Annotated in this window: 52 protein-coding genes (2 of these 52 running past the window's edge); 27 read left to right on the forward strand and 25 right to left on the reverse strand. The window is 68.0% G+C overall.

The features are described from left to right. The 4 genes in view from AB4850_RS29200 to AB4850_RS29215 are tightly spaced (at most 26 nt apart) and all read right to left on the reverse strand, a layout consistent with a single transcriptional unit that may run on beyond the window. On the reverse strand, positions 1-719 hold the 5' portion of the coding sequence (locus tag AB4850_RS29200; RefSeq protein ID WP_414442890.1) for a chemotaxis protein CheX. It extends 244 nt beyond the left edge of the window; 719 of the gene's 963 nt are visible here — the first part of the coding sequence; the start codon lies at positions 717-719; its stop codon lies off the left edge, out of view. Between the two features lie 26 nt (positions 720-745). Continuing rightward, positions 746-1,273, reverse strand: coding sequence for a hypothetical protein (locus AB4850_RS29205; protein ID WP_414442891.1), 528 nt, complete (start codon positions 1,271-1,273; stop codon positions 746-748). Next, positions 1,270-2,007 (reverse strand): methyl-accepting chemotaxis protein, encoded by a 738-nt coding sequence (locus AB4850_RS29210; RefSeq protein ID WP_414442892.1) that lies wholly within the window; start codon positions 2,005-2,007, stop codon positions 1,270-1,272. The genes AB4850_RS29205 and AB4850_RS29210 overlap by 4 nt, the downstream gene beginning before the upstream one ends. Before the next feature lie 10 nt (positions 2,008-2,017). Next, the gene (locus tag AB4850_RS29215; protein WP_414442893.1) at positions 2,018-4,402 is read right to left on the reverse strand and encodes an ATP-binding protein; all 2,385 of its coding nucleotides are present in this window, start codon (positions 4,400-4,402) and stop codon (positions 2,018-2,020) included. A gap of 696 nt (positions 4,403-5,098) precedes the next feature. Between AB4850_RS29215 and AB4850_RS29220 the strand changes: the two genes are divergently transcribed. Next, the gene (locus tag AB4850_RS29220; RefSeq protein ID WP_414442894.1) at positions 5,099-5,326 is read left to right on the forward strand and encodes a hypothetical protein; all 228 of its coding nucleotides are present in this window, start codon (positions 5,099-5,101) and stop codon (positions 5,324-5,326) included. A gap of 185 nt (positions 5,327-5,511) precedes the next feature. On the opposite strand, the gene AB4850_RS29225 is transcribed toward AB4850_RS29220, so the two are convergent. Next, positions 5,512-7,740 (reverse strand): NADP-dependent isocitrate dehydrogenase, encoded by a 2,229-nt coding sequence (locus tag AB4850_RS29225; protein WP_414442895.1) that lies wholly within the window; start codon positions 7,738-7,740, stop codon positions 5,512-5,514. A 170-nt stretch (positions 7,741-7,910) separates the two neighbouring features. Continuing rightward, positions 7,911-9,164 (reverse strand): NADP-dependent isocitrate dehydrogenase, encoded by a 1,254-nt coding sequence (icd, locus tag AB4850_RS29230; RefSeq protein ID WP_414442896.1) that lies wholly within the window; start codon positions 9,162-9,164, stop codon positions 7,911-7,913. Between the two features lie 233 nt (positions 9,165-9,397). On the opposite strand from icd, the gene AB4850_RS29235 reads away from it, so the two are divergent. The 4 genes from AB4850_RS29235 (at position 9,398) to fusA (ending at position 13,627) form a co-directional block, all read left to right on the forward strand. Then, positions 9,398-9,976, forward strand: a complete 579-nt coding sequence (locus AB4850_RS29235; RefSeq protein ID WP_414442897.1) for a pseudouridine synthase — start codon at positions 9,398-9,400, stop codon at positions 9,974-9,976. Between the two features lie 248 nt (positions 9,977-10,224). Then, positions 10,225-10,431: a hypothetical protein gene (locus AB4850_RS29240; RefSeq protein ID WP_206129959.1), complete on the forward strand. Its 207-nt coding sequence runs from the start codon at positions 10,225-10,227 to the stop codon at positions 10,429-10,431. Between the two features lie 182 nt (positions 10,432-10,613). After that, positions 10,614-11,123, forward strand: a complete 510-nt coding sequence (locus tag AB4850_RS29245) for a DUF192 domain-containing protein (protein ID WP_414442898.1) — start codon at positions 10,614-10,616, stop codon at positions 11,121-11,123. 392 nt (positions 11,124-11,515) lie between these two features. After that, complete coding sequence (gene fusA / locus AB4850_RS29250) at positions 11,516-13,627, forward strand: elongation factor G (RefSeq protein ID WP_414442899.1); 2,112 nt, start codon at positions 11,516-11,518, stop codon at positions 13,625-13,627. Between the two features lie 129 nt (positions 13,628-13,756). Here the strand turns inward: fusA and AB4850_RS29255 are convergent, their stop codons facing one another. Together AB4850_RS29255 and AB4850_RS29260 are read right to left on the reverse strand one after the other, a co-directional pair. Then, the gene (locus tag AB4850_RS29255) at positions 13,757-15,085 is read right to left on the reverse strand and encodes an MFS transporter (protein ID WP_414442900.1); all 1,329 of its coding nucleotides are present in this window, start codon (positions 15,083-15,085) and stop codon (positions 13,757-13,759) included. Positions 15,086-15,089: 4 nt separating this feature from the next. Continuing rightward, positions 15,090-15,542, reverse strand: coding sequence for a MarR family winged helix-turn-helix transcriptional regulator (locus AB4850_RS29260; RefSeq protein ID WP_414442901.1), 453 nt, complete (start codon positions 15,540-15,542; stop codon positions 15,090-15,092). A gap of 161 nt (positions 15,543-15,703) precedes the next feature. On the opposite strand from AB4850_RS29260, the gene AB4850_RS29265 reads away from it, so the two are divergent. Further along, a complete protein-coding gene (locus AB4850_RS29265; protein WP_414445647.1) occupies positions 15,704-16,732 on the forward strand; it encodes a HoxN/HupN/NixA family nickel/cobalt transporter in 1,029 nt (342 codons plus the stop codon). 24 nt (positions 16,733-16,756) lie between these two features. Here AB4850_RS29265 and AB4850_RS29270 read toward each other — a convergent pair whose 3' ends face one another. Then, positions 16,757-17,599 carry an aldo/keto reductase gene (locus tag AB4850_RS29270; RefSeq protein WP_414442902.1) on the reverse strand — a complete coding sequence of 281 codons (843 nt, stop codon included), beginning with the start codon at positions 17,597-17,599 and terminating at the stop codon, positions 16,757-16,759. A gap of 129 nt (positions 17,600-17,728) precedes the next feature. Between AB4850_RS29270 and AB4850_RS29275 the strand changes: the two genes are divergently transcribed. Then, positions 17,729-18,475: a GntR family transcriptional regulator gene (locus tag AB4850_RS29275; RefSeq protein WP_414442903.1), complete on the forward strand. Its 747-nt coding sequence runs from the start codon at positions 17,729-17,731 to the stop codon at positions 18,473-18,475. 85 nt (positions 18,476-18,560) lie between these two features. Here the strand turns inward: AB4850_RS29275 and AB4850_RS29280 are convergent, their stop codons facing one another. Next, positions 18,561-19,979 carry a CoA transferase gene (locus AB4850_RS29280; RefSeq protein ID WP_414442904.1) on the reverse strand — a complete coding sequence of 473 codons (1,419 nt, stop codon included), beginning with the start codon at positions 19,977-19,979 and terminating at the stop codon, positions 18,561-18,563. A 131-nt stretch (positions 19,980-20,110) separates the two neighbouring features. On the opposite strand from AB4850_RS29280, the gene AB4850_RS29285 reads away from it, so the two are divergent. From AB4850_RS29285 to AB4850_RS29295, 3 genes are all read left to right on the forward strand, one after another. Next, positions 20,111-21,343, forward strand: a complete 1,233-nt coding sequence (locus AB4850_RS29285) for a citrate/2-methylcitrate synthase (protein ID WP_414442905.1) — start codon at positions 20,111-20,113, stop codon at positions 21,341-21,343. A gap of 212 nt (positions 21,344-21,555) precedes the next feature. Further along, the gene (mdtD, locus tag AB4850_RS29290; RefSeq protein ID WP_414442906.1) at positions 21,556-22,989 is read left to right on the forward strand and encodes a multidrug transporter subunit MdtD; all 1,434 of its coding nucleotides are present in this window, start codon (positions 21,556-21,558) and stop codon (positions 22,987-22,989) included. Positions 22,990-23,308: 319 nt separating this feature from the next. Beyond that, positions 23,309-24,556 (forward strand): EAL domain-containing protein, encoded by a 1,248-nt coding sequence (locus AB4850_RS29295; RefSeq protein ID WP_414445648.1) that lies wholly within the window; start codon positions 23,309-23,311, stop codon positions 24,554-24,556. Between the two features lie 24 nt (positions 24,557-24,580). Here the strand turns inward: AB4850_RS29295 and AB4850_RS29300 are convergent, their stop codons facing one another. Together AB4850_RS29300 and AB4850_RS29305 are read right to left on the reverse strand one after the other, a co-directional pair. Beyond that, complete coding sequence (locus AB4850_RS29300) at positions 24,581-25,627, reverse strand: 2-dehydropantoate 2-reductase (protein ID WP_414445649.1); 1,047 nt, start codon at positions 25,625-25,627, stop codon at positions 24,581-24,583. 7 nt (positions 25,628-25,634) lie between these two features. Next, positions 25,635-26,162 (reverse strand): DUF962 domain-containing protein, encoded by a 528-nt coding sequence (locus AB4850_RS29305; RefSeq protein ID WP_414442907.1) that lies wholly within the window; start codon positions 26,160-26,162, stop codon positions 25,635-25,637. Positions 26,163-26,236: 74 nt separating this feature from the next. Here AB4850_RS29305 and AB4850_RS29310 point away from each other — a divergent pair, with 74 nt between their 5' ends. Both AB4850_RS29310 and surE read left to right on the forward strand, forming a co-directional pair. Next, a complete protein-coding gene (locus AB4850_RS29310) occupies positions 26,237-26,944 on the forward strand; it encodes a Crp/Fnr family transcriptional regulator (protein ID WP_414442908.1) in 708 nt (235 codons plus the stop codon). Between the two features lie 140 nt (positions 26,945-27,084). Beyond that, on the forward strand, positions 27,085-27,873 hold the full coding sequence (gene surE, locus AB4850_RS29315; RefSeq protein ID WP_414442909.1) for a 5'/3'-nucleotidase SurE: 789 nt from the start codon (positions 27,085-27,087) through the stop codon (positions 27,871-27,873). A 122-nt stretch (positions 27,874-27,995) separates the two neighbouring features. Here the strand turns inward: surE and sodB are convergent, their stop codons facing one another. Further along, complete coding sequence (gene sodB / locus AB4850_RS29320; RefSeq protein ID WP_414442910.1) at positions 27,996-28,574, reverse strand: superoxide dismutase [Fe]; 579 nt, start codon at positions 28,572-28,574, stop codon at positions 27,996-27,998. Between the two features lie 266 nt (positions 28,575-28,840). Continuing rightward, positions 28,841-30,232 (reverse strand): exodeoxyribonuclease VII large subunit, encoded by a 1,392-nt coding sequence (gene xseA / locus AB4850_RS29325; protein ID WP_414442911.1) that lies wholly within the window; start codon positions 30,230-30,232, stop codon positions 28,841-28,843. A gap of 488 nt (positions 30,233-30,720) precedes the next feature. Between xseA and lpxK the strand changes: the two genes are divergently transcribed. The 5 genes from lpxK to AB4850_RS29350 all read left to right on the forward strand — a co-directional run bounded on the left by lpxK (position 30,721) and on the right by AB4850_RS29350 (position 34,661). Beyond that, positions 30,721-31,749 (forward strand): tetraacyldisaccharide 4'-kinase, encoded by a 1,029-nt coding sequence (gene lpxK, locus AB4850_RS29330; protein ID WP_414442912.1) that lies wholly within the window; start codon positions 30,721-30,723, stop codon positions 31,747-31,749. After that, positions 31,730-31,930 (forward strand): Trm112 family protein, encoded by a 201-nt coding sequence (locus AB4850_RS29335; RefSeq protein WP_414442913.1) that lies wholly within the window; start codon positions 31,730-31,732, stop codon positions 31,928-31,930. The genes lpxK and AB4850_RS29335 overlap by 20 nt, the downstream gene beginning before the upstream one ends. A 159-nt stretch (positions 31,931-32,089) precedes the next feature. Next, positions 32,090-32,881 carry a 3-deoxy-manno-octulosonate cytidylyltransferase gene (kdsB, locus tag AB4850_RS29340; protein ID WP_414442914.1) on the forward strand — a complete coding sequence of 264 codons (792 nt, stop codon included), beginning with the start codon at positions 32,090-32,092 and terminating at the stop codon, positions 32,879-32,881. A 209-nt stretch (positions 32,882-33,090) separates the two neighbouring features. Then, entirely contained in the window at positions 33,091-33,753 is a 663-nt protein-coding gene (adk, locus tag AB4850_RS29345) for an adenylate kinase (protein WP_414442915.1), read from the forward strand. Between the two features lie 149 nt (positions 33,754-33,902). Beyond that, a complete protein-coding gene (locus tag AB4850_RS29350; RefSeq protein WP_414442916.1) occupies positions 33,903-34,661 on the forward strand; it encodes a 3-hydroxyacyl-CoA dehydrogenase in 759 nt (252 codons plus the stop codon). A 149-nt stretch (positions 34,662-34,810) separates the two neighbouring features. On the opposite strand, the gene AB4850_RS29355 is transcribed toward AB4850_RS29350, so the two are convergent. Then, on the reverse strand, positions 34,811-35,653 hold the full coding sequence (locus tag AB4850_RS29355; protein WP_414442917.1) for a SirB1 family protein: 843 nt from the start codon (positions 35,651-35,653) through the stop codon (positions 34,811-34,813). 8 nt (positions 35,654-35,661) lie between these two features. After that, positions 35,662-37,212, reverse strand: coding sequence for a murein biosynthesis integral membrane protein MurJ (murJ, locus tag AB4850_RS29360; RefSeq protein WP_414442918.1), 1,551 nt, complete (start codon positions 37,210-37,212; stop codon positions 35,662-35,664). 295 nt (positions 37,213-37,507) lie between these two features. On the opposite strand from murJ, the gene rpsT reads away from it, so the two are divergent. Continuing rightward, on the forward strand, positions 37,508-37,783 hold the full coding sequence (gene rpsT, locus AB4850_RS29365) for a 30S ribosomal protein S20 (RefSeq protein WP_414442919.1): 276 nt from the start codon (positions 37,508-37,510) through the stop codon (positions 37,781-37,783). Between the two features lie 236 nt (positions 37,784-38,019). On the opposite strand, the gene AB4850_RS29370 is transcribed toward rpsT, so the two are convergent. Next, entirely contained in the window at positions 38,020-38,343 is a 324-nt protein-coding gene (locus AB4850_RS29370) for a DUF3579 domain-containing protein (protein ID WP_414445650.1), read from the reverse strand. A 413-nt stretch (positions 38,344-38,756) separates the two neighbouring features. On the opposite strand from AB4850_RS29370, the gene argF reads away from it, so the two are divergent. After that, positions 38,757-39,686, forward strand: a complete 930-nt coding sequence (argF, locus tag AB4850_RS29375) for an ornithine carbamoyltransferase (RefSeq protein ID WP_414442920.1) — start codon at positions 38,757-38,759, stop codon at positions 39,684-39,686. A 94-nt stretch (positions 39,687-39,780) separates the two neighbouring features. Here argF and murB read toward each other — a convergent pair whose 3' ends face one another. Continuing rightward, positions 39,781-40,842 (reverse strand): UDP-N-acetylmuramate dehydrogenase, encoded by a 1,062-nt coding sequence (murB, locus tag AB4850_RS29380; protein WP_414442921.1) that lies wholly within the window; start codon positions 40,840-40,842, stop codon positions 39,781-39,783. 194 nt (positions 40,843-41,036) lie between these two features. Here murB and AB4850_RS29385 point away from each other — a divergent pair, with 194 nt between their 5' ends. Then, positions 41,037-41,522 (forward strand): YajQ family cyclic di-GMP-binding protein, encoded by a 486-nt coding sequence (locus tag AB4850_RS29385; RefSeq protein WP_414442922.1) that lies wholly within the window; start codon positions 41,037-41,039, stop codon positions 41,520-41,522. Between the two features lie 69 nt (positions 41,523-41,591). Here the strand turns inward: AB4850_RS29385 and plsY are convergent, their stop codons facing one another. Further along, positions 41,592-42,206, reverse strand: coding sequence for a glycerol-3-phosphate 1-O-acyltransferase PlsY (plsY, locus tag AB4850_RS29390; protein ID WP_414442923.1), 615 nt, complete (start codon positions 42,204-42,206; stop codon positions 41,592-41,594). Between the two features lie 143 nt (positions 42,207-42,349). Next, positions 42,350-42,841, reverse strand: a complete 492-nt coding sequence (ybaK, locus tag AB4850_RS29395; protein ID WP_414442924.1) for a Cys-tRNA(Pro) deacylase — start codon at positions 42,839-42,841, stop codon at positions 42,350-42,352. Positions 42,842-42,972: 131 nt separating this feature from the next. On the opposite strand from ybaK, the gene AB4850_RS29400 reads away from it, so the two are divergent. Beyond that, positions 42,973-44,556 (forward strand): class I adenylate-forming enzyme family protein, encoded by a 1,584-nt coding sequence (locus AB4850_RS29400; RefSeq protein WP_414442925.1) that lies wholly within the window; start codon positions 42,973-42,975, stop codon positions 44,554-44,556. An 18-nt stretch (positions 44,557-44,574) separates the two neighbouring features. Here AB4850_RS29400 and xerD read toward each other — a convergent pair whose 3' ends face one another. Genes xerD through queG form a run of 3 tightly spaced genes read right to left on the reverse strand, consistent with a single transcriptional unit; the run spans position 44,575 to position 47,462 of the window. Further along, positions 44,575-45,708 carry a site-specific tyrosine recombinase XerD gene (gene xerD, locus AB4850_RS29405; RefSeq protein WP_414445651.1) on the reverse strand — a complete coding sequence of 378 codons (1,134 nt, stop codon included), beginning with the start codon at positions 45,706-45,708 and terminating at the stop codon, positions 44,575-44,577. Positions 45,709-45,716: 8 nt separating this feature from the next. Continuing rightward, on the reverse strand, positions 45,717-46,184 hold the full coding sequence (locus AB4850_RS29410; protein ID WP_414442926.1) for a methylated-DNA--[protein]-cysteine S-methyltransferase: 468 nt from the start codon (positions 46,182-46,184) through the stop codon (positions 45,717-45,719). Positions 46,185-46,232: 48 nt separating this feature from the next. Next, the gene (gene queG / locus AB4850_RS29415; RefSeq protein WP_414442927.1) at positions 46,233-47,462 is read right to left on the reverse strand and encodes a tRNA epoxyqueuosine(34) reductase QueG; all 1,230 of its coding nucleotides are present in this window, start codon (positions 47,460-47,462) and stop codon (positions 46,233-46,235) included. Positions 47,463-47,479: 17 nt separating this feature from the next. Here queG and tsaE point away from each other — a divergent pair, with 17 nt between their 5' ends. Both tsaE and AB4850_RS29425 read left to right on the forward strand, forming a co-directional pair. After that, positions 47,480-48,034 (forward strand): tRNA (adenosine(37)-N6)-threonylcarbamoyltransferase complex ATPase subunit type 1 TsaE, encoded by a 555-nt coding sequence (gene tsaE, locus AB4850_RS29420; RefSeq protein ID WP_414442928.1) that lies wholly within the window; start codon positions 47,480-47,482, stop codon positions 48,032-48,034. Next, on the forward strand, positions 48,016-49,545 hold the full coding sequence (locus tag AB4850_RS29425) for an N-acetylmuramoyl-L-alanine amidase (protein WP_414442929.1): 1,530 nt from the start codon (positions 48,016-48,018) through the stop codon (positions 49,543-49,545). The genes tsaE and AB4850_RS29425 overlap by 19 nt, the downstream gene beginning before the upstream one ends. 92 nt (positions 49,546-49,637) lie before the next feature. On the opposite strand, the gene AB4850_RS29430 is transcribed toward AB4850_RS29425, so the two are convergent. After that, positions 49,638-50,510, reverse strand: coding sequence for an EamA family transporter (locus AB4850_RS29430; protein ID WP_414445652.1), 873 nt, complete (start codon positions 50,508-50,510; stop codon positions 49,638-49,640). A 127-nt stretch (positions 50,511-50,637) separates the two neighbouring features. Between AB4850_RS29430 and AB4850_RS29435 the strand changes: the two genes are divergently transcribed. Both AB4850_RS29435 and trxA read left to right on the forward strand, forming a co-directional pair. Then, complete coding sequence (locus AB4850_RS29435) at positions 50,638-51,522, forward strand: pirin family protein (RefSeq protein WP_414442930.1); 885 nt, start codon at positions 50,638-50,640, stop codon at positions 51,520-51,522. A gap of 52 nt (positions 51,523-51,574) precedes the next feature. Continuing rightward, positions 51,575-52,423, forward strand: coding sequence for a thioredoxin (trxA, locus tag AB4850_RS29440; protein ID WP_414442931.1), 849 nt, complete (start codon positions 51,575-51,577; stop codon positions 52,421-52,423). Positions 52,424-52,656: 233 nt separating this feature from the next. Here the strand turns inward: trxA and AB4850_RS29445 are convergent, their stop codons facing one another. After that, positions 52,657-53,511, reverse strand: a complete 855-nt coding sequence (locus tag AB4850_RS29445) for a ThiF family adenylyltransferase (RefSeq protein WP_414442932.1) — start codon at positions 53,509-53,511, stop codon at positions 52,657-52,659. 147 nt (positions 53,512-53,658) lie between these two features. Between AB4850_RS29445 and pdxH the strand changes: the two genes are divergently transcribed. Further along, the gene (gene pdxH / locus AB4850_RS29450; protein ID WP_414442933.1) at positions 53,659-54,303 is read left to right on the forward strand and encodes a pyridoxamine 5'-phosphate oxidase; all 645 of its coding nucleotides are present in this window, start codon (positions 53,659-53,661) and stop codon (positions 54,301-54,303) included. Between the two features lie 134 nt (positions 54,304-54,437). Continuing rightward, positions 54,438-55,421, forward strand: the 5' portion of a protein-coding gene (locus AB4850_RS29455; protein ID WP_414442934.1) for a class I SAM-dependent methyltransferase. The gene runs 237 nt beyond the window's last position; the window shows 984 of its 1,221 coding nt (coding positions 1-984); it begins with the start codon at positions 54,438-54,440; its stop codon lies beyond the right edge, outside the window.

A 55,421-nucleotide genomic window follows, 5' to 3' on the forward strand; every position in this document is an offset into this window, starting at 1 on the left:
GCCGCGCTACCGAGGAAGCGATCCTTGAACGCGCCCCACACGAGGTTCGTCAGCTCGCCGAGCACGCCGTTCAGGTCGCGGAAATCGGGCTCGCGCTCTCCCGGGTTCATCGCGGCGACGAAGTCGAGCATCGGCTGCTCGTCGGCCTGCATCATCATGTAGCCGCGGCACCACGCGCTCTCCAGCGGGATCAGGCTGAACACCTCGCCGTAGATGATGTTGTCGCGCACGATGCACGGCGTTTCGCATTCGATCGTCATGCCGCGGAAGATCGTGCCGAGGCGCGATTCCGTGATCTCCTCGATGCCGCGCACCAGCGCGTTCGGGTAGGCCAGGCTGAACAGGTATTCGTCGATGGCGCGGCGCAGCGGTTCGAGATCGGGCAACGCGAAGCTCGCGCAGGCCACCCGCTTGAATGCTTCGGGCAACGAATCTTCGCTGCTGCCGTCGGCGCGACGCACGATGATCGGCAGCTCCGGGCGCAGCGCGTCGATCTGCGCGGCCACGGCGGCGGCTTCCTCGTTCGAGCCGCCGTAGTCGGCGGCCAGCAGCACCGCGCCGAGGTCGATGTTCGAGCGCAGCACCTTCAGCAGGCGGTTGCGGCGCGCCTTCAGCCCGACGAGATGATGCTCGTCGCAGAACTGCCGGATCGCGTCCATGTGAACGTCGCTATCGTCGAGCACCAGCACCTTGCTGACGGGCGTATCGTGGGTCGTCATCACTTCTCCTGCCGGTTATCCGTTCATCAAAACATTTCGAGTTCGCCCACGCCCTCGTCGACATCGCGCACGTCGGCGACGAAATCGACCGGCGCGTTCGCACACACGCACAGCGTGGCGGAAAGCCACACGCTGCCGCCGACCGTCAGGTCGTAGGCAGCCAGGTAGTCCGGCTTCAGTTCGGCGAGATGCCCGGCGCTCGCACCGTTCAGGCGGTATGGCGTCGACATCCCGAGGTCGGGAAAATGCTCGACGAGCGCCTGGTTGACGGCCCCGCAACACAGGTTCGCCACCTCCAGGAACGCCTCGCGCAGCGAACGCTGCGGCGTCGACCCGGTGTAGAACGCGCGCGTCGCGTCGTCGTCGCGGTAATGCAGCAACAGCAGCAGGCGGAACTTCACCGACGAAATCGTCAGCACCACGGCCTCGACGCCACGCGACGTATCGGGCTTCTCGCGCGTGCTTATTTCGCAGGACGAACCATTGGTGAGACGCCCGCGCGCCGCGCTGAAGAAGATGCGCTCGAAGCTCTCGATCGCGCCGGCACCGATCACGCCGCACTCCGTTCGAGTTGGCCGCGCAATTGCGTCGCCAGCGCATCGACGTTGCCGAGCGAGGCGGTGATCATCTTGCCGCCGGCCTGGATGTCCTGGAACGTCGCGGTGGTCACGAGGTCGTTGCGGTTCAGGCTGTCCTGGTAGCTCTTGGACAGCTCCTGAGAGCGCGAGGCCAGCGATCGCACCTCGCTCGCCACGATCGAGAAGCCACGCCCGGCCGTGCCGGCGCGCGCCGCCTCGATCGACGCATTCAGCGACACGATCAACACGTGCGCGACGATCGACGACAGCTCGTGATTCTTCGCGTGCATGTCCTGGTTCTGCGTCATCAACGAGGCCATCTGCTCATGCCAGCGCTCGAACGTGCCGGTCAGGCCGCGCAGCCGCGCCGCCTCGCCGGCGATCCGCTCGGCCAGCGCCGCGCTCGCGTCGCGCTCGCCCACGGCGGCGGCCAGCGCGGTGCGCACCTCGGCGATCTGCGACGACGCCTCTTCCAGCGATTCGGCCAGCGACTGCTCGCGCGCGGCCGCGCCGTCCTCGGCCTCGGCGCTGCGGCGCGTCCAGTCGGCGTCGAGCGCGTCGGCGCGCGCGAGCGCCGCGTCACGCTCGGCGGCGAAGCCTTGCGCCGCCGAGCGCGCCTGCACGAGGCGGCCACGCAGCACCACCGCCGCCACGCTCGCCGCCACGGCGACGAGCGCACACACGGCCACCAGAATTCCTGCTTGCATCATCGACATCCCGTCATGCCCGGTCGATCGCCGGATCCTCGTCACGTTGCGATGCAGCGTCGCTCGCCGCGTCGTCGCCCATGCTGTCCACCGCGAAGCGGTCCGGCAGGCTGACGATGGTCTGGAAGCGGCGGAACGCGGCGCCGTGGTGATCGTCCGTGAAGCGCAACGCGATGCTGCCGCCGGCGCGCATGATGAAGCTGCGCACCGCGTCCATGCCCACCCCGCGGCCCGACACGTCGGTCACGGCGCTGGCGGTCGAGAAGCCCGGGCGGAAGATCAGCGCGGCCACCGCCTCGTCGTCCTTCGCCAGGTTCGCGTCGTCGAGCCAGCCGCGCTCGACGGCGATCGCACGAATCCGCTCCAGCGCGAGGCCGCGGCCATCGTCGCTGACGGTGATCTGCAGTTGGTCCGCATCGACGCCCATCTCGATGTCGATGGTGCCCGCATCCGGCTTGCCGGCCGCGCGGCGCGCGTCGACCGATTCGATGCCGTGGTCGAGCGCGTTGCGCAGCAGGTGCATGAAGGTGTCCTTGACGATGCTGGACGCTTCGCTGCGCAGGCGGTAGCCGTTGTCGTCGATGCGCACGACCGGTTCGGCCTTGCCGAGATCCTGAGCCAGCGCCGGCAGCGAACCGGTCACGCCCGCGATCATCTCGTCGAGCGTTTCAGTGCCGAGCAGGCGCAGCGTGCCGGCCACGGAATCGCGCAGCCTCGGCCAGCTGTGCGGCTCGGCGGATTCGAGCAGGCGCAGGCTTTCGTCGATGCGCTCGCGCTCCACCACCAGGTAGCGCTCCGATTCCACCGGCGCGCCCGGGCCGCGACGGCCGAGGCTGACGGTGTTGATCGTGGCGTAGTTGTCGAGCGCCTCGCGCACGCGCGCCAGGTCGGTCATCAGCTCGTGCTGGTCCCACGCGCGTTCGGCCTCGGCGCTGCGCAGCTCGTCATACACCTGCTCGGCCTCGTGAACGATGTCGGTCAGATGCTGCAGGCTGTACGTGCGCGCATTGCCCTTGATGGTGTGCATGTTGCGGAACAGTTCGGCCAGCGCGGAGCTGTCGGCATGTTCGTGCTGACGGATGATGCGTTCGTTCTCGTGCAGGAAGCCCGTGGCGCTCTCGACGAAATCGTGGAACTTGTCCTGGCTGACCGACAGGATCTCGCCGATCATTTCGAGGCGGCGGCTCTGCTCGTTGGCCTGCGCCGACAGCGCGCGCAGTTCGGTCACGTCGCGCACGCACAGCATCAGGCGCACGATGGTGCCGGTTTCGTCGGTGATCGCCGACCACGACAGGTCGAGATACTTGTCGGCGCCGTTCGGCATGCGCTTGGCGATATCGGTCACCAGCAGATGCTGGTTGAACTCGAAGTTCATGTCGTCTTCGCCGAGGCACGCGTCGATCGCGGCTTCGATCTGCGACAGGCCGTCCGAGCCCACGTTCGACTCGCCGAACACCAGTTCCATCGCCGAGCGGCCCGCGATGTCGTTGGTCTCGAAGATCCGTTCGAGGAACGCCGAGTATTCGCGATGCACGGTGCCGCCCGGCACGATCGTCAGGATCCCCTGCTGCATGTTCTGCAGCATTGCCTGGATGTCGGCGGTGCGCTGCTTGAGCGCGGCGGCGTTGCGCTGGATCGTCTCGATCATGCCGTTGAACGCCTCGATCGAGCGGCCGATTTCGTCCTTGCGGCCCACCGGCACGCGGCGCGTGAAATCCTGGCTGGTGGCGATCTCGCTCATCATCGCCTGCATGCGGCCGAGCGGCTGCACGATCTGGCGATACAGCATCAGGCCCACGCCGATCAGCACCACGATCACCACGCCCGCGACGATCCCGATCGTCAGCGTGGTGGTGGCCAGCATGCCGTTCAGCGTCGAGATCGCGTCGTCCTTCTGGCGGTTCTTCTCGATGCGCAGGGTCTTGATGATGCCGTCGAGTTCGTCGCGGTATTGGGCGACGTTCGCGAACAGATTGGCCTGCGCGAGTTCGTTCTTGCCGTCCGCCTTCATCTTGGCGGTGTCGTGGATCGCGTCGAAGTAGTTCTTCAGGCTTTCGCGCGCCTGGTCGACCAGGCCCGACTGGGCGTGGCTGGCGGCCGAGCGGCCTTGCGCGTCGAGTTCGGCGCGCAGTTGGGTTTCTTTCGTGTTCAGGTCGGCGGTGGCCTGGGCGGCCATGGTCGCGTCGGGCGCGTAGACGAGTGTCATGGTCGCGATCTGCACGTCCTTCACGTCGGACACGAGATCGGACGAGGCAAGCGCGCTGGGCACCACGCCCTGCGTCACCTGACGAACGCTCGCGGCGCTGCGTTGCGCCTGGAAGACGGCATAGCCGCCGATCGCCGCGAGCGCGACGAACATCAGCGCGACAAGCAACGTAATGCGATGTCGGATGGTCATGTGAATCCCCGTAGCAGCAATATGTTTTTAGCCCGGCGGTCTGGCGGTCCGGCGCGTGGCAATCGCGACGGTCAGACGAATCTGCAGGCGGGCGAATTATGGCGACCGGGATATGACCGAACGATGACCTACGGGAAAACGCTTGCGCAAACGATTATTGCCACGAAATAGCCGGCGCGAAGCCTAAAGTTCTCGAATTCGGCGCCGTTAATAGGCCCCGATCTTGTTTCGCGACGGACTTCGGCGCCCGCGTCCGGGCCGCCGTTTCACGCCGCTGCACCCCCGTCTCCACATCGTTTTTCCCTTCCTCCACGCGCACCGATCTCGCGGCGCTCGCTTGCTCACCTCGAAAACCCCGAAAATTTCACGATGCGGAACGTTGCCGTGTCTCGTGAAAAATCGTGGTGCGGGGCACCAATTCGCGGTTTCACGATGCCGCAGAACGTTCCACATCTCGAAATTAGAATTTCAAGTTATTGTTTTTATTGAATTATTTTTGTTTCGAACAGGCGCTCTACGCACTCGATCCGGTATCGAAGCACACGTAGACTGGTTTCCATGGATCGACGCAACGGGAGCCGCACCGCGAGACGGTCAGCCTCCCCCGCCAGCCGGCGCGGACGTCGACGAGCCGGCCCCGCCCTCTCGGGCGGACCAGCACCCGATTATTTTTCGACTAGGAAGCGGAGGTGTGACATGAAGGGTTTTCGTTACGGATCGGACCAGGGGTCGTTCTACATCCTGCCGGGCAACGACGGCTGGGAAGCGACGTTCGGCAATGACTCGCTCGGCGAATTCCAGAGCCCCGAGCATGCGGTGGATTACCTGGCGCGCGGCGTGAACTGCCCGGCGCTCGACGAGGTGGATACCTCGACGCTCGAGATCCCCGAGCAGATCGACGATTGGGAGATCGTCCATGTGTAAACGGCAACGGGAGGCGCGCGCATCGCTGCGCGGCCTCCCGCCTGGCCTGCCGATCCCATGCTGCGATCGGCCCGACCTGCGGCGCGTGCGGTGAAGCCCACCCACGCGCCGTGTTTCATGCGGCCCTCGCTCGCACGCTCGAGGCGCACGTCGCGGCTGCCGCGGTTACTGCGTCATGCCCGCACTCAGGCGATCGCGTCGATCACGCCGTTCAGCGTGGCGCTCGGGCGCATTGCCTTGCTGGTCAGTTCGACGTCCGGACGGTAGTAGCCGGCGATATCGACCGGCTTGCCCTGCGCCGCACCCAGTTCCTCGACGATCTTGGCTTCGTTTTCCGTCAGCGTCTTGGCGACGCCGGCGAATTGCGCGGCCAGTTCCGCATCTTCCGTTTGCGCCGCCAGCGCCTGCGCCCAGAACAGGCTCAGGTAGAAGTGGCTGCCGCGATTGTCGATGCCGCCGACCTTGCGCGACGGCGAGCGGTTCTCGTCCAGGAACTTGCCGGTTGCCTGATCGAGCGTCTTCGCGAGCACCAGCGCCTTCGGGTTGTGGTACTGGTTGCCCAGGTGTTCGAGCGAGGCGGCCAGCGCGAGGAATTCGCCGAGCGAATCCCAACGCAGGAAGCCTTCCTCGTTGAACTGCTGAACGTGCTTCGGTGCCGAGCCGCCCGCGCCCGTTTCGAACATGCCGCCACCGGCCATCAGCGGGACGATCGACAGCATCTTCGCGCTGGTGCCCAGTTCCATGATCGGGAACAGGTCGGTCAGGTAGTCGCGCAGCACGTTGCCGGTGACCGAGATCGTGTCCTTGCCGGCGCGGATGCGATCGATCGAGAACTGCGTGGCTTCGACCGGCGGCAGGATGCGGATGTCGAGACCGTTGGTGTCGTGATCCTTCAGGTACTGCTCGACTTTCTTGATGATCTGCGCGTCGTGGGCGCGGTTCGCGTCGAGCCAGAACACGGCCGGCGTGTTCGAGGCGCGGGCGCGGTTCACGGCCAGCTTGACCCAATCCTGCACCGGGGCATCCTTGGTCTGGCACAGGCGCCAGATGTCGCCCGTCTTGACCGCGTGCTCGAGCAGCACGTTGCCGGCTTCGTCGGTCACGCGCACGGTGCCGTCGGCCGGGATCTGGAACGTCTTGTCGTGTGAACCGTATTCTTCGGCCGCCTGCGCCATCAGGCCGACGTTCGGCACGCTGCCCATCGTGACCGGGTCGAACGCGCCGTGCTTCTTGCAATCTTCGATTACGGTCTGGTACACGCCGGCGTAGCAGCGGTCCGGAATCACGGCCTTGGCGTCGTGCAGCTTGCCGTCGGCGCCCCACATGCCGCCCGAATCGCGGATCATCGCCGGCATCGAGGCGTCGACGATCACGTCGCTCGGCACGTGCAGGTTCGTGATGCCCTTGTCCGAGTTGACCATCGCCAGGTGCGGGCGCTTTTCGTACTGGGCCTTGATGTCGGCTTCGATCGCTTCGCGCGTTTCGGCCGGCAGGTCCTTCAGGCGGGCGTACAGATCGCCGATGCCGTTGTTCGGGTTGAAGCCGATCTTGGCCAGCGCGTCGGCGTGCTTGGTCAGCACGTCTTCGTAGAACACCGAAACGACCTGACCGAACAGGATCGGATCGGACACCTTCATCATGGTGGCCTTCAGGTGGACCGAGAACAGCACGTCCTGGGCCTTCGCGTCGGCGACCTGCGCTTCGAGGAAGCTGCGCAGCGCGGCGCGGCTCATCAGCGATGCGTCGATGATTTCACCGACCTTCACGGCCGTCTTTTCCTTGAGCACCTTCTTCGTGCCGTCGGCGGTCGTCAGTTCGATCTTGACGTTGCCGGCCGTGCCGATCAGCGCCGATTTCTCGCTGCCGTAGAAATCGCCTTCGCTCATCGAGGCGACGTGCGACTTCGAGCTCGACGCCCAGGCGCCCATCTTGTGCGGGTGCTTGCGGGCATAGCTCTTGACCGACAGCGGCGCGCGGCGATCCGAGTTGCCTTCGCGCAGCACCGGGTTCACGGCGCTGCCCTTGATCTTGTCGTAACGGGCCTTGACGTCCTTTTCGGCGTCGGTGGTGGCTTCGTCGGGATAGCTCGGCACCTTGTAGCCTTGCTTCTGCAATTCGGCGATCGCGGCCTTGAGCTGCGGCACCGATGCGCTGATGTTCGGCAGCTTGATGATGTTCGCTTCCGGCTTCAGCGTGAGCTGGCCGAGTTCGGCCAGGTCGTCGCTGATCTTCTGCTCGGGCGTCAGCGCCTCGGGGAAGACGGCGATGATGCGGCCGGCGAGCGAGATGTCGCGGGTTTCGACGGCGACGCCCGACGAGCGGGTAAAAGCCTTGACGATCGGCAGCAGCGAATAGGTCGCGAGCGCCGGGGCTTCGTCGGTGAGGGTATAGATGATCTTGGACGAGGTGGACATGTTTGGTTTGATGCGTTGCTACGTGAAAATTGACAGGAGATCGCTGACAGCGAACCAACCAGGGCCGCCTTCGCACCGACCGCGCAACAGAGCCGACAACCTCTTTTGCACCCCGGCGAGATCGGCCTCGCGCCGGGGCGGCCGGATCGCTCCGGCAATACCGCGTTGGGTTACATGTTTTCGATCATCACGCCGCCGAAGCCCGAGCACGACACCTGCGTCGCACCTTCCATCAGCCGCGCGAAATCGTACGTGACGCGCTTCTGCTGGATGGACTTCTCCATCGACGCGATGATCAGATCCGCCGCCTCGGTCCAGCCGAGGTGGCGCAGCATCATCTCTGCAGACAGGATGACCGAGCCGGGGTTCACATAATCCTTGCCGGCGTACTTCGGCGCGGTGCCGTGGGTCGCCTCGAAGATCGCGATCGAATCCGACAGATTCGCGCCCGGCGCGATGCCGATGCCGCCGACCTGCGCGGCCAGTGCATCGGAAATATAGTCGCCATTCAGATTCAGCGTGGCGATCACGTCGTATTCGACCGGGCGCAGCAGGATCTGCTGCAGGAACGCATCGGCGATCGAATCCTTGATGACGATCTCGGCGCCCGTTTTCGGGCTCTTCAGGCGCATCCACGGGCCGCCGTCGATCAGTTCGGCGCCGAATTCCTTGTTGGCCAACGCGTACCCGTAGTCGCGGAACGCGCCTTCGGTGTACTTCATGATGTTGCCCTTGTGCACCAGCGTGACCGACTTGCGCTCATGGTCGATCGCATACTGGATCGCCTGGCGCACCAGCCGCTCGGTGCCTTCGCGCGACACCGGCTTGACGCCGAGCCCAGAGCTTTCCGGAAAGCGGATCTTGGCGCCCATTTCCTCGCGCAGGAAGCGGATCACCTTCTTGGCCTGCTCCGACTCGGCCGGCCACTCGATGCCGGCGTAGATGTCTTCCGAATTCTCGCGGAAGATCACCATGTCGGTTTTCTCCGGCGCGCGCACCGGCGAGGGCACGCCCTTGAAGTAGCGCACCGGGCGCAGGCACACGTAGAGATCGAGCTCCTGGCGCAGCGTGACGTTCAGCGAGCGGATCCCGCCGCCGACCGGCGTGGTGAGCGGGCCCTTGATCGAAACCACGTAATCGCGCACCACCTGCACCGTTTCGTCCGGCAGCCAGACATCCGGGCCGTACACGCGCGTGGCCTTCTCGCCCGCGAAAATTTCCATCCAGTGAATCTTGCGCTGGCCGCCGTAGGCCTTTTCCACGGCGGCATCCACCACCTTCAGCATCACCGGGGTGACGTCGACGCCGACGCCGTCGCCCTCGATGTAAGGGATGATCGGCTGATCGGATACGTTGAGCGTCAAGTCCGGGTTGACGGTGATCTTGTCACCGCCCGCCGGGACCACGATGTGCTGATACGGCATGGTCGACTCCAGTGAATGGCTGGGCTGATTGAAAAAGCGTGTGGTTGCCTGGCTGATGCACAGAAAACGTTGCCGCTATTCTAGCGCCCGGACCGCATGCAACGGCACGAGACGCCCTCGCCACACCGTCGACCATCAAGTCTTATATAAGACAAAAGACTTGGCGTTCCGTATTATGCATTAAGATTCCGCCATTTGCCATACGACGCGGCGAGCCCCGCCCAGCTTCCCTCATGCCCCTGATCGCCCTCAACAAACCGTTCGGCACGATCTGCCAGTTTTCGGCGCACGAAACCCGGCCGTCGCTCGGCGACTGGGTCCACACGCCCGGCGTGTACCCGGCCGGCCGGCTCGACGCCGACAGCGAGGGCCTGCTGCTGCTGACCGACGACGGCGCGCTCCAGGCGCGCATCGCCGAACCTCGCCACAAGCTCGTCAAGCGCTACTGGGCGCAGCTCGACGGCGCGCCCGACGCGGCCGCGCTGAAGGCGCTCGCGCGCGGCGTCGACCTGGGCGACTATGTAACGAAGCCGTGTCGCGCCGATTACGTCGAACCGCCCGAATCGCTGTGGCCGCGCAATCCGCCGGTGCGCTACCGCGCCGCGATCCCGACCACCTGGATCGAGCTGTCGATCACCGAAGGCAAGAACCGACAGGTGCGCCGCATGACCGCGGCGGTCGGCTTCCCGACCTTGCGCCTGGTGCGCGTCGGCATCGGCGCGCTCGACCTGTTCGCGCTCGGCCTCGCGCCCGGCGAGACCGCCGCGCTGCCGCCGCGCGCCCCCTGGGACGGTTTTGCCTCCGACGCATGAAAGTTTCGTGAACGCGTCAACCGATCGTTCCGAGCAGCCGTTAAGACAAGCAGATGCCGACCGAGCTATCCGGCATTGGCGCCAAGCCGCGGTAACACCGTCGTTCGCGACGCCGCCCGCAGCCGTGTCCGCAGCGCCAGGAAAAATTTCCTGTCGCGTCTGTCAACCGAAAGGTGGATGGCCTCGTTAGACGAATTGACTCCTATGCCGGGTCATTGGTTAATTAACTAAAGCTGAGGAAACAAAAAATGAACAAACTGATCGCCGCTCTGGTCGCTGGCCTGTTCGCAACGGCTGCATTCGCACAAGCTTCGGCACCGGAAGCTGCTGCTCCGGCAGCCGCTTCGGCTCCGGCGAAGAAGGCTACGCACAAGAAGCACCACGCTGCCAAGAAGCACGCAAAGAAGAAGGCAGCTGCAAGCGACGCAGCAGCACCGGCAGCTGCTTCGAACTAAGTAAGCAGGCTGTAAGCAACGTCGGGGGCCTGTAGTTCGGCTTCCACGCTGTTGAAAGGCAGATCCCCGCAAGGCGATCTGCCTTTTTCTTTATGGGCCCGTCAACGAGCCCGCGCATGCTGCACCGGGCCGCGCGCATCGCGTACCATGCAGCCCTCGATTACCCGTTCAGGAGTTTCGTCGTGCGATTTTCCCCGCGCTCTTCGCTCGCCCGCCTGGCGCGAGCCGCCGTGTTCCCCGTCGCGCTCGCGCTGGCCGCCGGCGGCATCGCGCCCGCCTTCGCCCAGTCGAACGGCATCCCGCCGGGCGCGAAGCAGCCGAACGAATTCCCGCGCGCGAAGCTGCGGGTCGGCATGTTCGTGATCGACGCCGGCGTCGCCGCGAACGAGGCCGACCGTGAGCAGGGGCTGATGTACCGCAGCCAGCTCGCGCCGAACGAAGGGATGGTGTTCGTCTTCAACGAGAATGCGGTCCATTGTTTCTGGATGAAGAACACGCTGATCCCGCTGTCGATCGCGTTCATCCGCGCCGACGGCACGATCACCGACATCGACGAGATGCGCGCCGAAACCACCGACAACCATTGCCCGCGCAACAACGGCGTCTATGCGCTCGAAATGCCGAAGGGCTGGTTCACCGCCAAGGGCATCAAGCCCGGCATGAAGATCGACGGGCTGCCGGCGGCGCAATAAGCCCGCCCGGTTTTCCGCCACGCACGCGCGTTCGCACGACGGCGGCACGCACCGGTTCCGGCCGGGCGTGCCGCCGTTTTCACGTCGGCGGCCGGCCCGCGATCGCAGTTCCCCCCTCGCGCTTGCCCCTGCCGGCGTGCCGGTTTCTCGCCGGCCAGCGCGACGCCCTCCCTGATCGCGCTTAGCCGAATCCCCCGTCAGGCCCGCCCCGCACGGCTCGCCGGCCATTCGCCCGGCCCCCGCACCCGCCGCGCGCCACCGCTTGAATCGCCCGCCCACGCCCTCATCTGCAAAAGCCACCAGCACAAGCTATGCTTGAAGGCTTGCAAGTTGTCGCCGACCCGGCCATCTCGGCCGGCTCCGACTCATCCAGGAACCATCAGGAGGTTCACGTGCCCCGCAAAACCCCCATCGAGCGCTATAGAAATATCGGGATCAGCGCTCACATCGACGCCGGCAAGACCACGACGACCGAGCGCATCCTGTTCTACACCGGCGTGAGCCACAAGATCGGCGAAGTGCATGACGGTGCGGCCACGATGGACTGGATGGAGCAGGAGCAGGAACGCGGCATCACGATCACGTCGGCCGCGACCACCGCGTTCTGGAAAGGCATGGCCGGCAACTATCCCGAACACCGGATCAACATCATCGACACCCCCGGGCACGTCGACTTCACGATCGAGGTCGAGCGCTCGATGCGCGTGCTCGACGGCGCGTGCATGGTCTACGACTCGGTGGGCGGCGTGCAGCCGCAATCGGAAACCGTCTGGCGCCAGGCCAACAAGTACAAGGTGCCGCGCATCGCGTTCGTCAACAAGATGGACCGCATCGGCGCGGATTTCCTGCGCGTGCAGAAGCAGATCGGCGACCGCCTGAAGGGCGTGGCCGTGCCGATCCAGCTTCCGATCGGCGCCGAGGATCACTTCCAGGGCGTGGTCGATCTCGTCAAGATGAAGGCGATCCTGTGGGACGACGAGAGCCAGGGCGTGAAGTTCACCTACGAGGAGATCCCGGAGAACCTCGTCGAGCTGTCGCGGGAGTGGCGCGAGAAGATGGTCGAGGCCGCCGCCGAGGCGAGCGAGGAACTGCTGGAGAAATACCTGGCGGACCCGGAATCGCTGACCGAGGACGAAATCAAGGCCGCGCTGCGCAAGCGCACGGTCGCCAATGAAATCGTGCCGATGCTGTGCGGCAGCGCGTTCAAGAACAAGGGCGTGCAGGCCATGCTCGACGCCGTGATCGACTATCTGCCGTCGCCGGTGGACGTGCCCGCGATTCTCGGCCACGACTACGCCGACCCGGAAAAGCCGGCGGAACGTCACCCGAGCGACGACGAGCCGTTCTCGGCGCTCGCGTTCAAGATCATGACCGACCCGTTCGTCGGCCAGTTGATCTTCTTCCGCGTCTATTCGGGCGTGGTGGAATCGGGCGACACGCTGCTCAATGCGACCAAGGACAAGAAGGAACGCCTGGGCCGGATCCTGCAGATGCACGCCAACGAGCGCAAGGAGCTCAAGGAAGTGCGCGCCGGCGACATCGCCGCGGCGGTCGGCCTGAAGGACGCGACGACCGGCGACACGCTGTGCGCCGTCAACGCGCCGATCATCCTGGAACGCATGGAATTCCCCGAGCCGGTGATTTCACAGGCGGTCGAGCCGAAGACCAAGGTCGACCAGGAAAAGATGGGCCTGGCGCTGAACCGTCTCGCGCAGGAAGATCCGTCGTTCCGCGTGCAGACCGACGAGGAATCGGGCCAGACGATCATCTCCGGGATGGGCGAGCTGCACCTCGAAATCCTGGTCGACCGGATGAAGCGCGAGTTCGGCGTGGAGGCCACGGTCGGCAAGCCGCAGGTGGCGTATCGCGAAACCATCCGCACCACCGCGAAGGATGTCGAGGGCAAGTTCGTCAAGCAGTCGGGCGGGCGCGGCCAGTACGGCCATGCGGTGGTGACGCTGGAGCCGAATCCGGGCAAGGGCTACGAGTTCCTCGACGAGATCAAGGGCGGCGTGATTCCGCGCGAGTACATCCCGGCTGTCGACAAGGGCATCCAGGACACGCTGAAGAGCGGCGTGCTGGCCGGCTACCCGATCGTCGACGTCAAGGTGCACCTGACGTTCGGCTCGTACCACGACGTGGACTCGAACGAAAACGCGTTCCGGATGGCCGGCTCGATGGCGTTCAAGGAAGCGATGCGGCGCGCCAAGCCGGTGCTGCTCGAACCGATGATGGCCGTGGAGGTGGAAACGCCCGAGGATTTCATGGGCAACGTGATGGGCGATTTGTCGAGCCGTCGCGGCATCGTGCAGGGCATGGACGACATCGCGGGCGGCGGCGGCAAGGTCGTGCGCGCCGAGGTGCCGCTGTCGGAGATGTTCGGCTACTCCACCTCGCTGCGCTCGGCCACGCAAGGCCGCGCGACCTACACGATGGAGTTCAAGCACTACGCCGAAACGCCGGCCAACGTGTCGGAAGCGGTGATCAGCGCCAAGGGCCGTTAAGCCCCGCGCGCATCGCCTGGCCCGGGCCGGTGCAGCCGCGCGAGCGGCTGCCGGCCCATCGGCAGGATCGAGCCCGTCCCGTGTGGACGGGCTTTTTTTCGTCGATACGTTGGCGGTTCGGCGGCGATATCAGCGCCGGCGAGACGCGGGCGGTTCATCGGCGGCCTCGGCCTCGACGACATCGATGATGCGATGACCGGCCGCCACGGCCGCCGCCTCATCCGCCTCATCCGCCTCATCCTGCTCCCGCGCCTGCCGCTGCATCGCGCGCCACGCCACCCAGGCAGCCACCACCCCGGCTGCCGCCCCCACGCCCAAGGCCCAGCGCGGCCCGCAGCGGTCGGCGATCCAGCCGACGATGGGCGCGCCGATCGGCGTGCCGCCCATCACGACCGCGACACGCAGCGCCGTCACGCGCCCGCGCATGCCCGGCTCGGTCGACAACTGCATCAGGCTGTTCGAGGAATTGGTGATGGTCAGCGAAGCGATGCCCGTCAGCACCAGCATCGCGCCGAAGATCCAGAAGCCCGGCGCGAGCGCCGCGCACGCGCAGCCGAGCGCGAACAGCAGGCAGCCCGACAACAGCGTGCGCAGGCTCGGCCGGTCGCGGCCGGCGGCCACCAGCGCGCCGGCGATGGTGCCGATCGCCATGATCGACGACAGCAGCCCGAACCCGCTCGCGCCGGTATGGAACACGTCGACGGCCATCGTCGAAATGAAGATCTGGAAGTTGAGCCCGAACGTGCCGATCAGGAACAGCATGACGAGGATCGCGACCAGATCAGGCCGGCCGCGCACGTAATGGAGGCCCGCGGCCAGCCCGCCCTGCGCGCGCCGCGGCCGCGCCCCCGCAGGCGGCGCCGATACCTTCAGCCGCGACAGCGACAGCAGCACCGCGCCGAACGACAGGCCGTTCAGCACGAACGCCCAGCCGGTGCCGACCGTGGCGATCACGGCGCCGGCCACGCCCGGCCCGATCATGCGCGCGGCGTTGAACACGGTGGAATTGAGCGCAACGGCATTGGCCAGATCGGCGTCGCCGACCAGCGAGGTGACGAAGGTCTGCCGCACCGGCGCATCGAACGCGGCCACGCTGCCGAACAGCAGCGCGAACAGATACACATGCCAGAGCCGCACCACGCCGGCCACCACGCTCATGCCGAGCGCCAGCGCGATCAGGCCCATCAGCGCCTGCGTCACGCGCAGCAGCTTGCGCTGGTCGAAGTGATCGGCGGCGTAGCCTGTCCACGGCAGCAGCAGCATCTGCGGCGCGTATTGCAGCGCCATCACGATGCCGACCGCCGACGCATCGTGATGTGTGAGCTGGGTCAGCACGAGCCAGCTTTGCGCGGTGCGCTGCATCCAGGTGCCGACGTTCGACACCAGCGCGCCGCCCGCCCACAACCGGTAGTTCGGATTGCGCAGCGAACGGAACGAGCGGGCCAGGTTCATCGCCATCGCGCTAGTCCTCGGCGAGCCGCTGCAGCAGCGCCACGGCCGCCGCCAGCTCGCGCCGCTCGGCGGCCGACAGGCGCGCGTCGAGCGCGCGGCCCAGCCAATCCTCGCGCGCGGCGCGGCTCGCCTGCAAGCGCGCGCGGAACGTATCGGTCAGTTGCATCAGCGTCTGGCGGCCGTCGGCCGGGTCGGGCGAGCCGCTCACCGCGCCGGCCGCTTCGAGCGCGGCCACCGTGGCGCGCATCGACTGCGGCCGTACGCTCTCCGCGCGCGCCAGCGCCGACACGGTGGACGGGCCATCGCGCTCCAGACGCAGCAGCACCGAGCGCTGCGACGACGTGAAATCGCCAGCGCGGCCCTGCTCGCGCAATCGCCGCATCAGCCGGGCGAGCGCGATGCGCAGGTCGCCGGCCAGATGGGCGGGCTCGGGGGCGATGGGAGATTCGGAGGATCGGGACATCGGCGCACGATAGCACTTCTACAGGAAAACTGCACAGCTAAACTGCATATCCTGCTTCAACCCCGCCGAGCCGCGCGCAGCGGCTCGTCCGGTCATACCACCGGATTTTTGCTCGTGTCAGAATGCCCGCATCCCAGCCGCCCACCCTGCTCCGTCCGATCATGCCGACCTCGCCCCGCCGCCAGTTGTTCACGCTCTATGCCGCGCTGCTGGGCGCGAATCTCGCCGCCTGGATCTGGGCGCTGGTGGCGCTGCACGACCATCCGCTGCTGCTCGGCACCGCGGCGCTCGCCTACGGCTTCGGGCTGCGCCACGCGGTCGACGCCGACCACATCGCCGCGATCGACACCGTCACGCGCAAGCTGATGCAGGACGGCAAGCGGCCGTTCTCGGTGGGCCTGTTCTTCTCGCTCGGCCATTCGACCATCGTGATCGTCGCGACGCTCGGCATCGCCATCACGGCGCTCGCGCTGCGCACCCAGTTCGACACCTTCAAGGCGGTCGGCGGCACGATCGGCACGGCCGTCTCGGCGAGCTTCCTGCTGGTGCTGGCGATCATCAACCTCGTGATCCTGCGCGACATCTGGCGCCGCTACCGCCGCGCGCGTGCCGGCACCGGTCACGACGCACACGACGCTCACCCGGGCGACGCCCATCACCACCCGGCCGGCGGCCTGCTGACGCGTCTGCTGCGCCCGCTGTTCCGGCTCGTCACGAAGAGCGCGCACATGTATCCGGTCGGCTTGCTGTTCGGCCTGGGCTTCGACACCGCCACCGAAATCGGCCTGCTCGCGATCGCCGCCGCGCAGGCCAACCAGGGGCTGCCGCTGCACGCGGTACTGGTGTTCCCGGCGCTGTTTACGGCCGGCATGACGCTGATCGATTCGACCGACAACGTGCTGATGGTGCACGCCTACGGCTGGGCGATGGACGACCCGAAGCGCAAGCTCGCCTACAACCTCAGCATCACGTTCGTGTCGGCGGCGGTGGCGCTGGTGATCGGCGGCGTCGAGGCGCTCGGCCTGGTGGCCGACAAGCTCGGGCTGGCAGGCGGCGTGTGGGACCTGGTCGGTGCCATCAACGACCGCTTCGGCGCGATCGGCTACGGCATCGTCGGCCTGTTTCTGGTGTGCTGGGTCGGCTCGATCCTGTTCCACCGCTGGCGCCGCGCCAGCTCGCAACTGGCCTGAACGAGCGCGGGCGCGCGGCTGCGTCTACAGCATTTCCAGCGGCTGCTTGCGGCGCGGCGGCCTGAACACCACGTCGAGCCGCGCGAGCGCCGCGTCGTCGAGCACCAAATCGAGCGCGGCGCGGTTCGCGCGCACATGCTCGACGGTGCCCGCCTTCGGAATCGCCAGCACTTCCTCACGCCGCAACACCCAGGCCAGCGCCACCTGCTCGGGCGAGGCGCCGCGCTCGGCCGCGATCTCGTCGAGCACGGTGCCGCGCGGCAAGCGCTGGTGATCGATCGGGCTGTAGGCCATGGCCGGCATGTGGCGTGTCGCGAGCCACGGCAGCAGCTCGAACTCCGGCCCGCGCCGCGCCAGGTTGTAGAGGATCTGGTTGGTCGCGCAGCCCGCGCCGTTGGCGGCCACCAGTTCTTCCATGTCGCGGGTGTCGAAGTTGCTGACGCCCCAATGGCGAATCTTGCCGGCCGTGCGCAGCGCGTCGAACGCTTCGAGCGTTTCGTCGAGCGGCACGCCGCCGCGCCAATGCAGCAGATACAGATCGAGGCGATCGGTGCCGAGGCGCTTCAGGCTGGCCTCGCACGACGCGATCATGCGGCGGCGGTCGGCATTATGCGGATAGACCTTGCTGACCAGGAACACCGAATCGCGCAGGCCGCCGATCGCCTCGCCCACCAGCTCCTCGGTCGCGCCGTCGCCGTACATCTCGGCCGTATCGATCAGCGTCATGCCCAGCTCGATGCCGGCGCGCAGCGCGGCGATCTCGGCGGCGCGGCGCGCGGGCCGCTCGCCCATTTCCCAGGTGCCCTGCCCGAGCTTCGCGACGCGCTCGCCGTCGGGCAGCGCGATCGTATCGGTGGTGTTCGCCATCTCGTCCTCGCGGGTGATCCGGCAACAGGCCGGGCTCGCCAGTGTAGCGATTCATGGCAGGGATCGCCGGGCTATAACGGCGGCCCGCGATGACATAAAATGGCCCCCACCCTGTTTCACGCCGCCCTCATGAAGCCATCGACGGAAGACCGTTGGCACGATCTGCGCCCGGACCCGGACAACGATACGCCGCTCTATCTGCAACTCGCGCGCAAGCTCGGCGAGGCGATCCACGACAACCGCTGGGCGGCCGGCGAAGCGCTGCCATCCGAGCGCGTGCTGTCGGAGGCGCTCGGCGTGTCGCGCATCACGGCCCGCAAGGCGATCGCGCTGCTCGTCGAGCAAGGCCTGATCCGCCGCACGCACGGCGCCGGCAACTTCATCCAGCCGCGTTATGAAGATCCGCTCTCGCGGCTGTCGAGTTTCAGCGAGATGCTGCGCCGGCGCGGCTTCACGCCGAGCTCGCGCTGGATCGCGGGCAGCGTGCAGCCGGCCAATCGCGACGAGGTGATCCAGCTCGGGCTGTCGCCGGCCGCCTCGGTCACGCGGCTCAAGCGCTTGCGACTCGCCGACGGCATCGTGATGGCGGTCGAGAACTCCACGTTCCCGGCCACGCTGATTCCCGATCCCGCCGTGATCGGCGATTCGCTCTATTCCTACCTCGAACAGCGCGGCACACCGATCGTGCGGGCGCTGCAGCATTTCCGCGCCGTCAACGCCAGCGAAGAGATCGCCGCGCAGATGGGCATCGCACCGCACGACGCGCTGCTGCTGATCACGCGCATCGGCTACACCCACGACCAGCGCGCGATCGAACTGACCGACACGTACTGCCGCAACGATTACTACGATTTCGTCGTGGAATTGCGGAAGTAAGCCCCCCGCTGGTACCCAGCGCATCGCCCTCGCAGCGCGCAATTTCCGTGCGTGCCGCACCGCCCTTTTCATCGATTCACGCCGATCAATCGAGCCATGCCGGCGCATCGGTGCCGGGCGGCACCGGCGGCCGCGCGAAATGCGCGGGCGTGGCGTCGAGCCGCTCGGCCGGCCGCACGCCCTGCACCGCGCCGAACGGCGAAGCGAGCGGCGTATCGAGGTGATCGCGCACGTCGTCGAGCGAACGATCGGGCACCGCGCGCCCGCCTTCCACCAGGCCGAACGATTGCAGCCAGCGGCCCGTCTGCGCCAGCGACACGCGCACGCGCCAACTGCCGCCCTCGCTCGCGCGCCGCGCCAGCGCGATCATCGCGCCGAACGCGGCGAGGTAGCCCGTCGCATGATCGAGCGCCTGACACGGCAAATGCACGGGGCCCTCGGCGCCGGCCGCGCGCTGCTCGTGCCAGGCGATGCCGCTGGCCGACTGCACGAGGCTGTCGAAGCCGCGCCGCGTCGCCCACGGGCCGTCATAGCCGTAAGCGCATACCGACACGCTCACGATGCCCGAATGCCGATGCGCCAGCGCGTCGTCGCCGAACCCGCGCGCGGCCAGCGCGCCGGGCCGATACGACTGCAGGAACACGTCCGCGCCGCCGGCCAGCGCGTCGAGCGTGGCCTGGCCTTCGTTGCTGCGCAGATCGACGTGCGCCGAGCGCTTGCCGCGGCCGTTGTCGATCACGAGCGCCGGGATGTTCGGCAGATGCGGGCCGTTCACCAGCAGCACGTCGGCGCCATGCTGGGCGAGCGTGCGCCCGGCCACCGGCCCGGCGATGATGCGCGTCAGATCGAGCACGCGGGTGCCGGCCAGCGGCCGCGCCGGCGGGGCGCCATCGCGCGGGGCGCGGCCGATCGGGCGCGGCGGCGCGTCACCGATCCGCTCGATCTCGAACAGCGGCCCGCGTGCGAGCGCGCGTGCCGCGTCGAGCGCGGCCCATTCGTCCGGGGTGCGAATCAATGCCGCGCACAGGCCCGCGTCGGCCAGCGTGGCGTCGAGTTCGGCGCCATCGCGGCCGAGGATGGCCGTGGCGATCGCTTCGGGCGTATCGGCGCAGCCGAGCACGGCGACGATGCCCTGCCGGTGATGCGCAAAGTTCGCGTGCAACTGGATCCAACGGCCGTCGCGGGTCGGGTAGAAGCCGGTGGCCGGATCGCGCGGGTCGGGCGCGGGCTCGCCATCGACGCGCAGGTAACGCTCGCTGCGAAACGCGGCCAGCGCCGCCTCCTGCGAAAGCGCCACGCGCTGCACGCGGCCGGTGCGCAGGCGATCGCACTCGGCGGCGGCCAGGCCGGCCGCCGCGACGGTGGCCAGCGCCAGCGTGCCGACGCGATGCACCGACGGCAGTCCCGGGTCTGTCGCGCCGGCGTCGAAATCGACGCGCGCCAGCCCGGCCGGATCGCCGTCCGCCAGTTGCCAGAGGGTCTGCAAGGCTTGTCGTGGCTCCATCGTCTGCTCCGTTCATAAGGGGTGCGACGAGTCTAGAATCGCGCTACCGGGGCGATCAATCTTGATGGCCCGAATCAATACATACAGATTTGTTCGGTTATGCGCGCGCGACTGCGCGCCGGAGCCTGCCGATGCCCAGAATCAGCGCCGCCGACGCCGCCCGCCAGCTCGGCGTGAGCCTGCCCACGCTCTACGCCTATGTCAGCCGCGGGCTGCTCGCGTCCTATCCCGACGGCCGCTCGAAGCGCCGCCACTACGATGCCGACGAGGTCACGCTGCTGGCGCGCCGCCGCGCCGACGCAAAACGCGCGGGCGGCGTGGCCGAGCGCTCGCTCGATTTCGGCGTGCCGGTGCTCGAATCGCGCATCACGCGAATCGCCGACGGCCGCCCGCGCTATCGCGGCCACGATGCCGTCGAGCTGGCCGGGCGCGCCTCGCTGGAGGAGACCGCCGCGCTGCTGTGGGAATGCGAGCCGGCGCGCCTCGCCGCCGAGCCCGCGCTCGACGGCATCGACGCCGCGCAATGGCAGCGCTGGCTGCACGACTGGGCCGATTGCCCGCCGCTCGACCGCGCGCTGGTCATGCTGCCGGCCGCCGCCGCGCGCCTGCCGCGCGTCTGGGCGAGCGGGCCGCACGCGCAGATCGAGGTGGCCGTCGCGCTGCTGCGCGCCACGCTCGCCGCGCTGGCGGGCACGACGCCTTCCGCGCAGCCGGCGCACCGCCAACTGGCCGCCGCCTGGGGCCTGCGCGGCGGCAAGGCGGCCGGCCTGCTGCGCGCCGCGATGGTGCTGTGCGCCGATCACGAGTTGAACCCTTCGACCTTCGCGGTGCGCTGCATCGCCTCCACCGGCACGCATCTGTTCGGCGCGATCGCGGGCGGCCTGGCCGCGCTGTCGGGGCCGCGTCACGGAGGCGAGACGGTACGCGTGCGTGCGCTGTTCGAGGAAGCCGCGCGCGCGGCGGACCTCGACCGCTACCTCGCGATCCGGCTCGCCCACGACGAGCGCGACGACGGCGGCCGCACCCGGCTCGCCGGCTTCGGCCATCCGCTCTACCCGGACGGCGATCCGCGCTGCATCGCGCTGATCGAGATGCTGCGCGAGCACGCCGGCACGCAAGCGGCGCTGCGCCAGGGGCTGGCCGTGGCCGCGCGCGTGGAGGCGGCCACCGGCGAACGGCCGACCGTCGATTTCGCGCTCGCGCTGATCGAACGCGTGCTGGCGCTGCCCGAGGGCGCGGGTTTCGTGCTGTTCGCGGCCGGGCGCACCGCGGGCTGGATCGCGCACGCGCTGGAGCAGCAGCGCGACGGCAAGCTGATCCGCCCGCGCGCCCGCTATGTGGGCAGCGACGCGCCGGGCGGGTGAGCGGGTGGCAGGCAGGCGCTTTGGTCGCTTTGGCACATCCGGTTGCAACCGTTGCGTCGGTCGTGTTGACCACATCGGTCGCGTCCATCACTTCATCACTTCATCACTTCGGTACTTCAGTCGCGCAGGCACCTCCGCCCGCCACGATCTTCCTGCGCGACCACTGCGCTTTTTCCTACAATGGCGGCTGTCCGCGACTCCGAACCCCACCCATGTCCCGTCCCCCCGCCGCTCCGAGCGAATCGTCCCTGACCGTGATGCTGTGGGTAGTCGCCACCGGCTTCTTCATGCAGACGCTCGACTCCACCATCGTCAACACGGCGCTGCCGTCGATGGCCGCGAGCCTCGGCGAATCGCCGCTGCGCATGCAATCGGTGGTGATCGCCTATTCGCTGACGATGGCGGTGATGATCCCCGTCTCGGGCTGGCTGGCCGACACATTCGGCACGCGCCGGGTGTTCTTCAGCGCGATCCTGATCTTCTCGGCCAGCTCGCTGCTGTGCGCCAACGCGCACACGCTGCCGCAACTGGTGGGGTTCCGCGTCGCGCAGGGGGTGGGCGGCGCGATGCTGCTGCCGGTGGGGCGGCTCGCCGTGCTGCGCACGTTCCCGGCCGAGCGCTACCTGCCGGCGCTGTCGTTCGTCGCGATCCCGGGCCTGATCGGCCCGCTGATCGGCCCGACGCTCGGCGGCTGGCTCGTCAAGATCGCTTCATGGCACTGGATCTTCCTGATCAACGTGCCGGTGGGCGTGGCCGGTTGCCTGGCCACCTATTTCTCGATGCCCGATTCGCGCAATCCGGCGGTGGGCCGCTTCGACCTGCGCGGCTACCTGCTGCTGACGATCGGCATGATCGCGGTATCGCTGTCGCTCGACGGGCTGGCCGATCTCGGCATGGACCACGGCGCGGTGCTGGTGCTGATGATCCTCGGCCTCGCCGCGTTCGTCGCCTACGGGCTGTACGCGGTGCGCGCGCCGCACCCGCTGTTTCCGCTCGACCTGTTCAAGATCCACACGTTCAGCGTGGGCCTGCTCGGCAACCTGTTCGCGCGGATCGGCAGCGGCGCGATGCCGTACCTGATTCCGCTGCTGCTGCAGGTGAGCCTCGGCTACTCGGCGTTCGAGGCCGGCCTGATGATGCTGCCGGTGGCGGCAGCCGGAATGTTCTCGAAGCGCCTGATCACCCAGCTCATCACGCGCCACGGCTACCGCAAGGTGCTGCTGCTGAACACCATCATGGTCGGGCTGATGATGGCCAGCATGGCGCTGATCAGCGACCGCCTGCCGTTGTGGCTGCAGGTGCTGCAACTGGCCGTGTTCGGCGGCTTCAACTCGATGCAGTTCACGGCGATGAACACGCTGACGCTCAAGGATCTCGGCACCGGCGGCGCGAGCAGCGGCAACAGCCTGTTCTCGCTCGTGCAGATGCTGGCGATGAGCCTCGGCGTGACGGTGGCCGGCGCGCTGCTCGCCACGTTCACGGGCGTGATGCACAGCGTGACGCCCACCCACACGCTGCCGGCCTTCCACGCCACGTTCGTGTGCGTGGGCATCATCACCGCGTGCTCGGCGTGGATCTTCGCGCAGCTCTCGCCGGACGTGCGCGGCAGCACGGCGAAGAAGACCGATCCGTCGGAACGCGCATAAATCGGGACAAGCGGCGGGGATTCGGCAGGAACTCGGCCGGGAACTCGACCGCTAACCCGACACGCCAGCGCAGCCGAAAAAGCCTCGCCCGGCGCGACATCCGGCTCGACATCGCAGCCGACCGGCAGCGCCGCGCCATGCACGACCGCGCCCGCATCGCAGCACCAACTCGGTGCAACCGCACCATGCACGCCGTCGGCACCCGCCCGCGCGAGCGTTGCACAACGGCTGCATGCGGCGCGGTCGCCGCGCATGTTTCTTGCTCGTTCACCGGTGCTAGGTAAACTGTCACCCTCTTCCCCGCCGCACCATGACGACCATGATCGATATCGATCCTCCCGGCTTCCAGCCGCCGCGCCCCGTCGCGGGCGACGACGGCAACCGGCGCACCGTGCTGTACGGCGACTACACCGTGTTCAGCGTGTTCCAGCCGGTGTTCTCGGTCTCGCACCGCCGCGCGATCGGCTATCACGCCTCGCTGCGCGCGCATGGCGCCGACGGCGCGCAGGTGCCGTCGCACGAAGTGTTCACGCAGGCGGCGCGGCGCGGTGACCTGCTCGAACTGGGCCGGCTCGCGGAATCGCTGCATCTGGGCAACTTCCACGCGTTCGACAGCCACGAGGAATGGCTCTTCCTGAGCCTGCACCCGGCCGCGCTGATGGACACCATCTACGGCGACGCGCTGCTCGCGAACCTGAAAACCCTGGGCCTGCCGCCGCAGCGCGTGGTGCTCGAAGTGCCCGAGCAGGCCGGCGGCGACACGCCGCGCTTCGGCGCGATCGTCGACGGCCTGCGCAAGGCCGGCTTCCTGATCGCGCTGGGCGGCTTCGGCGCGAAGCATTCGAACATCGATCGCGTCTGGCATCTGCATCCCGATATCGTCGCGCTCGACCGCGGCATTCTCGCCCAGGCGAGCGAGCACTCGCACCTCGAACGCGTGCTGCCGGGGCTGGTCTCGCTGCTGCACGAATCGGGGCAACTGGTGCTGATGGGTGGGCTGTCGACCGAGCGCGAGGCGTTGATCGCGCTCGAATGCAACGTCGATTTCGTACAAGGCACGTATTTTTCGGGGCCGAGCGTCGAGCCGGTGCAGCCGCAGGCGGCGGCCGGCTCGATGGACACGCTGTCGGCCGCGCTGCGGCTGCGCGTGGCCGAGCGCGAGCGTACCCAGCATGCGCGGCTCGCGCCGTACGTGGCTGCGCTCGAACAGGCCAGCACGCGCATCGCGGCCGGGCAGGATATCGGCACGGCCGCCGCCGACCTGCTCGCCCTGCCCGACGCGGCGCGCTGCTTCCTGCTCGACGCCTCGGGCCGCCAGATCGGCGACAACGTGCTGCCGCGCACCCGCGCCTCGCAGCGCGCCAAGCGCTTCCGGCCGCTGCTGCATTCGGAGGGCGCGAGCTGGGAACGCCGGCCGTACTTCATCGAGGCGATGCGCGCGCCGGGCAGCGTGCGCGTCACGCCGCCCTATCTGTCGATCAACGAGGCGCACCTGTGCGTGACCGCCTCCATCGCCGCCGTGCGCACGAGCGGCATGCAGGTGCTCTGCGTCGACATCAACTGGTAACGCGCCGCGCCCGCTCAGGCCCGTTCAAGCCTGGTCGGCAGGCAGCGGCGGCGGTTCATCCGCCGCGTCGCGCAACGTATGCAGCAGGGCATCGGCGCGCCAGCGCGTGTGCGAACGATCGCTGCTCGCCAGCCGCACCAGCTCGCGCAGCCGTTCATTAACCGGCGCGCGCATCCCCGATTCCGCCGCCAGCCGCACGATCTCGCCGTTGAGCCAGTCGATCTCGGTCTGGCGGCCCGCGGCGAGATCGTCGGCCATCGACGAGCGCGCATGCGGATCGATCGACAGCATCGGCCCCGCGAATCGCGCGAACAGCGCATCGGGCAACCCCAGCACCGCCGGCAGCCAGCCGGGCGGCAACGGCGTGAGCCACGCCGGCCGAATCCCCGAACGATGCAGGATGCGCAGCGCCTCGGTTTGCGCCAGCGCGAGGCAGCGCCGGTAATCGCGCTGGCCCAGTTGCTCGCGCAACGGCAGCCACGACAGCGCGTTGATCGCGTTGTTGAGGTTGAACAGCAGCTTGGCCCATTGCACCGGCAGGATGTTCTCGCAATGCCGCAGCGGCAGCACCGCGCGGTCGAACACGTCGTTGATGGCGTCGAGCCGCGGCGACGCCTCCACCACGAGCTGGCCGCCCGAGCCCTGATGGAACACGCCGTTGCCGCGCGCCACCACGTTGAACGGCACCATCGCCGCGAGCACCGTGCGCGCCGGCAGCGCGATGCGCAACGCATCGGCCTGGCGCACACCGTTCTGGAAGCTGATCACGAGCGTGCCGGGGCGCAGCACCGGATCGAGCGCGGCGGCCGCGGCCGGCGTCGCCGTGCATTTCACCGTCACGAACACCACGTCGGCATCGGCCAGCGCACGCGCGTCGGTGTGGAAATCGATCCGCTCGGGCGCGACCTGCGCCTCGCGGCCGAAGTAATCGTCGAGCGTGAGCCCGTGGGTGCGCAGCATGTCCCCGGTGTCGGCGCGGCCGACGAAGCGCACATTGCCGCCCGCGACCGCAAGCCGGCCGCCGATATAGCAGCCGACGGTGCCCGCGCCGAACACCGCGAGCCGGGTCATGGTCGGGTCAGACGCGTGCGCCGTGCGGCCCGTGACGCTGCGGGCCGACACGCCGCTCGATCGCGTCACGCACCTCGCGGCGCAGGCCCGCATAGAACGCGAGCTCCGCCACCACGAACAGCGGCCCGATCGCCAGGCCGATCACGTCGTCGACGAAGGCCGGCTTGCGCCCTTCGAACGCATGACCGACGAACTGGATCACCCACCCCGCCACGAACAACCCAATGCCCGCCGCGAGCCACACGCCGGTGCGCTCGGCGGCCAGCGCCTGGCCGAGCCAGAGCGTCAGCGCGAGCAGCACGCTCATGGCCGTGCCGAAACGCAGGTCGAGCCGCAGGTAGTAAAGCGCGGCGGCCACCGCCACCACGAGCGCCGGGCTCAACGCGACGCCGGCCAGCGCGCCGGCCGCCGGCCGCGACAGCAGCACGGCCACCGCGGCGACGATCATCGGGATGCCGAACAAGTGGGTGACGATATTGCGCGTATCGCGGTGATACGCGGCGTAGTTTGCGAGTTGATCGATCAGTGTCTTCATCGTGTCTGCCTCCTTGACGAGCGCTATGATGCGGATTGCCCCGCGCCTTCGCTGTCAGCTACCCGACATCCCCCATGCTCGCGCCGCCCGATCCGCTGCTTTCCCTGCTCGACGCGAACCCCTGGTTCCGCGCCCTGCCCGACGCCTTGCGCGTCAGGCTGCGCGCCACCGCCACCGTGCGCGAACTCGCCGCCGGCGAGACGCTGTTCCGGCGCGGCGATCCGCCGTGCGGGCTGTACGCGGTACTGGCCGGCGCACTCAGCATCGGCGCCGTCGATCCCGATGGCCGCGAATCTCTGCTGACCGTGCTCGAACCCACCACCTGGTTCGGCGAGATCTCCCTGTTCGACGGCCAGCCCTGCACACACGATGCGATTGCCGTGGAGAACACACGACTTTTGCATCTCGCGCAAGCTGCGCTGCAACAACTGCTCGCCGAGTCGCCGCATTACTGGCGACACTTCGGGCTCCTGATGGCCCAGAAGCTGCGGCTGTCGTTCCTGACCGTGGAGGCGATCAGCGTGATGCCGGCCGCCCAGCGCCTGGCCGCGCGGCTGCTGATGATCGCCGAGGGCTACGGCGGGATCAGCACCGGCCACACGCGCATCCGGCTCTCGCAGGAGCGGCTCGCGTCGCTGGCTTCGCTCACGCGCCAGACCACCAACCAGTTGCTGCGCGAGATGGCCGCGCGCGGCGTGGTGCGCCTGCAGGTGGGCGAGATCGAGATCCTCGATCTCGCCGCATTGCGGGCCGCGAGCGGCGAGATCGGGCGGGCGCTGTGAGCCCTGCGCGCATCGTGGGCTGCCGCGCCGCCGGATCTTGATAGCATGAGCGTCCCGGCGCGGGCGGCCGGTGGTCTGCGCCGCCCTCGCCCGTCTCCCCATCCCGCTTCACGTCACTTCACTCCACGAGGACCCACCCGATGTCGTCAGCCCCGCCGCTCTTCAACCGCATCCTGCTCACCAACGACGACGGTATCGACGCGCCCGGCCTCGCCGTGCTCGAACGGGTCGCCCGGACGCTGGCGCGCGAAGTCTGGACCGTCGCGCCGGTCTCGGACCAGAGCGGCACCTCGCATTCCTTGAGCCTGCACGAGCCGCTGCGTGTGGTTGCCGCCGGCGAACGGCGCTTCGCCGTGCGCGGCACGCCGGGCGACAGCGTGGCCGTGGCGCTCGGCAGCCTGATGCAGGAGGCGCGGCCCGAACTCGTGCTGTCCGGCATCAATCGCGGCGCGAACCTCGGCACCGAGACGGTGTTCTCGGGCACCGTCGGCGCGGCCATGACGAGCATGCTGATCGGCGTGCCGGCCATCGCATTGAGCCAGGCGTTCGCGAACCGCAACGCGGTGCCGTGGGACACGGCCGGCGAGCATGCGGCCGGCGTGATCCGCCAGTTGGTGGCGGCCGGCTGGGATGCCGACGCGTGCCTGAACGTGAACTTCCCGCCGGTGGCGGCCAGCGAAGTGGGCACCCTGAAGGTAACCACGCAGGGCCGGGGCCTGCTCGGCGGCGTGGAGATCGTCTCGCGCACCGATCCGCGAGAACACGGCTATCACTGGCTCAAGCTCGCGCGCGGCCCCCGCGACGACGCGCCCGATTCCGAAACGCTGTCGCTGCGCGCCGGCCACATCACCGTCACGCCGCTGAAGTTCGAGCGCACCCACGACGCGGCACGCGAGCGGCTCGCGGCGAAACTGAAACTGGCGGGCTGAACCGCCAACGGGCGGGCGGCACGCGCCGTTTCGCCGGGACGAAAAAAAGCCCTCGCATGCGAGGGCTTTTTTCATCGACGGCAGCCCGGAAGCTGCTTGCCGATCAGAACCGAAACCGTGACTTACGCGAAGTTCTTGGCTGCGAAGTCCCAGTTCACGATATTCCAGAACGCTTCGACGAACTTCGGACGGGCGTTGCGGTAGTCAATGTAGTAGGCGTGTTCCCAGACGTCGATCGTCAGCAGGGCCTTGGCATCGGTCGTCAGCGGCGTGGCGGCGTTGCTGGTCGAGACCAGGTCGAGCGAGCCGTCGGCCTTCTTCACCAGCCATGCCCAGCCCGAGCCGAACGTGCCGATTGCCGTCTTGGTGAACGCTTCCTTGAATGCGTCGAACGAACCCCACTTGGCGTTGATCGCGTCGGCCAGGGCGCCCGTCGGTGCACCGCCACCCTTCGGCGACAGGCTGTTCCAGAAGAACGTGTGATTCCAGATTTGCGCGGCGTTGTTGAAAATACCGCCCGACGACTTCTTCACGATCTCTTCGAGCGAGAGGTTTTCGAACTCGGTGCCCGGGATCAGGTTGTTCAGGTTCGTCACATAGGTCTGATGGTGCTTGCCGTAGTGGAACTGGATCGTCTCGACCGAGATGTGCGGAGCGAGCGCGTCTTCAGCGTACGGCAGCGGCGGGAGCGTATGAGCCATGGCGATTCCTTTGAAGTATGTGTGGGGGGACAGGGTCCTGCGAGCGTCCGATTGTAGGCGAGACCGAATAACCCCGCAAACTCGCGGGTATTCGGGCGCGCCGCCATCCGTCCGGCTGTCGGAGCCGCTGTCATAGCGGCCTGCCGACACGCGTGCGACATATTTCCGGCATCGGGAACCGCCGGGAAACGCGCACGCGTCGATGGAAATGCAGCACGATTCGATCCCGTTGCGCGGCGCGGCGAACCGCGCCGGCCGCGCGGGGTTCAGAACGATTCGTCGAGGCGCGGCTGGACGTCGGCCAACGTCACGTCGACAGTGCCCTCGGCCAGATGCACGGCCAGCCGGCGCTGCGGCTTCAGCGTGCCCGGCGAGCGCACCGCCCGGCCGGTTTGCGTGTCGATCAGCGCCGCGTAGCCGCGCTCCAGCGTACGCTGCGGGCTCAGCACCTCGAGCCGCGCCGCCAGGCCGGCCACGCGCGACGCCTCGCGCTCGTGACGGTAACGCAGCGCCGTGCCGAGCCGCTGCGCGTGCCCGGCCAACAGTTGCCGGGCCGCCGCCGGATCGGGCCGGGTGCGCTGCCAGCGCAGCATGACCAGCGCGAAGCGGCCGCGTGCGTCGCGCACCGGCCGCGCGCCGGCCGAGGCGAGCCGCACCGACAGTTGCTGCAAGTGGGTGCGCTGACGCGCCAGCCGCTCGGCCGGGCTGACCAGCCGGCGCGCGAGCCAGTCCAACTGCTGGCCGCGCGCGTCGAGCCCGCGCCGCAGGCCGCGCGCAAGCGCCGCGTGGCGCTCGGCCAGCTCGCGCAGCAGCAGCGCGCGCTGCGGGCTGACGAGTTCGGCCGCGCCGGTGGGCGTGGGCGCGCGCACGTCGGCTGCGAAATCGGCGATCGTGAAGTCGGTTTCGTGGCCCACGCCGCTGATCACCGGCAACGCGCTGGCGGCAATCGCACGCGCCAGCGCTTCGTCGTTGAACGACCAGAGATCCTCGATCGAGCCGCCGCCGCGGCAAACGATCAGCACGTCGGTGCGATCCTCCTCGCGGCGCGCGTTGGCCGCCTCGACCATCGCCGTGAGCCGCTCGGCGGCGCCCGCGCCCTGCACCGGCGCCGGGTAGACGATCACCGGCACGTGCGGCGCGCGGCGCGCCAGCGTGCTCAGCACGTCGCGCAACGCCGCGGCCTGCAGCGACGTGACGATGCCGATCGCGCGCGGGTGCGCGGGCAGCGGCCGCTTGCGCTCGGGCGCGAACAGCCCTTCGCTTTCGAGCTGCGCCTTGAGCTTCAGGAACGCCTCGAACAGCCGCCCCTGGCCGGTGCGCCGCACCGCCTCGACGCTCAGTTGCACCTCGCCGCGCGGCTCGTACATCGTGACCAGCGCGCGCACCTCGATGCGATCGCCCTCGCGCGGCGTGAACGGCGCGTGCTGGGCGCGGCCGCGGAACATCACGCAGCGCATCTGCGCGTCCTTGTCCTTGATCGAGAAATACCAGTGGCCGCTGGCCGCGCGCGTGAAATTCGACACCTCGCCCGACACCCAACTGAGCGGGAACGCGCGCTCGAGCATCGAGCCGATCGCGCGATTGAGTGCGGAAACGGGGATCACGCCATCGCCGGATGAGGCGCCGCCGGGGCCGGACAGGAAGGAATCGGAAGGCATCGCGTCGGAAGAAATGAGAGCGGGCACACGATAGCCCCGCCGCGCCGCGCCGGCAAGCGCCACCGGCAGCCGGCGGCGGGCCGGCAAGAAGTGTCCACACCCGCGCGACGGCATTCACCGAGCCGTCATACACCCCTTAAAAACAGCACCAAAAACACCCAAGCCATTGATTTAAAACAATTAATGTGTGACATATTGTGACTTGCCACCGACCAGAGGGCCGTCATACGGGCGTTTGCGAAGATCGTCGGGGCAGTTCTTCACAGAGTTATCCACAGGCTGCGCGGGCAAGCGCCCGGTGTGTGCGACTTGCCGCACGCGCCGCCGCCGCGCTAGAGTGCCGCCTTTCGAGAGGTCATTGCCGAGGCCGGCCGAGCAGCCGTCAGCGCCTCGCCCCGTCCCGACAATTCCGCCGCCGCTTCCGGAGATTTGCCCTTGACCGATCCGTTCGCCCTCCGTCCGATCCGGCCCGCCGCCGGCGCCCTTCGATGAGCCGCCCCGCTGGCTGGGTGGCGCGCATCGAGGCGACGCTCACGCGCGAATGGCAGCGGCGCGGGCCGCTCGCATGGGCGCTGACGCCGTTCGCCGCCGTGTTCGGCGCGATCGCCGCCGGCCGCCGCGCGGCGTTCGCAGCCGGCTGGAAAGCGCGTGTCGATCCGGGCGTGCCGGTGGTGGTGGTCGGCAACGTCACGGTGGGCGGCACCGGCAAGACGCCGACCGTGATCGCACTGGTCGACGCGTTGCGCGCCAACGGCTTCCATCCCGGCGTGGTGTCGCGCGGCTACGGCGCCGAAATCCGCGAGCCGACCGAGGTCACGCCCGATTCGCCTGCCTCGCGCGCCGGCGACGAACCGCTCCTGATCGCACGCCGCACCCAGGCGCCGGTGTGCGTGTGTCCCGACCGCATTGCCGCGATCCGCGCGCTGCGCGCCGCGCATCCCGAAGTGGACGTGGTGATCAGCGACGACGGCCTCCAGCATTACCGGATGGCGCGCACCGTCGAACTCGTGGTGTTCGACCACCGGCTCGGCGGCAACGGCTTCCTGTTGCCGGCCGGCCCGCTGCGCGAGCCGCTGTCGCGCCATCGCGACGCCACGCTCGTCAACGATCCGTACAGCCGGGCACTTCCGCCCTGGCCGAACACGTTCGCGCTGCAACTCGCGCCGGGCGACGCCTGGCATCTCGACGCGCCATCGCGGCGGCGCCCGCTCGCGCAATTCGCGGGCGAGCGCGTGCTGGCCGCGGCCGGGATCGGCGCGCCCGAGCGCTTCTTCGCGACGCTGCGCGCGGCCGGCCTCGCGCCCGCCACGCGTGCGCTGCCGGACCATTACGCCTTCGCCGAGAACCCGTTCGCGCACGACGATGCCGATGTGATCCTGATCACCGAGAAGGATGCAGTAAAATTGGGCGCTTCCTGGCGCGATGCCCGACTGTGGGTTGTCCCTGTCGAAGCCGCGCTCGACCCCCGCCTTATCGCTCTCGTTGTGGAGAAACTCCGTGGACGCTCGCCTGCTTGAAATCATCGTGTGCCCTATCTGCAAAGGCCCACTCCAGCATGACCGCGCCGCGCAGGAACTGATCTGTCACGCCGACAAGCTCGCGTATCCGATTCGCGACGGCATCCCCGTGATGCTGGTCGACGAAGCGCGACAGACCGTCGAAGGCACGCCCGTCGACCCTGCCGGCCCCGCGAACTGACGCGCGGGCGGGCAGCCTTGGCGCCCGCCGCGCCGCTCGCGCCCGCCCTCGTGGCGGGCGCGCCGTTTCAGCCGCCCGAATGCCGTTGCCGTGCGCGCCGCGAAGCGCGCCGGTAGTTCCGCCTCCTGGTTCCGTCTCCTGCTCACCGCCCGAACTCCGATGACCAACCCGCCGCCCTTCATCGCCGTCGTCCCGGCCCGCCTGGCCTCGACGCGCCTGCCGAACAAGCCGCTCGCCGACCTCGGCGGCAAGCCGATGGTGGTGCGCGTCGCCGAACGCGCGCGCGAAGCGGGCGCGGCCCGCGTGCTGGTGGCCTCCGACGCGCAAAGCGTGCTCGACGCCGCCCAGGCCGAAGGCTTCGAGGCGTTGATGACGCGCGCCGACCATCCGTCGGGCACCGATCGGCTCGCCGAAGTCGCCACGCTGCTCGCCCTGCCGGACGACACGATCGTCGTGAACGTGCAGGGCGACGAGCCGCTGATCGACCCGGCGCTAATCCGCGACGTAGCGTCGCACCTTTCATCGCACCCCGATTGCGCGATCGCAACCGCCGCCCATCCGATTCACGATCCGGCCGAAGTGTTCAACCCGAACGTGGTGAAAGTGGCGCTCGACGCGAAAAGCGTGGCACTGTATTTCTCGCGCGCGCCGATTCCGTGGTCGCGCGACGCCTACCAGCCGCACTGGCCGGCCGTCGAAACCATGCCGGAGCCGGCCTTTCCGGTGTATCGGCACATCGGGCTGTATGCCTACCGCGCGCGTTTCCTGCGCACCTATCCGTCGCTCGCGCAGGCGCCGATCGAGCAGGCCGAGCAGCTCGAACAGCTGCGCGCGATGTGGCACGGCGAGCGCATCGCGGTGCGCGTGACGGCCTCGGCGCCCGCGCCGGGCGTCGATACGCCGGCCGACCTGGCCCGCGTGCAGGCCCTTTTTCGGTCGACGGCAAAATAAGCCGTGGCATAATCGGACGACTGTGCGAGCCGTCAGGCGCCGCCCACGATGAGTCGCGCTCGCCAGCTCTCCCGCCGGCAGCCGCGCCGGCCCCGCTGCCGGCGCCGCCGTCAGTCCGGCCGGAGCCTGTCTGTTGCAGCCGACCTCCGGGCCGCGCGCCGATGCCATTCCCCTCGCGCCACATATTCACGAAACCTGGAGATATCACCATGCGTTTGATCCTGTTGGGCGCGCCCGGCGCCGGCAAGGGCACTCAGGCTACCTTCATCAAGGAAAAGTTCGGCATCCCGCAAATCTCGACGGGCGACATGCTGCGCGCCGCCGTCAAGGCCGGCACGCCGCTCGGCGTCGAGGCCAAGGGCTACATGGACGAAGGCAAGCTGGTGCCGGATTCGCTGATCATCGGCCTCGTCAAGGAACGCCTGAAGGAAGCGGATTGCGCGAACGGTTACCTGTTCGACGGCTTCCCGCGCACGCTGGCGCAAGCCGACGCCATGAAGGACGCCGGCGTCGCGATCGACTACGTGCTCGAAATCGACGTGCCGTTCTCGGAAATCATCGAGCGCATCAGCGGCCGCCGCACGCACCCGGCATCGGGCCGCATCTATCACGTCACGTTCAACCCGCCGAAGGAAGAGGGCAAGGACGACGCCACCGGCGAAGCGCTGATCCAGCGCGACGACGACAAGGAAGACGTCGTCAAGAAGCGCCTCGACGTGTACGAATCGCAAACCAAGCCGCTGATCAGCTACTACGGCGACTGGGCGCAACGCGGCGAGGAAAACGGCCTGAAGGCGCCGGCCTACCGCAAGATCTCGGGCCTCGGCAGCGTCGACGAAATCCGTCAGCGCGCGTTCGACGCCTTGAAGTAAGCGCCTGGCGCGCCACGCGAAACCGCCCCGCCCGGGCGGTTTTTTCGCCTGCGCGCATGAAAGCGCACGGGCGTTCGCTTCACGCCACCGTCAGGCCCGCTTCCGTACAATCGGTCGGCATCCACACGACCCACGCAACAGGAGCAACGATGGAACTACGCGACAACGTCTTTCTGATCACCGGCGGCGCCTCGGGCCTTGGCGCCGGCACCGCGCGCATGCTGGCCGCCGCGGGCGGCAAGCCCGTGCTCGCCGACCTGAACCGCGAGGCGGGCGAGGCGCTCGCGCGCGAGCTGGGCGGCGTGTTCGTCGCCTGCGACGTCACGCGCGAGGATCACGCGCAGGCCGCCGTCGAGGCCGCCACGCAACTGGGCACGCTGCGCGGGCTGGTGAACTGCGCCGGCATCGCGCCGGCCGCGAAGACGGTCGGCAAGGACGGCCCGCACGCGCTCGACCTGTTTGCGAAAGTGGTGTCGATCAACCTGATCGGCACCTTCAACATGGTGCGCCTGGCCGCGGCCGCGATGGCCGCCAATGCGCCGAACGGCTATGGCGAGCGCGGCGTGATCGTCAATACCGCCTCGGTGGCCGCGTTCGACGGCCAGATCGGCCAGGCCGCCTATGCCGCCTCGAAGGCCGGCGTGGCCGGCATGACGCTGCCGCTCGCGCGCGACCTGTCGCGCAATGCGATCCGCGTGATGACGATCGCGCCCGGCATCTTCGAGACGCCGATGCTGCTCGGCATGCCGCAGGAGGTGCAGGATGCGCTCGGCGCGATGGTGCCGTTCCCGCCGCGCCTCGGCAAAGCAGACGAATACGCGATGCTGGTGCGCCAGATCTTCGAGAACCCGATGCTCAACGGCGAGGTGATCCGCCTCGACGGCGCGATCCGCATGCAGCCGAAGTAAGCGACGGAAAAGCGAACCAACCGGCTTGTCGAGCAAACGACGAGCCCGCCACACCCATCGCAAAACAACGAGGCCCGCACGCGCCGGTAACGGCAGGTGCGGGCCTCGTTCGTTCACCGGAGCAGGCCGAAAGCGCGCGATTTCGCGCGTCAGTCCTCGTCGCCGCGCCGCATGCGCTGCCGCAGCTCGGTCAACTGCGCCTCGACCACGGTCGCATCGACCGCTTCCGGGCGTTCGTCGAGATACGCTTCGAGATCCTCAAGCGCCGGGCGCAGGTAATCGAGCCGGGCATAGGCGAAGCCGCGGTCGCGCAGCTCGTCGGGCTGCCCCGGCAGCAGCACCACGAGCCGCTGCTGCACCGCCAGCAGCCGTTGCCAGCGCTCGGTCTGCAGATAGATCGCCTTCAGGTTGTTGAGCATGCGCGCCAGCACTTCGCGGCTCGTGGCCGGCTGCAGCAGCGCGCGCAGCGTGCTCGCCATGGTGGCCTCGGGATGCGCGACATAGGGTTCGAGCATCTCGATCAGATCGGTTTCGGACAACGAGCGCCCGGTGGTCGGGTCGATCATCGCGTCGCCGTCGGCCAGCGTCGCGCGCAACAGGAAATGCCCCGGGAACGACACGCCACGCACCGCCAGCCCGAGCTGCCCGGCCAGTTCCAGATACAGCACCGCCAGCGAGATCGGAATGCCGCGCCGGCGCTTGAGCACCATGTTCAGGTAACTATTGTCGGGATCGTAGTAATCGTTGTGATTGCAGGCGAAACCCAGCTCGCGGAAAAAGAAATCGTTCAGCGCGTCGACCTTGCCGCGCTCGCCGAGATCGGCGCGCACGCGGCGGCGAAAGCGCACGGCCAGCATGTCGAGCTCGGCCTGCACCGCCTGCATGTCGAGGTCGGGGTAGGCGTCCTGCGCAAGCGACAGCGCCGCCTCGGTGAGCGGCAGGCTGTCGTCTTCGGCAACGAGGGTGCTGAAAAAATCGAGGACGCGGGTCATGGCTTTCGTCATTTGGCTCGGCGGCGGAAATACGCGTATTTGAAGCCCATCAACCACAACATACCGAAATATAGAGCGGCGAACAGAACCAGGCACGCGGCCGTCAGCGCGACGCGCGCGAGCGGTTCGGCGCGCAGGCCGGTCCAGTCGAAGCTGATCGAGAACCAATGCATGACGCCGGCCAGCACCAGCGAGGCGCCCAGCAACTGCAGGAAGAAACGCGGCCAGCCCGGCGACGGCGTGTAGATGCCGCGCCGACGCAGGCCCAGGAACAGCAGCAGGGAATTGAGCGTGGCGCCCACCCCGATGCTCAGCGTCAGACCCGCATGGCCGAGGATCGGCACGAACACATAGTTCGACAACTGCGTGACGATCAGCACGCCGATCGCGATCTTGACCGGCGTCTTGATGTCCTGCTTCGCGTAGAAGCCCGGCGCCAGGATCTTGATCAGGATGATGCCGACCAGGCCGATGCCGTAGGCGGCCAGCGCGCGCGACACCATCTCCACCGTGTGCGCGTCGAACTTGCCGTAGTTGAACAGCGTGGCCGTGAGCGGCTCGGCGAACACCAGCAGGCCGAGCGCGCTCGGCGCGGCGAGCAGGAACGTCACGCGCAGGCCCCAGTCGAGCAGCGCCGAATATTCGGTGGCGTCGGCGTCGATATGCGCCTTCGACAGGCTCGGCAGCAGGATCGTGCCGAGCGCCACGCCGAGCAGCGCGGTGGGAAATTCCATCAGCCGGTCGGCATAGTTGATCCACGACACGGCGCCCTGCCCGAGCCGCGACGCGATATTGGTATTGATGATCAGCGAAAGCTGCGCGACCGACACGGCGAAGGTGGCCGGCACCATTTTCACCAGCACGCGCTTGACGCCCGGGTGAGCCAGCGCGCGCATCGGGTTCAGGCCGATGCGCGGCATCATGTCGATGCGCTTGAGGCCGGGCCACTGCACGATGAACTGCAGCACGCCGCCGACGATCACCGCCCACGCCAGCGCATACACCGGCATCTTCATATAGGGCGCGACGAACGCGGCCGCGCCGATGAACGACACGTTCAGCAGCACCGGCGCGAACGCCGGCAGCGAGAAGTTCTTGTAGGTGTTGAGCACGCCCGAGGCGAGCGTCGTCAGCGAGATGAAGATGATGTACGGAAACATGATCCGCGTCATCGCGACGGCGAGCGGAAAGGCCTGACCGTCGGTGCGCAGGCCGGACGCCACCGCGTACACCACCCACGACGCGCCCGCCACGCCCACCACCGACAGCGCCGCCAGCGCCCAGGCCAGCACCGTCGACATCGCATCGACCAGCGCCTTGGTGGCGTCGTGCCCCTGCTGGTTCTTGAATTCGGCGAGGATCGGCACGAACGCCTGCGAGAAGGCCCCCTCGGCCGACAGCCGGCGCAGCAGGTTCGGAATGCGGAACGCGACGTAGAATGCGTCGGTATATTGACTGGCGCCGAACGCTCTCGCGATCAGCGTCTCACGGGCCAGACCGGTCACGCGCGACAACAACGTGAAGCCGCTGACCGTCAGCAGGGCGCGGAATAGATTCATGGGGCACCGATTATACGGAACGCCCGCGGCGAACCGCCGATCGCCGCCGAAAAACGCGCCACGGGGCCGCCGCAGCGCAGATGCGCGTCGAGCTTGTCATTGCCTTGATTTTGTTGCTATAATCCGCCGTTTCTGAGTCTGCATTCGCGCTGCGTAATCATCGAGCACGTTGCCGGCCTCGGTGAAACCTACGTTTTTTGGGCCCCGGGCAATCGCTCTCGAGGGTCGGATCGAAAAGCAGCGCTTGGCCGTCAGGCTCCAAGCTCTGGGAACAGGACAGGATAAGGAACCGTCAATGGCTAACTCCGCACAAGCACGCAAGCGCGCCCGTCAGGCAGCGAAGGCAAACTCGCACAACTCGGCACTGCGCTCGAAATTCCGCACCGCCATCAAGGCCGTTCGCAAGGCGATCGACGCCGGCGATCAAGCCAAGGCTGCCGATCTGTACAAGGCCGCCACCAAGACGATCGACACGATCGCCGACAAGAAGATCGTTCACAAGAACAAGGCTGCTCGCCATAAGAGCCGCCTGTCGGCAGCGGTCAAGGGCCTGCAGGCCGCCGCGCAGTAACTCCGGCACGCCCGCCTCGCGCGGGCGGCCCTGTTTCCTGCCGATCACGAAAAGCCCGCCTTGGCGGGCTTTTCGTCGTTCCTTCGGCGGTGCTTTTTCGATTGCGACGAACACGCGCCGGCCGCGGCGCATCGCGATGCGTCCAGCGGGCTATCTCGATAGGGAAACCGGAATCTCGATGCGAAGCCGGGGCGGGAATGCCCGGCACATCGATTGAACGGCAGGCAGCCTGGTGATCAGGCCTTGTCGTGCTTGTGGAGTGTCAGCTCGCAGGCCTCGGTCACGACCAGATCGTTGTCGCGCGCGAAATTCATGACGAAATCGAAGGCCATCGGCTCGAGCTCGCGCAAGCGCGAATCGATGATCACGCACTTGACGTTGCCGACGATGGTGGGACGCACATACAGCGAATACTTCATGTAGGCATTGCGCCCGCTCGCGCCCGGTCCGAATTGGGCCATCACGCCGGCCAGCCGCTCCGACCAATCGCTCGGACGAAACGTCTTCCCTTCTGTCGTGATGCCTTGAATGAAAAATTCGATCGGGGGAGTTTCTGCCATGAAGGGTCCCAGATGAGGGGCCGACGGCACGATGCTGCCGCGGCGGAAGCAGGGCCTGGCTTCGCTTGCCGGCTGCGCGATGCGATGTTGCCGGCGCTGCCCGACGACCATCGCGAGCATGCCGGGACACGCATCCGCACGCTTGCGCACGGGTGCCGCCCTCACCCGGCAACGAGAGCCGCCGGGCTTCGGAAAACCGCGAAATTATACCGCACCGCCGCATGCTGCGGCGCCACAAAGCCCCCTGCGCGCGCCTCGGCCGCAACCCGACGGCCCGCAGCGACGGCCGGCAGCGGCCTCCGGCGCAACTCGTCAAAGCCCGGAAAATCCTTTATGCTCGATCGGGTTATCACCTCCGACGGCGGGCGCCGTACGGCGCGCCGCGCCGGCTGCCTCCCGCCGCGTTTCGTTTCATGACCGCCAAAACCATTCGTCACTACCTGCAGTTCAAGGATTTCTCGCTGGAAGACTACGAGTACGTGCTCGAACGCACGGGTATCCTGAAGCGCAAATTCAAGAACTACGAAACCTACCACCCGCTGCACGACCGCACGCTGGCGATGATCTTCGAGAAGAACTCGACGCGCACGCGCCTGTCGTTCGAAGCCGGCATCTTCCAGCTCGGCGGTCACGCGGTGTTCATGAGCACGCGCGACACCCAGCTCGGCCGCGGCGAACCGGTGGAGGATTCGGCGCAGGTGATCTCGCGCATGGTCGACATCATCATGATCCGCACATTCGAGCAGGAGATCATCCAGCGCTTCGCCGCGAATTCGCGCGTGCCGGTGATCAACGGTCTGACCAACGATTTCCACCCGTGCCAAGTGCTCGCCGACATCTTCACGTACGTCGAGCAGCGCGGCCCGATCCGCGGCAAGACGGTCGCCTGGGTCGGCGACGCGAACAACATGCTGTACACCTGGATCCAGGCCGCGCAAATCCTCGGCTTCAAGCTGCGCCTGTCCACGCCGCCGGGCTACGCGCTCGACATGAAGCTCGTCGATGCCGAAAGCGCGTCGGCCTACGAGGTGTACGAGGATCCGAACGAAGCCTGCCGAGGCGCCGACCTGGTCACCACCGACGTGTGGACCAGCATGGGCTTCGAAGCCGAGAACGAAGTGCGCAAGCAGGCATTCGCCGACTGGTGCGTCGACGAGGAGATGATGGCGTTCGCCAACCCCGACGCGCTGTTCATGCACTGCCTGCCCGCGCACCGCGGCGAGGAAGTAACGGCCGGCGTGATCGACGGCCCGCAGAGCGTGGTCTGGGATGAAGCCGAAAACCGTCTGCACGTGCAGAAGGCGCTGATGGAATTCCTGCTGCTCGGCAAGCTCAATCACTGAGCCGGCGGCATCAGTACCCCGCTGGCTTGATATGAAAAACCCCGCTTCGGCGGGGTTTTTTCATGGTTGCGCGGCGACATCAGCCGAGCGGCGCTCAGATCGCAACCGGCTCGGCTTCGAGTTCGACGCCGAAGCGCGCGCGCACGTCGGCCTGGATCGCCCGCGCCAGCGCCAGCACGTCGGCACCCGACGCGCCACCGCGATTGACCAGCACCAGCGCCTGACGGTCGTGCACGGCCGCCGCGCCCAGCGCGCGCCCCTTCCAGCCGCAGCGGTCGATCAGCCAGCCGGCCGCGAGCTTCACGCGCCCGTCGGGCTGCGCATAGGCCACCAGCTCCGGCTCGCGTTCGCGCAACGCTGCGCACTGCGCCGCGTCGATCACGGGGTTCTTGAAAAAGCTGCCGGCATTGCCGAGCACGGCCGGATCGGGCAGCTTGGCGCGCCGGATCGCCGCCACCGCCTCGAACACGTCGCGCGGCGTGGCGGCCGCGGCCTCGATGCCCCGCGCGGCGAACTCGCGCTCGACGTCGGCATAGTTCATGCGCGGCTGCCATTGCTTCGGCAGGCGGAAGCACACCGACACGATCGCGAAACGCTCGCGCGCCGCCTGCTTGAACACGCTGTCGCGATAGCCGAACGCACAGGCCGCCGCGTCGAATTCGACGATCTCGCCCGTGGCCAGCTCCACCGCCTTCAGCGACGCGAATCGCTCGCGCATCTCGATGCCGTAGGCGCCGATGTTCTGGATCGGCGCCGCGCCGACCGTGCCCGGAATCAGCGCCAGGTTCTCGAGCCCCGGCATGCCGGCGTCGAGCGTCCAGGCCACGAATTCGTGCCAGTTCTCGCCGCCACCCGCCTCGACGTACCAGGCCTCGTCGTCCTCGCGCACCCGCGCGCGGCCACGCACGCGGTTGATCAGCACCAACGCCTCGACATCGCCGGTGAACACCACGTTACTGCCGCCGCCCAGCACCAGCACGGGCAGCCCCGCCGCACGCGGGTCGCGTAGGGCGGCGGCGAAACCGGCCGGCGTGTCGATCGTCGCCGCGAGACGGGCGCGCACGTCGAAGCCGAAGCTGTTGTGTGCGCGCAGCGAATAGTCGGGCGTCAACTCGGGCGCGGGTGGGGAGGAAATCGGGAGGGCGGAATCGGACATCGGCTGAGAATGGGCGGTACGGGTGCGGCACGAGCGCGGTGCAGGCGGGTTGGCGGGCGCGGCCGGCCTGAAAGAAGGCGGCGTGCGGCCTTGGGCAAAACGCGGGGGCATCGGTAAAATGGCAGCCGGTCTGCAATTATAGCGAGTGGCCGCGCACCCATCGCGCGGCCCGGATGTTTTACAGGGAGAACAGCATGCCATCGTTCGACGTCGTTTCCGAAGCGAACATGATCGAAGTGAAGAATGCAGTCGAGCAGTCGAACAAGGAAATTTCGACGCGCTTCGACTTCAAAGGGTCCGACGCGCGCGTCGACCACAAGGAAAACGAACTGACGCTGTTTGCCGACGACGATTTCAAGCTCGGCCAGGTCAAGGACGTGCTGATCAACAAGATGGCCAAGCGCAACGTGGACGTGCGCTTCCTCGATTACGGCAAGGTCGAGAAGATCGGCGGCGACAAGCTCAAGCAGGTGGTCACGATCAAGAAGGGCGTGTCGGGCGACCTGGCCAAGCGCGTGGTGCGCACCGTGAAGGACAGCAAGATCAAGGTGCAGGCCAGCATCCAGGGCGATTCGGTGCGCGTGACGGGCACCAAGCGCGACGATCTGCAAAGCGTGATCGCGCTGCTGCGCAAGGAAATTGCCGACACGCCGCTCGATTTCAACAACTTCCGCGACTGATCGCAGCGCTGCCCCGGCAGCACATGGCGGCGCGCGGCACGGGTCAACCCCGTCGCCGCGCGCCGTTTTTCATTCGGCTGCCGGCTTCTTCTTGGCGCCGATCCGGCTTTCCTGCCCGTTCAGCAGCTTCGAGATATTGGCGCGATGCCGCCAGATCAGCAGCACGCTCATCGCCAGCACCGCCCAGGCCACCGGGTTGCCTTGCGTGCCGAACAGGTAGACGTCGAAGATCGGCGCGAACACGGCCGCCACCAGCGCGGCGAGCGACGAATAGCGAAAGCAGAACGCGATCACGAGCCAGCTCAGCAATGTGGCGATGCCGAGCGCGGGCGAGATGGCCAGCAGCACGCCGGCCGCCGTGGCCACGCCCTTGCCGCCCTGGAAGCGGAAGAAGATCGGGTACAGGTGGCCGAGGAACACGGCGATCGCGGCCAGCGCCACGCCGATCTCGCCGCCGATGCCGAAATGACGCACCAGCCACACCGCGAGCCAGCCCTTGAAGGCGTCGCCGAGCAGCGTGAGGACCGCGGCCTTGCGGTTGCCGCTGCGCAGCACGTTGGTCGCGCCGGGGTTCTTCGAGCCGTAGGAGCGCGGATCGGCGAGGCCCATCAATGCGCTGACGACGACGGCGAACGACACCGAGCCGATCAGGTAGGCAGCGACGGTAGCGATCAGAATCTGCATGACGATGGTGTGTTTCCACGAATGATGAAAGGACGGCGCGGCGCGCCTCGATGTTGCGCCGCGGCCATGCCGCGCACCGGTTGCGGCTGCGCGGCGGCGCTCATTCTACCGAAGCGCGCCGGCCGGCGTTCCCGGTGAAACCCTCAATCGACGCTCGCACATTGCACCGGCTTGGCCCCGAGTACCTCGACCAGCACCGCCGGCGCGAGGCTGACGAGGTAGCCGCGCTTGCCGCCATTGACGAGGATCAACGGCAAGTCGAGCACCGACGCCTCGACATACACGGGCATCGCCTTCTTGGTGCCGAATGGCGAGGTGCCGCCGACCAGATAGCCGGAATGGCGGTTCGCCACCTCGGGCTTGCACGGCTCGACGCGCTTCGCGCCGATCTGCCGCGCGAGGTTCTTGGTGGAGACGGTGCGGTCGCCGTGCATCAGGATCACGAGCGGCTTGGCGTGCTCGTCTTCCATCACCAGCGTCTTCACCACCTGGTGCTCGTCCACGCCGAGCTGGCGCGCCGATTCGCCGGTGCCGCCGTGCTCGACATAGTCGTAGGTGTGCTCGCCGAAGGCGACGCCATGACGGCGCAGCCACTGCGTGGCCGGCGTTTCGGATACGTGTCGGGATTTGCTCATGGGCGCATTTTAATTGCGGCCGCGTTGAAGCACTATTGCCGTTCGGCCGATTGCCCCAGGGCGGTGCACATGGCACGATCGGAGCCTTCTCGATGTAAGGCCATGCCGCCCGGCCTGTTTCCGGAGCCACGATGCCAACCTCGCCCGCCTCGCCTGCCACCTCCCGCCTCGATGTCGATGCCCTGCTTGCCGCGCTGCCCGCGCGCATCGATCACGTGCCGCGCCGCATTGCCGCCCGCACGCCCGATCACCCGGCGCTGATCGAGGACGCGCGCCGGTTCACCTATGCGCAACTGGTCGCGGCGATCGATGCGGCCGCCGCGCAATTGCGCGCGCTCGGCGTGAGCGGCGGCGATCGCGTCATGATCGTGGCCGAGAACAGCATCGCGCAGATCGTCCTGCTGTTCGCCACGGCCGCGCTCGATGCCTGGGCGCTGCTCGTCAACGCCCGCCTGTCGGATGCCGAGCTCGACGCGATCGCGGCCCACGCCCGCCCGCGCGCGCTGGCCTTCGTCACCGCTACCTCGCCCGACGCCGTCGCGCACGCCGCCCGCCATCACGCCGAGCCAGCCGCCGCCATCGCGCCCGACATCGGCGGCTGGGCCATCGCGCTCGATCCCACCGTCAATACCGAAGCGGTCGAGGCCGACGGCGCGCGCCAATGCGCGGCGCTGATCTATACCACCGGCACGACCGGCATACCGAAGGGCGTGATGCTGTCGCACCGCAACCTGCTGTTCGTGGCAGCCGTGTCGAGCACGCTGCGGCGCGTCGGCCCGCAGGATGTCGTCTACACGGTACTGCCGGTCTCGCATGTCTACGGGCTGGCCTCGGTGTGCCTCGGCAGCCTGTACGCCGGCGCGACGCTGCGCCTCGTGCCGCGCTTCGTGCCCGAAGCCGTGCGCCGCGCGCTGGCCGACGAGCACGTCACGATCTTTCAGGGCGTGCCCGTCATGCACGCCAAGCTGCTCGAGCATCTGCACACGCACGGCCATCCGTGGCACGCGCCGCACCTGCGCTTCGTCTACTCGGGCGGCTCGCCGCTCGACGCCGATCTCAAGGCGCGCGTCGAACGCATCTATGGGCTGCCGCTGCATAACGGCTACGGCATGACCGAGAGCAGCCCCACCGTCGCGCAAACGCCACTCGATGCACCGCGCAGCGATTGCTCGGTCGGCACGCCGATTCCCGGCATCGAGGTGCGTCTCGTCGATCTCGCCGGGCAGGACGTGCCGGCCGGCGAGGTCGGCGAGATGATCGTGCGCGGCCCGAACGTGATGCTCGGGTATTACCGCAATCCCGGGGCCACGCGCGCGGCCGTGTCGGCCGACGGCTGGCTGCAGACCGGCGACCTCGCGCGCGCGGCGCCCGACGGCTCGCTGACCATTGCCGGGCGCAGCAAGGAATTGATCATCCGCTCAGGCTTCAATGTCTACCCGGCCGAAGTCGAGCACGTGCTGAACGCGCATCCGGCCGTCGTGCAGTCGGCCGTGATCGGGCGGCCCGTGCAGGGCAACGAGGAAGTGATCGCGTTCGTCGAATTGATGCCGGGCACGGCGCTGGCCGATGACGAACTCGACGCCTGGTGCGCGGCTCGGCTCGCGCCTTACAAGCGGCCCGCGCGGATCGTGCCGGTCGATGCGTTGCCGGCCGCCTCCACCGGCAAGGTGCTCAAGCACCGGCTGCGCGACCATCGCGGCTATCAGGGCGGCTGAACCGGAGCCGCCGCGTGCTCACCCGCGCGGGTGATGCTCGGCGTGCAGCGTGCGCAGGCGCTCGCGCGCGACATGGGTGTAGATCTGCGTGGTCGAAATATCGCTATGCCCGAGCAGCAGTTGCACCACGCGCAGGTCGGCGCCGTGATTGAGCAGATGCGTCGCGAATGCGTGGCGCAGCGTGTGCGGTGAAAGGTGCGCACGCACGTCGGCGCTGGCCGCGTGGCGCTTGATGATGTTCCAGAATTGCTGGCGCGTCATGCCGTCGCCCCGCGCGGTCACGAACAGCGCATCGGCCACTCGCGCGCCGAGCAGCGCCGGCCGCGATTCGCGCAGGTAGCGCTCGATCCAGCCGTGCGCCACCTCGCCGAACGGCACGAGCCGCTCCTTCGCGCCCTTGCCCATCACGCGCACCACGCCTTCGTTGAGGCCCACCTCGACCGTCTTCAGCGTGACGAGCTCGCTGACGCGCAGCCCGCTCGCATACATCAGTTCGAGCATCGTGCGGTCGCGCAGCCCGAGCGGCGTCGCCACGTCGGGCGCGCCGAGCAGCGCCTCGACCTGCGCCTCGGACAGCGTCGACGGGAACCGCGCCGGCTGCTTGGCCGACAATATCCGCAGCGTTGGATCGGCGCTCGCGCGGTGCTCGCGCAAGGCCCAGCCGTAGTAGCGCCGGAATACCGACAGCCGCCGGTTCGACGAGGCCGCCTTGCCGTCGCTGCGCGCGGCGATATAGCCGGTCAGCATTGCCTCGTTGACCGCATCGACGCTCGCGCCATGCGTGGCCGACAACCATTGCGCGAACAGGCTCAGGTCGCGTCGATAGGCGTCGAGCGTGTTTTGCGACAGGCCGTGTTCGAGCCAGAGCGCATCGCAGAACAGGTCGATCGAGGTACGGCTCGCCTCGCGTTCGGGCGAGCCGCCGAGCGCCTGCGCGCCACCGTCGGCCTCGCCGTCTGCATCGGCACCGGCGCCACGCCGGGCGCGCGCAACGCGAGACGCCGAGCCTGCACGCGGCTTGCGGCTTGAACCCGTCACTTTGGCTGCTTCGGCCCTGCGCTTCGCGCGCGGCTTTTTCGCGCCGGCGGCCTCCGCCGCGCCACCTTCGTCCGCCACGGCTTCGCCCACGCCCGCTTCCGTCTTCCCCGCCATCGATGCCATCAGTATTGAATCCCTTCGTGCGCGAGCAGCCAGCGCTTGACCGTCAGGTAGTAGCCGTCGCCGGCGTGATTGGAGAACCCGCCGATACCGCCGGCCGCGACAACGCGATGGCATGGAATCACGAGCGGGAACCAGTTCGCGCCGCACGCCTGGCCGACCGCGCGCGGCGCGCTGCCGATGCGCCGCGCGATCTGTCCGTAGGTGGCGACGGTGCCGGGCGGCAGCTCGCCGATCGCCTGCCAGACGCGCCGCTGGAACGCCGAGCCGACCTCGGCCAGCGGCAGGTCGAAACGCGCCGACGCGCGCGCGAAATAACGTTCCATCTGCTTGGCGGCGCGCCGTGCAAGCGCATTGTCGGGATCGACGCTGCGCACCGATTCGGGCAGATAGACGATCTCGCGCACGCACGCGCCCTCGGTGCGAATCCCGACCTTGCCGAACGGCGCGTCGATCACTGCATTGAACATGGCCCGCTCCTGGATGCCGCCTGCGCCGAAACCGTCACTGTACGCTGCCTAGGCAGCCCGCAGCGCCCATTCGACATGCTCGCGAACCAGCGCCGAGGCATCGTCGGCACGCGCGGCCAGCGCCGCGACGATCGCCGCGCGCGCTTCGCCGGCCAACTGCCCGGCCAACTGCCCGGCCGGCGCGCGCAGCGCATTGCCCAGCCCAACCGCGAGATTGCGCAGCCAGCGCTCGTAACCGATGCGCCGGATCGCGCTGCCCTGCATGCGCTCGTCGAATTCGGCGGCGCTCCACGCGAACAGTTCGGTCAGCGAGGCGCGATCGAGCCCGTGCCGCACATCGAAATCGGCGACCGGCGCGGCCTGCGCGAACTTGTTCCACGGGCACACGAGCTGGCAGTCGTCGCAGCCATACACGCGATTGCCGATCAGCGGCCGCAGCGGCTCGGGGATGCTGCCTTTCAATTCGATGGTCAGATACGAAATGCACAGCCGCGCATCGACGCGATACGGCTCGGTGATCGCGCCGGTCGGGCAGGCGTCGAGGCAGCGCGTGCAGCTTCCGCAATGCGCGCCCGGCGTTTCGGGCGCGGCGTCGGGGCGGGTTTGCGCGTCGGTGGGCAGCGGCACGTCCACGAAGATTTCACCGAGAAAGAACAGCGAGCCGGCGTCGCGCTGCAACAGCAGCGTGTGCTTGCCGCGCCAGCCGGTGCCGGCCTTCTGCGCGAGTTCGACTTCGAGCACCGGCGCCGAATCGGTGAACACGCGATAGCCGAACGGGCCGATCTCGGCCTCGATGCGATCGGCCAGCGTCTGCAAGCGGTTGCGCAGCACCTTGTGATAATCGCGGCCGCGCGCATAGATCGACACCACGGCGGCGGCCGGATCGTCGAGCCGCGCATGCTCGTGCGCCCGCCAGCCGCCCGCGTCGGAGGCCGCGCCGGCGGCCACCGTGTCGGCCGGCAGATAGGCGAGACGGGCCGAAATCACACGTCGTGTACCGGCCACAAGTTCGGCCGGTCGCGCGCGTTTCATGCCGTGTTTCGCCATATAATCCATTTCGCCGTGGCAACCGGCTTCCAGCCAGGCGGCAAGCCCCGCCTCGGCATCCGAGAGGTCGATATCGCTGATACCGATCGCCCCGAAACCCAGTTCGCGCCCCCAGTCCTTGATGCGCGATGCGAGCGCATCCAGCGCGGCATCGTCGAGGCGGCGCGACGCAGCGCCCTCGCGTTGCGTCGAGGGCGCGTCCATCACGTCGAGTTCCGGTTTACGGTTCATCGCGCTATTTTACGAGAATGCCCGCGCAGCCCAGCCATCCGATCGCCGCGATCGTCGCGTCCGCCCCGCTCGCCGAGCGCGTCTTCGCGCTGCCCGACGAGGCCGCGACCGCCGCGTTCGGCACGCGTTTCGCGCACGCGGTCGACGCGGTTCGCGCGCAACAGCTCGCGCAACAAGGCTTCTCCGGCCTGCAAATCCAGCTCGTCGGCGATCTCGGCGCGGGCAAGACCACCCTGGTGCGCGCCGTGCTGCGCGGCCTCGGCCACGCCGGCCGCGTGAAGAGCCCGACCTACACGCTCGTCGAACCGTATGCCCTGCCGCGCGAAGATGGGGAACTCGCGGTGCATCACTTCGATCTCTATCGATTCAGTGATCCGGCCGAATGGGCGGACGCAGGCTTTCGCGAATATTTCAACGCCGGTGCGATTTGCCTGGTCGAATGGCCGCAGCAGGCGGGTACGCTGCTCGGCGTGCCGGATCTCGTGTTCGCGCTCGATGTCGACGGCGAAGGCCGCCGTCTCGTGGCGCGGGCCTACAGTGTTTCAGGAAACGCATGTCTCGAAAGATGTTGATCAAACCGTTCCGCTCGATCGAGTCGGCCGCCACCACCACCCACAACTGGCGCCGCCGCAAGGTGCTGGTTGCCGGCGCGTCCACGCTGGTGCTCGGGCTGGTCGCGCCGCGCATGGCGCTCGCCTCGTCGGTGCTCGGCGTGCGGGTCTGGCCCGCGCGCGATTACACGCGCGTGACGATCGAATCCGATCAGCCGCTGCAGGCGGCGCAGCAACTGCTGCAAGGCCCGGATCGGCTGGTCGTCGATCTCGACGGCCTCGATCTCGACCAGGCGCTGCGCGACCTGGTGTCGAAGATCGCGCCGAACGATCCGCAGATCCAATCCGTGCGCGTCGGCCAGTACCAGCCGCATGTGGTCCGCATGGTGTTCGATCTGAAAGGTTCGGTGAAGCCGCAGATGTTCACGCTGCCGCCGGTCGGCACCTACCGCTACCGGCTGGTGTTCGACCTGTACCCGGCAGTCGCGCCCGATCTGCTGTCGGACCTGATCACGCAGACCGAGCACAAGGAACGCCAACTCAACGACGACGTGCGCACCCAGCAGGCCCAGCAGGCGCAACCGCCGCAGGCCGCGCTGAACGGCCCCGGCACGCCGCCGCCCGGCGCGCACGACAACAGCGACGCGTTCTTCCAGCAGTTCGCGCAGAACACGCCGCAGGCCGCGTCACCGGCCACCCCCACCTCGCCCGCCAGGCCCGCGATCAAGCCGCCGCCGGTGGTCGCGAAGAAGGACGATGACGACGACGGCATCCCCGACACCTACGCGTTCACCGCGCCGAAAAGCGGCAAGAACGGCACGGTGCGCCTGCTGACGGTGGCGATCGATCCGGGCCACGGCGGCGAGGATCCGGGCGCGATCGGCGGCGGCGGCACCTACGAGAAGCACGTCGCGCTCGACATCGCCAAGAAGCTGCGCGCGAAGATCGACGGCGCGCCGAACATGCGCGCGATGATGACGCGCGACAACGATTTCTTCGTCCCGCTGAACGTGCGCGTGCAGAAAGCGCGGCGCGTGGGCGCGGATCTGTTCGTGTCGATCCACGCCGACGCGTTCACCACGCCGGAGGCGCACGGCTCGTCGGTGTTCGCGCTGTCCGATCACGGCGCGACGAGCGCGGCCGCGCGCTGGATGGCGAACAAGGAAAACTCGTCGGACAACATCGGCGGGATCAACGTGAAGACGCAGGACGTGTCGGTCAACCGCGCGCTGTTCGACATGTCGACCACGGCGCAGATCCGCGATTCGCTGCGTTACGGCAACTTCGTGCTGCGCGAGGTAGGCGGCATCAACAAGCTGCACAAGGGCTCGGTCGAACAGGCCGGCTTCGCCGTGCTGAAGGCGCCCGACATTCCGTCGATCCTGGTGGAAACGGCGTTCATCAGTAATCCCGACGAAGAGCGCCGCCTGAACGACGACGCCTATCGCGAACAGATGGCCGACGCGATCTTCCGCGGCATCAAGCGTTATTTCGCGGCCAACCCGCCGCTGGCCAAGAACCGGATGGCCTGAGTTTCGGCCATCGGCGGCCATCGATCGAGCCGCAGCCCCCACAAAACGCCTCGCCTTCGCGCGAGGCGTTGTTCATTGGCGCACCGTGCACCTCACGCCACGCGCCGCATCCAGCGCCCGCCGAACACGTTGATCACGAGCCCGGCCATCACCAGCGCCGCGCCGGCGAATTCGGCCACGCTCATCTGCTCGCCGAGGAAGAACGCCGACGACGCGATGCCGATCACCGGCACCAGCAGCGAGAACGGCGCGACCTGCCCGGCCGGATAACGCCCGAGCAGCCGGCCCCAGATGCCATAGCCGAGCAGCGTGGCGACGAAGGCCAGATAGACGATCGCGAAGATCGACGCGCCCGAGATCGAGGCCAGCGCCGTCTCGATGCGCGCCGGCCCCTCGAAGGCCAGCGACGCCGCGAAGAACGGAATCGGCGGCACCAGGCTGCCCCACACCACCAGCGGCACCAGTTCGACCGGCCCGATCTTCTTGGTGACGACGTTGCCGAGCGCCCAGCACACGCCGGCGCAGATGGTCAGCGCGAAGCCGGCCAGCGTCATCGCGCCGCCGCTTTGCGCCGCGATCGCGGCCAGGCCGGCCGCCGCGATCACGAGGCCGATCAGGTTCCAGGCGCGCACGCGCTCGCCGAGGAACACGCGCGCAAAGCCGAGCGTGAAGAACGCCTGCGACTGCAGCACGAGCGAGGCCACCCCGGCCGGCATGCCGACATACATCGCGGTAAACAGGAAGACGAACTGTCCGAGCAGGATCGTGCCGCCGTACAGCAGCAGCATGCGCCAGGCGATGCGCGGACGCGGCACGAACAACACCGCCGGCACCGCCGCCAGCGTGAAGCGCAGCGCGCCGAGCAGCATCGGCGGCACGCCGTGCAGCCCCATCTTGATCACGACGAAGTTGACGCCCCAGGCGACGATCACCACCAGCGCCAGCAACAGATCCTTCATGGCCATCATCGCGACGTTTCCTCCGTGATTGCATGCGCAAAGGCAGCAGTCTACCGGCCGCCGCCGCAACGCGCGAACGTCGCCGAGGCCCGATACAATGGGCAGCCTCCCCACCCCGCGTCCCATTCCGACCATGAGCGAATCGATCAAAGCGGTCCTGAAGCCGCACGTGCGCGACATCGGCAACCTGCAGGTGCGCCGCACGCTGCCCGCGATGGCCGCACGCCTCGTCGGCCCGTTCATCTTCTTCGACCACATGGGCCCGGCCGAGCTGCCGCCCGGCAGCGGCCTCGACGTGCGCCCGCATCCGCATATCGGCCTGGCCACCGTCACCTACCTGTTCGACGGCGCGATCCTGCATCGCGACAGCCTCGGCTCGCTGCAGACCATCGTGCCCGGCGACGTCAACTGGATGACGGCCGGGCGCGGCATCGTGCACTCGGAACGCACGCCCGAGGACGTCCGCCAGCGCGGCCAGACGATCCACGGCATCCAGACCTGGGTGGCGCTGCCCGTCGAGCACGAAACCACCGAGCCCTCGTTCGAGCATCATCCGGCCGCCTCGCTGCCGAAGCTGACGCGCGATGGCGTGGCGCTGACGGTGATCGTCGGCGACGCGTTCGGCCTGCGCTCGCCGGCCACCACGTTCTCGCGCACGCTGTACGTGGCCGCCGAATTCGCGGCCGGCGCCACGCTCACGCTCGACGCCGATCACGAGGAACGCGGCGTCTACCTGGTCGACGGCGACCTGACGATCGACGGCACGCCGCTCGACGCCGCCACCATGGCGGTGCTGACGCCGGGTGCAACGGTCGCGCTGGCGAGCCGGGGCGGCGCACGCGTAATGCTGCTCGGCGGCGCGAAGCTGGCCGGCGAACGCTTCATCGAATGGAATTTCGTGGCCAGCACGCGCGAGGCGATCGAGCAGGCCAAGCGCGACTGGACCGCCCAGAAGATGGGCACGGTGCCCGGCGAGACGGACTGGATCCCGCTGCCCGAACGCAAGCCGCAACATTGAAACGCGGGGTTTCGGCCCCAACTACACGATCTTTCCGACTCACGAGGACCTCATGGACACCACGCTCGCCACCTTCGAACGCGACGTCATCGAAGCATCGCTCGACGCACCGGTACTCGTCGATTTCTGGGCGCCCTGGTGCGGTCCGTGCAAGACGCTCGGCCCGATGCTCGAACGACTCGAAGCCGATTACGCCGGGCGCTGGAAGCTCGTCAAGGTCAACGTCGACGAGAACCCGGAACTGGCCGCGCACTTCCAGACGCGCAGCATCCCGCACGTGATCGCGTTCGCCGAAGGCCGCGCCGTCGATCAATTCGTGGGCGTGCTGCCGGAAGGCCAGTTGCGCGAATTCATCGACCGGCTGCTGCCGTCGGCCGAGGAAGCCGAACGCCACGCCGCGCAGGTCGCCATCGCCGAGGAACGCTATGAAGATGCCGCCCGGCATCTGCAGGCGGCCCTCGCGCTGAACCCGGGCGACGACGACATCCGCCTCGACCTGATCGAACTGCTGCTGGCCGTGAACCGCGTCGAAGCCGCGCGCGACGAGGCCACCCGGCTCTCGCCGCAAACCGTGAACGGCGTCGATCCGCGCTACCAGGCGATCATGACGCGCTTCGAGGCGATCGACGCGGCGGTCGAGCTGCCGCCCACCGACGCGCTCGAAGCGCGCATCGCCGCCGATGCGGGCGACCTGGAAGCGCGCTTCGACCTGGCGCAGATGCTGATCGCGCACCGCCTGTACGAAGGCGCGCTCGAACAACTGCTCGAAATCGTCCAGCGCGACCGCGCGTTCAAGGACGACGTGGGCCGCAAGACGATGGTGTCGGTGTTCGAACTCGCGTCCGACCAGCCAAACCTGATCGCGGCATGGCGCCGCAAGCTCAGCGCCGCGCTGTATTGATCGCGGCACGCATCGCCGCCATCCGGCGATGAAAAAACGGGCGCGGGCCGCAAGGGCTCGCGCCCGTTTCGTTTTGGGCTGCAAAAAAAATTGAAAAATCGGCCGAAAACAGCCTCGAAAACACGAAATAGTCAGATCTGGGCAGCAAATTCCCTGGTTTCGCGCGAAGCCGTTGACATGCTTTCAAATTGCCTTCGAAGTCGCCTCGCAGCCAGGCCGCATCACGTCATGCGTCACGCGCGCGCAGCGATCGCCCGCAACACATGCGCGGCGGCCGCGAACCCGAAGGGGGCCGTCACGCACACGCTCGAACCGAAGCCCGCGCAGTTCAGCCCGGCCGGGCCGGCCTGCGCCACGTCCGCCGCGCCGTCCTCGTCGATCTCTCCGACGGCGGCCTCGGGGTAGATCAGCGGCTCGTCCGAATACACGGCGCTGACCTTGAACTTCGCCTTCGGCCCGCGCGGAAAGCCGTGCTGCTTGCGTAGTTGCGCGCGCACCTTCGACAGCAGGGGGTCCTGAATGGTCAGCGCCAGGTCGTCGATGCGAATGCGCGTCGGGTCCAACTGGCCGCCCGCGCCCCCTACCGTCACGAGCGGCTGGCCGCGCGCGACGCACCACGCGATCAGCGCGACCTTGGTGCGCACGCTGTCGATCGCGTCGATCACGAAATCGAAGCCGCCGCCGAGCAGCGCCTCGAAGTTGTCGGGCTCGGCGAAATCCTCGATGCGATCGACCCGGCAGGCCGGATCGATCAGCGCGATGCGCTCGGCCATCGCGTCGACCTTGGCCTTGCCATAGTTGCCGTCGAGCGCGTGGATCTGGCGGTTGGTGTTGCTTTCGGCGATGTTGTCGAGATCGATCAGCGTGAGCCGCCCGATCGCGCTGCGCGCCAGCGCCTCGGCTGCCCACGAGCCCACCCCGCCGATGCCGATCACGGCCACCTGCGCGTGCTCGAAGGCCGCCAGCGCGGCCGGGCCGTAAAGCCGGCCGACGCCGCCGAAGCGCCGCGCGCGGTCGGCGTCGCCAAGCTGATTCGGCGGGCTCGGAGTAAGATCGTTCTGCGTGGTGACGGCGTCGATACGAGACATACGTTAGGTAAGCGAAATGAAAGCGAAATAGCCGCGAAAGCGCTTATTTTGCCTGATCGACGCCATGCCGACCGGGCGCGGCACGCCAACGCAGGAATTTGTTTCCTTGGCTATACTCGCCTCAGATTGAAGCGTTCGCAGAAAAAAATGTCCACTCTTGCCGACCTCCGCATCAACTATTCGCGCGCCTCGCTCGACGAAGCCGACGTCGCGCCCGATCCCGTCCGGCAATTCGAGAAGTGGTTCAACGAAGCGCTCGACGCGCAACTGCCCGAACCGAACACCATGACGCTCGCCACCGTGAACGCCGAAGGCCGGCCGTCCGCGCGCATCGTGTTGATCAAGGGCGTGGACGAACACGGCTTCGTGTTCTTCACCAACTATGAAAGCCGCAAGGGCCGCGAGCTCGCGCACAACCCGAACGCCGCACTGCTGTTCTACTGGATCGAGCTCGAGCGCCAGGTGCGCATCGAAGGCCGCATCGAAAAAACCAGCGCGGCACAGAGCGACGCCTATTTCGCGTCGCGTCCGGCCGGCTCGCGCATCGGCGCCTGGGCCTCGGAACAAAGCGCGGTCATCGCGAACCGCGGCGTGCTCGAAGCGCGCGAACGCGAATTCAGCGAACGCTATGGCGAGCATCCGCCGCGTCCGCCGCACTGGGGCGGTTACCGGCTCGTGCCGGACGCCATCGAATTCTGGCAGGGCCGGCCCTCACGGCTGCACGATCGGCTGCGCTATACGCGCGACGCGGCGTCCCATACGCCGTGGACGATCGAGCGCCTCTCGCCGTAACGCCACGCGCGCCGCGAGTCACCCCCGCAGCGCCCTCTCGTATCTCGGATTTGCATGACGGTCCGCCGCCTCGACGCGGCGGACCGAAAAGATGGCTTGGCTGTATTCGTTTCAACAGACAACGGAGAATTCTTATGTTCTGGGAAAAGAAGCTGGCACAGTGGGCAGACGAAGTACGAGAAAAAGCCAATATTCCGGCGCGGCTGGTGCTCTGGAATGGCGATCAACACGATTTCGGCAGCTTCAGCGCGCCGGCCGTGACGCTGAAGGTCAATCACGCATCGGCGCTGCCGCTGCTGCTCGACCCGAGCCTCGACAATCTCGGCGAGGCGTACGTCAAGGGCAAGATCGACATCGAGGGCCGCCTGCCCGACGTCATCGACATCGGCTACTCGCTCGCGCGCAGCACCGTCACCAATGCAAGCAAGCTGGCACGCGTCACGCGTTACTTCACGCACACGAAGAACTCGGACAAGAAGGCGATCCAGTATCACTACGACGTCTCGAACGATTTCTACAAGCTCTGGCTCGACGAGAACATGCTGTATTCGTGCGCCTACTTCGAGAACGGCGACGAGGATCTGGCCACCGCGCAGCTCAAGAAGATCGATCACATCCTGACCAAGATCCAGCTCCAGCCGGGCCAGCGCCTGCTCGACATCGGCTGCGGCTGGGGCGCGCTGGTGCTGCGCGCGGCGCAGAAGTTCGGCGCGCACTGCGTGGGCGTGACGCTCTCGCAGAACCAGTTCGACCTGGCCACCGAACGCGTGCGCCAGGCCGGCCTCGAGAACCAGATCGAGATCCGCCTGCAGGATTACCGCGACGTCGAAGGCCAGTTCGACCGGATCACGAGCGTCGGCATGTTCGAGCACGTCGGCCGCAAGAACCTGCCGGGCTACTTCACCAAGGTGCGCGAGCTGCTGGCCGACGACGGCGTGGCGATGAACCACGGCATCACCTCGTCGGACGCCGACAGCGGCGAAACCTCGCTCGGCGGCGGCGAATTCATCGATCGCTACGTGTTCCCGGACGGCGAGCTGCCGCACGTGAGCCTCGCGCTCGAAGCGGCGCAGCGCGGCGGCCTCGAAGTGGTTGACGTCGAAAGCCTGCGTCGGCAC

It is taken from the genome of Burkholderia sp. 22PA0106 (assembly GCF_047497155.1).
Classification (GTDB): Bacteria; Pseudomonadota; Gammaproteobacteria; order Burkholderiales; family Burkholderiaceae; genus Burkholderia.

What these genes read in the sequence shown, in the direction of transcription:
- murB (WP_414442921.1), bottom strand. Translation starts at nt 40,842, where the DNA reads ATGTCCGATTCCGCCCTCCCGATTTCCTCCCCACCCGCGCCCGAGTTG.
- AB4850_RS29425 (WP_414442929.1), top strand. Translation starts at nt 48,016, where the DNA reads ATGTCTCGAAAGATGTTGATCAAACCGTTCCGCTCGATCGAGTCGGCC.
- AB4850_RS29270 (WP_414442902.1), bottom strand. Translation starts at nt 17,599, where the DNA reads ATGGCGAACACCACCGATACGATCGCGCTGCCCGACGGCGAGCGCGTC.
- ybaK (WP_414442924.1), bottom strand. Translation starts at nt 42,841, where the DNA reads ATGAGCAAATCCCGACACGTATCCGAAACGCCGGCCACGCAGTGGCTG.
- AB4850_RS29350 (WP_414442916.1), top strand. Translation starts at nt 33,903, where the DNA reads ATGGAACTACGCGACAACGTCTTTCTGATCACCGGCGGCGCCTCGGGC.
- AB4850_RS29435 (WP_414442930.1), top strand. Translation starts at nt 50,638, where the DNA reads ATGAGCGAATCGATCAAAGCGGTCCTGAAGCCGCACGTGCGCGACATC.
- mdtD (WP_414442906.1), top strand. Translation starts at nt 21,556, where the DNA reads ATGTCCCGTCCCCCCGCCGCTCCGAGCGAATCGTCCCTGACCGTGATG.
- AB4850_RS29280 (WP_414442904.1), bottom strand. Translation starts at nt 19,979, where the DNA reads ATGGAGCCACGACAAGCCTTGCAGACCCTCTGGCAACTGGCGGACGGC.
- AB4850_RS29225 (WP_414442895.1), bottom strand. Translation starts at nt 7,740, where the DNA reads ATGTCCACCTCGTCCAAGATCATCTATACCCTCACCGACGAAGCCCCG.
- AB4850_RS29400 (WP_414442925.1), top strand. Translation starts at nt 42,973, where the DNA reads ATGCCAACCTCGCCCGCCTCGCCTGCCACCTCCCGCCTCGATGTCGAT.
- AB4850_RS29265 (WP_414445647.1), top strand. Translation starts at nt 15,704, where the DNA reads ATGCCGACCTCGCCCCGCCGCCAGTTGTTCACGCTCTATGCCGCGCTG.
- AB4850_RS29310 (WP_414442908.1), top strand. Translation starts at nt 26,237, where the DNA reads ATGCTCGCGCCGCCCGATCCGCTGCTTTCCCTGCTCGACGCGAACCCC.
- surE (WP_414442909.1), top strand. Translation starts at nt 27,085, where the DNA reads ATGTCGTCAGCCCCGCCGCTCTTCAACCGCATCCTGCTCACCAACGAC.
- AB4850_RS29210 (WP_414442892.1), bottom strand. Translation starts at nt 2,007, where the DNA reads ATGATGCAAGCAGGAATTCTGGTGGCCGTGTGTGCGCTCGTCGCCGTG.
- sodB (WP_414442910.1), bottom strand. Translation starts at nt 28,574, where the DNA reads ATGGCTCATACGCTCCCGCCGCTGCCGTACGCTGAAGACGCGCTCGCT.
- queG (WP_414442927.1), bottom strand. Translation starts at nt 47,462, where the DNA reads ATGAACCGTAAACCGGAACTCGACGTGATGGACGCGCCCTCGACGCAA.
- AB4850_RS29410 (WP_414442926.1), bottom strand. Translation starts at nt 46,184, where the DNA reads ATGTTCAATGCAGTGATCGACGCGCCGTTCGGCAAGGTCGGGATTCGC.
- AB4850_RS29385 (WP_414442922.1), top strand. Translation starts at nt 41,037, where the DNA reads ATGCCATCGTTCGACGTCGTTTCCGAAGCGAACATGATCGAAGTGAAG.
- rpsT (WP_414442919.1), top strand. Translation starts at nt 37,508, where the DNA reads ATGGCTAACTCCGCACAAGCACGCAAGCGCGCCCGTCAGGCAGCGAAG.
- AB4850_RS29305 (WP_414442907.1), bottom strand. Translation starts at nt 26,162, where the DNA reads ATGAAGACACTGATCGATCAACTCGCAAACTACGCCGCGTATCACCGC.
- AB4850_RS29285 (WP_414442905.1), top strand. Translation starts at nt 20,111, where the DNA reads ATGCCCAGAATCAGCGCCGCCGACGCCGCCCGCCAGCTCGGCGTGAGC.
- AB4850_RS29445 (WP_414442932.1), bottom strand. Translation starts at nt 53,511, where the DNA reads ATGTCTCGTATCGACGCCGTCACCACGCAGAACGATCTTACTCCGAGC.
- pdxH (WP_414442933.1), top strand. Translation starts at nt 53,659, where the DNA reads ATGTCCACTCTTGCCGACCTCCGCATCAACTATTCGCGCGCCTCGCTC.
- AB4850_RS29220 (WP_414442894.1), top strand. Translation starts at nt 5,099, where the DNA reads ATGAAGGGTTTTCGTTACGGATCGGACCAGGGGTCGTTCTACATCCTG.
- AB4850_RS29300 (WP_414445649.1), bottom strand. Translation starts at nt 25,627, where the DNA reads ATGACCCGGCTCGCGGTGTTCGGCGCGGGCACCGTCGGCTGCTATATC.
- AB4850_RS29370 (WP_414445650.1), bottom strand. Translation starts at nt 38,343, where the DNA reads ATGGCAGAAACTCCCCCGATCGAATTTTTCATTCAAGGCATCACGACA.
- AB4850_RS29235 (WP_414442897.1), top strand. Translation starts at nt 9,398, where the DNA reads ATGCCCCTGATCGCCCTCAACAAACCGTTCGGCACGATCTGCCAGTTT.
- AB4850_RS29240 (WP_206129959.1), top strand. Translation starts at nt 10,225, where the DNA reads ATGAACAAACTGATCGCCGCTCTGGTCGCTGGCCTGTTCGCAACGGCT.
- murJ (WP_414442918.1), bottom strand. Translation starts at nt 37,212, where the DNA reads ATGAATCTATTCCGCGCCCTGCTGACGGTCAGCGGCTTCACGTTGTTG.
- trxA (WP_414442931.1), top strand. Translation starts at nt 51,575, where the DNA reads ATGGACACCACGCTCGCCACCTTCGAACGCGACGTCATCGAAGCATCG.
- AB4850_RS29260 (WP_414442901.1), bottom strand. Translation starts at nt 15,542, where the DNA reads ATGTCCCGATCCTCCGAATCTCCCATCGCCCCCGAGCCCGCCCATCTG.
- adk (WP_414442915.1), top strand. Translation starts at nt 33,091, where the DNA reads ATGCGTTTGATCCTGTTGGGCGCGCCCGGCGCCGGCAAGGGCACTCAG.
- AB4850_RS29295 (WP_414445648.1), top strand. Translation starts at nt 23,309, where the DNA reads ATGATCGATATCGATCCTCCCGGCTTCCAGCCGCCGCGCCCCGTCGCG.
- AB4850_RS29430 (WP_414445652.1), bottom strand. Translation starts at nt 50,510, where the DNA reads ATGGCCATGAAGGATCTGTTGCTGGCGCTGGTGGTGATCGTCGCCTGG.
- xerD (WP_414445651.1), bottom strand. Translation starts at nt 45,708, where the DNA reads ATGGCGGGGAAGACGGAAGCGGGCGTGGGCGAAGCCGTGGCGGACGAA.
- AB4850_RS29355 (WP_414442917.1), bottom strand. Translation starts at nt 35,653, where the DNA reads ATGACCCGCGTCCTCGATTTTTTCAGCACCCTCGTTGCCGAAGACGAC.
- AB4850_RS29215 (WP_414442893.1), bottom strand. Translation starts at nt 4,402, where the DNA reads ATGACCATCCGACATCGCATTACGTTGCTTGTCGCGCTGATGTTCGTC.
- AB4850_RS29255 (WP_414442900.1), bottom strand. Translation starts at nt 15,085, where the DNA reads ATGGCGATGAACCTGGCCCGCTCGTTCCGTTCGCTGCGCAATCCGAAC.
- plsY (WP_414442923.1), bottom strand. Translation starts at nt 42,206, where the DNA reads ATGCAGATTCTGATCGCTACCGTCGCTGCCTACCTGATCGGCTCGGTG.
- lpxK (WP_414442912.1), top strand. Translation starts at nt 30,721, where the DNA reads ATGAGCCGCCCCGCTGGCTGGGTGGCGCGCATCGAGGCGACGCTCACG.
- AB4850_RS29275 (WP_414442903.1), top strand. Translation starts at nt 17,729, where the DNA reads ATGAAGCCATCGACGGAAGACCGTTGGCACGATCTGCGCCCGGACCCG.
- xseA (WP_414442911.1), bottom strand. Translation starts at nt 30,232, where the DNA reads ATGCCTTCCGATTCCTTCCTGTCCGGCCCCGGCGGCGCCTCATCCGGC.
- icd (WP_414442896.1), bottom strand. Translation starts at nt 9,164, where the DNA reads ATGCCGTATCAGCACATCGTGGTCCCGGCGGGCGGTGACAAGATCACC.
- argF (WP_414442920.1), top strand. Translation starts at nt 38,757, where the DNA reads ATGACCGCCAAAACCATTCGTCACTACCTGCAGTTCAAGGATTTCTCG.
- tsaE (WP_414442928.1), top strand. Translation starts at nt 47,480, where the DNA reads ATGCCCGCGCAGCCCAGCCATCCGATCGCCGCGATCGTCGCGTCCGCC.
- kdsB (WP_414442914.1), top strand. Translation starts at nt 32,090, where the DNA reads ATGACCAACCCGCCGCCCTTCATCGCCGTCGTCCCGGCCCGCCTGGCC.